The organism is Brevibacillus fluminis (assembly GCF_052072235.1).
In the GTDB taxonomy this organism is placed as follows: domain Bacteria; phylum Bacillota; class Bacilli; order Brevibacillales; family Brevibacillaceae; genus Brevibacillus_D; species Brevibacillus_D fluminis_A.
The window spans coordinates 1,680,515-1,738,185 of record NZ_CM125436.1 but is presented as its reverse complement, the minus strand read 5'-3'; the positions used below and the strand labels follow the sequence as shown (position 1 = coordinate 1,738,185).

Below are 57,671 nucleotides of genomic sequence, written 5' to 3'. Positions count from 1 at the left end.
ACGGCAGCGAATGTGCAAAAACAGCGGTTTCCAGCGCGACGACGGGGAGCCTTTGCGCCATGGCATACGCGATTTCTTCCGAATAAGACAAGTATTCGATCATCGTGTTCTCCTTTTCCCTACAATGGCTGTTCCATGCACCCACCATTGTAAAAACCGCAGCCCCCCGTGTCGCCATCCAGTTGGCCAGATTTTCAGCCATCCAAATCGCTGTCATGCAAAAAGCACCACGCCTTATGCGTAGTGCCCGCACCTTTTCATCCCGTCAGCCTTGTTTTGCCGCGTCGCCGAGCAATGTTACGCGCCCAGCGTTTGCGGGATACGGATCGTCACTTTTGTGCCGCTCCCCGACTCGCTTTCAATCTCCAGCCCGGCGCCGATATTCCGCAAGCGTCTTTCGATGTTGCGCAGCCCGACCCCTTTTCGGTTCCGTTTGTCGACGGCCGGCAGCGCTTCATCCGCCAAATAACCGGGGCCGTTATCTTCAACCGTGACCACCAGATGGTCATCCTCGGCGTAGACCGTGATCTTCACGGTGCCGCCCGACAGCCGCTTCATCGCCCCGTGCCTGATGGCGTTTTCCACGATCGGCTGAATCGTCAGCGGCGGGACCTGGCCGCCTGGGTTATCCGGGAATTCGCAGACGACGTGCAGCCGGTCGCCAAACCGGGTTTGCTCAATATGAAGATACGCTTCCACCAGCTCCAGCTCGCGTTGGATCGCGATCATGTGTTCATGCTGTTCGAAGTCAAAGCTGTTGCGCAAATACGTGCTTAAGTCGATCAGCAAATCTTGCGCCCGCTCCACGTCTTTTTGGCTGACGGCCAAAATCGTATTGAGGGTATTGAACAAAAAATGAGGTTTGATTTGTGACTGCAAAAACGCCATTTCCGCCTGAATCACCTCGCTGACAGACTGCTTCATCCTGATCAGCGTGCGAACCCTTGCCCGCAGCTCAAACGCTTCCACAGGCTTTGTCACATAGTCGTTGGCACCTGCGGCAAAGCCTGCGAGCAAATCGTCCTTTTGACTGCGGGCGGTGACCATCAGAACGGGCAGCTCCGACGGCGTGTACAGCTGCCGCAGATGGCGGCACACCTCGTAGCCCGACATGTGCGGCAGCATGACGTCAAGGATCACCAGGTCCCAGCGGCGATGCTGTGCCAGCGCGGCCAGCGCCTCCCGCCCATTGGTCGCGGTGGTGATCTGATACGGTTCCGCCGCCAGCAAATTCACCATCACATAGCGATTGGTCGGATCGTCGTCCACCAGCAAAATATGTGCTCCCGTCTTCTCGTGCTGCGGCTGCCTGGTGTCCGGCACTTGCGGCATAGCCGCCGCTGCCGTTTGCATGTGCGCAAGCGACTCGCGGAGAATTTGCTCGTTCGCTGCAGTGGCGGTGACTTCTTCCGTCGCCCCCGCGATCGGCATCGTAAAGAAAAAGATTGTGCCGCGCCCTTGTTCGGAGCTTACGCGGATCGTGCCGCCATGCCGCTCCACCAGCTTTTTGCTAATGTGCAGCCCAAGCCCTTTCCCTTCTTTTCCTTCTTCGCCCTGCGCGAACATGTCAAAAATGGATGCCTGTTTCTCTGCCGCTATGCCAATTCCCGTATCCGCCACGCGAATTTCAACCATCCCGCCCTTTCGCTCCGCTTCCACCGCAATCGTACCCGCCGGCGTAAATTTGATTGCGTTATACAATAAGTTAAAGATGATTTGCAGAAATCGCTGCTCGTCGGCGGCGATGCGCGGCAGCTGTTCGGGCACCCGATTGACGAGACGCACGGCATGCTCGTCCGTCAAAAAACGCATCACATCCATGGCAACAGCGACCACATCATGCACAGCAAGGCTCGTCCGCTTCAGCTCGATCCCTGCCTGCAAGTGTGAAATATCGAGCAAATCATCCAGGAGATGGGTCAGCCGCTTCCCTACGCCCAAGACGAGCTGCAGATTTTCCTTCTGCCGCTCATTCAGCTCGTCTGCTCCGCCCTCGATGACGGATTGGACAATATTCATCATGGCATGGAGCGGCGTGCGCAGCTCATGCGAGGTGTTGGCCAAAAATTCGTCTTTCGCCTTATCCAGCGTCAATAGCTGCTGCGACAGCTGTTCCGCTTTTGTCAACGTCGCGAAAAACCGCTCCGAGCTTAACATCGCAAGCGAAATGGCAAACACAAGTATCTCGATCGGCACCCAGCCGTCGTCTTGAATCCAGCCGAGAAAACGCAAATTTTCAAACACGCCGTTATATAAGATGCTGCACGTGCTGATCACAACCCACATCAAGCTCGCATGGTTCGACCACACGCTGCGAAGCAGCCAAACAAAATGATACATAACGGTAATCCATGAGACGAAAATGTAACACGCGTTCAGGCGGGTGAAGGTGTCCGCGTCCAGCAGCAATACCTGGACAATGCACAAACCGGTCAGTGCCAGCAGGATGCTGCCCGCTTTTCCGCCCGATGTTTGGCGGGCGATGTTTTTCATGAACAACGAATAGGAGATGACAAGCCCGAGCATGGAGAGAAATTGAATGCGCGTCACCCAATCGTACGACAAGTCAAACCAGTCGAGCGCGATCCGCTCCCGATGGGTAACCAGGTAAAGCGCGGCAAACAGATTCGATAACGAAAAGTAGATGAATTCCGTAAAGCGGCGATTGTGGACATACAGCATGAAAAAGTAGATGCCAAACAACAGCAGCAGACTGCCTGCGATCGCATCGAAATATTCGGAACTGCGTTTGGCCGCTACGATTTCCTGCAGAGGCCCGACCATGATCGGTTCAAAGATCCCGCCCCCGGAGCCAAAATCGGCATTCGCAATTTGCAGCACAAGATCAAGCCGGTTCCCCGTTACTTCCATATATGTCACATAGGGAACATTGCGGGCGACCACATCATCCGCGCTTGCAGATGGGCGGCCTTGTTCTCCTGCGCTCTGTCCGTCGATGAACAGCCGATGTGACGATCGTATATTGGCAACCCGAACGCCCCATACACGCTGGCTGCTCTCGGGCAGAAGCATTGTCAGATGGTAGGTGCCATACCCGAACGATGTATTCGTCTGCTCGTTCACATAAGCGTCCCACACGCCTGGCACGTTGACGGTGAGCTTTTGCCCCGCATGTGCAGCAAGCTGGTCTGCCGTATACAGCCCGCCACGGTAAAACTCCCATTCGCCATTCAGTTTCATCGCGCCGTTGCGCGCAAAATCCCAGCCTCTGGCATCCAGCACCCCTTGCCTCGCGACCGGCATCCGGGGGGAGCCGGATAAATCGTGCCACCCCAGGCGGACGCAAGTCACCAGCAAAAACACGGCAAATACGACCAATAGTTTCCCTTTATTCGACATGCGCTTCCCCTCAATCCAAGCCGCATTTCCTGATTTTTCATGGTAGTATCCATTGTCCACGATAAGAGGTGCGTCCCTGCCGTGTCAAGCAAACAAATCGATCATCATGAATTGGCTCGCTCCGAGCAAGCCGGTCCGTTTTTACAGAACAAAAAGCAGTCAGACCGGAATGAGCGCGTCCCACTGCTTTTTGTTATGCGATACCTGGGGTGAAAACTCAAAACAGTTCCGGAAACTTTTGCTTCGCTGCCTCTAGGTGGTTTTTATCCACAAGCGTAATCGGCGTATACCATACCGGGATGTCATCGACCACTTGATCAGACGGCGGCTTTTCCCCTTTTGCCAGCTTTACTGCGCCTTCTACGACGCGTTCACCTTGAAGTACCGCCCCTTTGTCAATCGTTCGCACCGGGTCTCCCTTCAAAATCGCTTCCACCGTGCTTTTGTCATTGTCTGCTCCGTAAAAAATGATTTTGTCCTTTACCCCTGCATTTTCGGCGGCTTTCATGGCGCCTGCGATCATGCCATCGTTGTTCGCGAAGACAACCTGGATGTCATTTTTATATTTCACCAGCAGATTTTCCATCGTATTCATCGCCAGCTGTTTGTCCCAGTTGGTGTGGTACTGACTCCCCACAACATTCAAATTGGCATGTTTTCCGATGATGTTCAGATTGCCTTTCGTGATGCTTTCCGCCACCTCGTCACCTTTCGTTCCGGAGAGAATCACGACATTGGCAGGTTTGTCACCCCACTCCTGAAGAAAGCTCTCTACCTGTGCTTCCCCTACCTTGACGCTGTCGCCGACGATCCGCAAATCGGTTTTGGCCCCCTCAATCAGCCCTTCCAGATTGATGACCGGAATGCCTGCCTGTTTTGCCAGCATGACCTGCTGCTTGGCCGCATGTGGATCGGCCGGTTCGATCACGATCGCGTCTACCTTTTGCGCGATGAAATTTTGCACTTGATTCATCTGCGCGGAAGGGTCCAGCTCGGAGCTTTGCCACATCACTTCCACTCCAAGCTCTTTTGCCTTATTCTCGGCGGCTGTTTTCATGAACTGGTAAACCGACTCTTTCATCGTGATATTTGTTACGCCGACAACAATTTTGTCCTTGCTGCCAGCTGTTGGTCCGCCGGCTCCTGTCTGTGTCCCGCAGCCCGCAAGTATCAGTACCCCACAGCTAAGCACCCCTGCCAAATTCCTCCATCGTTTCATCTGAGTGAACGCCCCCTCAATCAAATTTTTTTACGTGTTTTTGAACCAGCGTTTATTTTTTGCTCAGCTTGGCATCCAGCATGACGGCACCCAAAATGATCGCTCCTTTGAACACCATCTGCATATCGGCTGTAATGTTGAGCAGAGACAGCAAATTGTTCAAAATCCCGATCAGGATGACCCCGATGATCGTTCCGCCCAATGTCCCGACGCCGCCCATCAAGCTTGTGCCGCCAATGACAACGGCTGCGATCGCATCCAGCTCGCCCAATGTCCCGACCTGCGGCGTACCGGAACCGAGCCGGGTCGCCACCAGCAATCCGGCAATGGACGCGAGGAATCCGGCTGTGGCATACACGATGATGAGACCTCGCTTCACTTTCACCCCTGCGAGCCGGGCTGCCTCCGGATTTCCGCCGATGGCGTACAGCTCGCGCCCGAACACCGTTTTATTCAAGGCAAACCACGCGATGGCAAACAGTACCACAAAGATGAGCACCTGAATCGGCACGCCCCCTGCCTCTTGGGCAAGGAGGCCGAATGCAAGCGTGCCTGCCATCGCTGAAATTGTGACGATACCCTTTTTCGTCCGTTCCTTTGCTCCGTATTTTTTTCTGGCAGACAAATAGGTGAACAGCATCAGCACGGCAATCGCTGCGGAAAGTAGAAGCGCTGCCGTGCCCCCCACCCGACCAGCTCCAAGGTAGTCAAAGAAATCAGCACGCAGGGGCACCGATGCGGATGAGGTGAGAATGAGTGCCAAGCCTTTGTAAGCAGACAGTCCGGCCAACGTGACGATGAAGGGCGGCACCTTGAATCTCGTAATGCATAGCCCGTGGAACATGCCGACCGCTGTTCCGAGCAAAATGGCGAGCAAGACCGCCAACGGCCACCCGATGACGGGGGCTGCGATGGCGACGATCACGCCGGTCAGTGCCAGGAGAGAGCCAACTGACAGATCGATGCCGCCGGTCAAGATAACAAAGGTCATCCCGACGGCCAATATACCCGGTGCGGCGATCTGCGTCGCGACGTTGACAATGTTGAACGGGGACAAAAATGTAGGGCTCATGATCGCCGAAATCGCGATCAGCACGGCCAGCCCAGCCAATGACGTATAATTTTTCCAATTGATTGCAAGCGCACCTTTCTTGCCGAGCCCGGCTGGTGCTTCTGTCACTGCCTCTTTAGGAAACATGCTGTGCACCTCCAAGCGCGTATCGTACTAACACTTCCTCATCTGCTTGCTCCTGAAGCATTTCTGCCGCGATTTTCCCGTCCTTCATGACGAGGATGCGGTCGCTCACCCCGAGCACTTCAGGCAGCTCGGAAGAGACCATAATGATCGCGATCCCCTCATCCGCCAGGTCCCGAATCATCTTGTAAATTTCCGCTTTTGCCCCGACATCGATGCCTCTTGTCGGTTCGTCCAAAATCAGCAGCTGCGGCTGGGTAAGCAGCCATTTGCCAACGACAACCTTCTGCTGATTTCCGCCGGACAAATGCTTGACGAGCTGGTTGACATGCGGCACCTTCACGCTGAGCTTCTGCACCATCCGCTGCACTTCAGAAGCAGCTTTCACCTGATCGATGACGCCAAGCGTTTTGGCGACCGAACGCAGCGATGCGAGCGTCAAGTTTTCTTCTACGGACAACCCGAGCACGAGCCCCGTTTTTTTGCGGTCTTCCGTCACGAGCGCGATCCCGCTTGCGATGGCATGCGCCGGATTTTTGACCGCGAATGGTTGGTTGCGCACATACATCCTGCCGGTCGCCTTCCCTTCCTGCCCTTCAAAGATCGAATCGACCAGCTCCGACCTTCCTGCCCCGACAAGCCCATAGATTCCGAGGATTTCTCCCGTCTTCACGTGCAGCGAGACACGGTCAACCAGCCTTTTTACAGGGCTAACCGGATCGGGGACCGACCAATCTTCGAGCCTGAGCCATTCTTCACCCGCCTGGCCGCTCTTCCGCCGGGGAGGATACAAATCCCGCAACTCGCGCCCTACCGTCCAGCGAATGATGTCGTCTCGGGTCGTATCCTGAACTAACGCTGATCGTACGTAGCTGCCATCCTTCAGCACAACCACGGCATCGCAAATATCAAAAATTTCGTTCAGTTTGTGCGACACGTAAATCATCGTCGTGCCTTGCTGCTTCAACCGCTCGATGATTTGATAGAGGAGAGCGACCTCATGATTGGACAGCGAGCTGGTCGCTTCGTCAAAAATCAGCACCTTCGGTTTTTTCGCGACCGCCTTGGCGATCTCGACCATTTGCCGTTTGGAGACCGGCAAGTCTTTGATCTTGTCCCGCGGATTGATCGGAATACCCAGATCGTCAAGCAGTTTGCCCGCCTGATCGTACAGTGCCTCAAAATCGATGATCCCGCTTTTGCCTGGCATGCGGCTGAGGAAAATGTTCTCAGCCACGGTCATTTCGTTGAACAGATTTAATTCCTGGTGTACGATCGCGATCCCGATTTTTTCCGCATCGAGTGTGGATGAGAGTGTTAGCTCTTCGCCTTCATACAAAATGCTGCCCGAATACGAGCCGTGCGGGTTGACGCCGGCGATGATCTTCCCCAGCGTAGACTTGCCCGCGCCGTTTTCGCCGCAAAGGGCGACGACCTGCCCGCGCGCAATGTCAAAGGTCACATCGCGCAGCGCCTTTACACCGGGGAACGAGATGGAAACGCCGCGAATCTGAAGGATTGACATCGGTTTCACCTGCTTTCGAAGATAATTCGTGTCAACTGTTGCCTGCTCGGTTTTGTTAACCGGTTAACTAGCCTATAATGTATCATGAATCTACCGTTTCGTAAACGATAATAAAAAGATAATTTCAAGTAATTTGAATTTTTATCCCGGACAAATCACAACGATCGCCATACGGAAAAAGGGCTGCTTACGCCCCTTCCCGTTTTCTTGCTGGCGTCCTTTCTGCCGCTGCTGCTTGCTCCTGATTTGCATCCGCAATCGTCACGCCGATCGCTTGGTAAGCGCGGGGTCTTTGCTTTTTGAGCCGTAAGCCCACCGCGATCCCCGCGATCGTAATCGCACCGATGATGCTAAAGATGGCGATCGACAGCGCCGTCTGTCCTTCTCCTACAAACAGGCTGAAATTTAGAATGGCGTAGATGGTCGTTCCGCTCAAACAGATCGCAGCCAGGCCTGGAGCGATTTTGGTATGCCAAAGGCGCGTATCGGCACCTGTGCGGGCGAAATAGCAGATCACCGCAATCGCCGTCAAGCTGTACAAAATCAGCAGCGCCAATGTCCCGATTGCACCAAACCACCCGTATAAGTGTACAAACGGGTCAGCACCTACACTGGCTGCGACGATCAGGAAAAACAGCGCCGTAGCCGACTGGACGATGCTTGCCACGTGTGGGGAACGGAAGCGGTGATGGACAAGGCCGAGCTTGGCAGGCAAAATGCCCGTGCGCCCGCAGGCAAAATAGTAACGCGTGATCATGTTTTGGATCGCAAGCAAGGCAGCGAAAGCGCTTGTGACCAAAAGCAGCTGCATCGCCAGCACGGCCCATCCGCCGAGAACCCGGGTGGCAAGCTCGTTCACGACCGTGCCGGGGTCGCCATTTTGGCTGAACACGTGATTCAATTTGGCGATGATGCCTGTTTCGCCCCAACCGACGATGATGGCATATGCCGCAACGGCATTCAAAATCCCGATGATGATGACAGACCAATAGGTCGCAATGGGCACCGTGCGCCGCGGATTTTTGGCTTCCTCGCTGAATACGGCGGTCGCCTCGAACCCGACGAAAGATCCGAACGCAAACAAGAGCGCGATGCCAACCGTACCGCTGAACACGACATTCGGCTGGAAGGAAGCCGCCGTGTAGCCTTCAGGCGACGGGTCCAGCAACGATGCGATGCTGAGCAGCACCATGATCGCCACTTCCCCCAGCATCAAAATGCCCAAAATTTTCGAGCCGATCTCGATGCTGCGGTATCCGAAAAATGAAACGAGAGCCCAGGCGCTCAGTGCGTACAGCCACCAGGCAAGTTGGACATCGGCGCTGGCGGCGAAAAAGACATGCGCAGCATAGCCGAACAGCCCGTACAGGGCGACCTGAATAGTGATATACGACAAAAGCGACAAATAGGAAGCGCTTACGCCGAGTGGTCTGCCAATCCCTTGCGATATATAGGCGTAAAAAGCGCCGGTATTGCGGATATGGCGTGCCATGGCGGTGAAACCCACGGAAAAGAGCAGCCAGACGACCATCGCCAGCAAGTAAATGCCGGGTTCGCCGACCCCATTGCCAAATTGCAAAATCAAGATGAGATTGCCGAATAATGTTGTGATCGGCCCTACTGCCGAAATGACCAGGAAAATGAGTTGAGGGACTCCGAGAACCCCGCTTGCCAACGTCTTATGCTGTTCTGTTTTCATGAGAAAGCCTCCCCCTACAACTTTTGTTGCCTCACCGTGTCGCCCAGCGAATCCCCCGGCGCGTCAGTTCCAGAACCTCCGGCTTTTCCAGCTCCTGCGGCGTATGCCCCAACGAATGGTAAAAGACACGGCCACGGCCCCACTGGCGCTTCCAGGCGACCGGCATCGTCACGCCTTTGAGCCATGTGAAGCTGTCGCCGTCCACCGCCGTCATCGCGATCACATCGTTGCCTGGATCTGTATGCATGTAGTATTGCTCCGAAAACACTTTGAACGGAGCGAGCCCAGCCGTGAGCGGGTCCTGTTTCAGAAAGCTTACTTCATACTCGATGAAATCGCCAGGGTGTGCGATGAATTGCCCGCCGAGGAGCAGCTTGAACGGATGGCTTGCGTTGAACGCGTCCGCGATCCCGTGCCAGCAGGCGAGCCCTACGCCGCGCTCGACCGCCTTCAGTAACGATTGCTCCTGGAAGACGCTCAAATCCCCTTGCGTCCAAATCGGGACGATCACATCGAATTCATGCAGACGATTGGATTCGAGTATGCCCAAATCAGTAAATACCTCCACCTCGTAATCGTCCAGCAGCTGGGTGCGGGCGAATTCCGCGGTTTCTTGCGGATAGTGCCATGCCCATCCTCCGTGCAGGATCAGTGCTTTTTTCATGATGATTCCTCCTGTGTAGCATGCGGGGGATGCGGTACAGTACGTAAGCATCTGTCCGCATCTTCCGCACGTTGATCAGATCAATGCAAAATGAATAAACTTCTACTCGCCTGTTTCGCGTTCAAGCCTCATCCGCGCCGTAATGGCATGTCCCTCCATCATTTCCGCATCGCAAATCGCCGCGACATGGGGGGCGACCGTTTCGGTCCCTTTTGCCGAAACCCGCTGGTATGTCAGCGTTTTGAGGAATTTGCCGACAAAAAGTCCGCCTGTGTAGCGGGCCGCGCGATCGGTCGGCAGCACGTGATTGGTTCCGATCGCCTTATCGCCATATGCGACAGTCGAGCGTTTTCCAAGAAACAGCGAGCCGTAATTGGTCAACCGCTCAAAAAACCAGTTATCGTCATGCGTCTGCACCTCAACATGTTCGGAGGCGATTTCATCCGCGATCCGCAGCACGCTCTCCCGATCAGCCCCGACGATCACTTCCGCCCGATTTCGCCAAGCCTGTGCGGCGACCTGTGCCGTCGGCCAATCCGTTTGCAGCCACTGCTCCACTTCAGCGATGACGCGCTCGGCAAACGCGGTGGAATCGGTCACGAGAATGACTTGTGAAGTGGGGCCGTGCTCCGCCTGTGCCAGCAGATCAGCGGCCACCAGCTTGGGCTCGGCGCTGTCGTCAGCGATCACCAGCACCTCGGACGGGCCTGCCAGCAGATCGATGCCTACATGGCCAAACAGTTGGCGCTTTGCCTCGGCGACGAACGCATTGCCTGCGCCGACGACCATGTCGACCGGCTTGATCGTTTCCACGCCATACGCCATCGCCGCGAGCGCCTGCACGCCGCCAAGGCAGTAGATTTCATCCGCACCAGCAGCAGCCATCGCGTACAGCTGGGCCGGATGGATTCCGCCGCCTTTCGTTGGCGGTGCGCATGCGATGACACGCGGTACTCCTGCTGCCTTCGCTGTTGCAATCGTCATGATCGCAGAGGCGATGAGCGGATACCGACCGCCGGGCACATAGCATCCGACTGCATTCACCGGCACCAGCTTGTGCCCCAATTTGACCCCCGGAAGCGTTTCTACTTCCAATTCGTGCAATGTGCCGCGCTGATGCATGGCGAATCCGTGCACCTGCGCCCGCGAAAAATCGATGCTCGCCCGCAGCGCAGGGTCGATTTCGCGCGTCGCCCGTTCGATCGTCTCCTGATCGACCCGGAACGATTCCGGATTCCAGCTATCGAATTTTTGCGAATACACACGCACAGCTTCCTGCCCGTTGTTTCGAATATCCGCGAGAATATCTGCTACCGTTTGCCGTAATTCAGGGCTGGCCGATTCGGGGCCTTGTTCAGCGCGTTTTAAATAGGTGGCTTGCTGCAGCACTGTTTCGTTTTTCATGGTTTCCCCTCCGTCTGATCCGGGTTGTTGGTATATGCTTGCTTACAGATGCTGTTCCAGCTCCCGGCCCTCTTGATACTCGTCCTGCCGCTCGTCCTGAATGTAGGCGGGCACCGGGAAATCCCACCAGCCTGGCACGAATGGGCCTGCCGCATCGCGGGACGTCATCGCCTCAACGAGTGTCGGTCCGTCGGTCTCCAGCGCTTCCTTGAGCGCTTCGGCCACTTGCTCCGGCGTTTTAGCCCGCCACGCTTTCAACCCGAAATGGCGTGCGACTTCCGCAAAATGAGGCGTATACGGCTCGCCGTTTTTCAGGTTGAATTCCGACCCGATGTGACGGCCCATGATTTTGCGTTGTCCTCCCCGTATGGACATATATCCCATGTTGTTTTGCACGAGGAAAACAACCGGAATGTTGTGCATAACGGCTACCGCGATCTCCGGAAGCGATTGCATGAAGTCGCCGTCACCGACGATGCAGACTACCTTGCGCTCTGGTTGGGCCAGCTTGGCGCCGAGCGAGGCCGGCACAGCCCAGCCCATGGATGAGAAACTGCCGGAAGTGAGATAAGTACGCGGTTCATAGACCGGAAAAGACTGTTTGACAGCTCCTTGCGTGTTACCGGAACCGACGACCACGATGCCGTCGCGCGGCAGCACTTTGCGCAGCTCGGCGAGCGGACGCTGGGAGGTCATCGGGGATTCGTTGCTTTCGCGGCGCGCCGAAATGATTCGCTCCCATTCCTGCTTCTGCCGCTCAATCTCTTGGTAATAGTCCGCACGATCGGCTGCCATCGCCTCGAGATCGGCCGTGGTGAACGCTTGCAGCAAATCTTGCAGGGCAAGCTTGGCATCCGCCACGATCCCCACTTCGGTCGGATAGTTTTTGCCGATTTCCTGCGGGTCGATGTCGATGTGAATCAGCTTGGCCGGCGGGAACGAGAAGCTCGTGCCTTTGCGGTAGCTGGAGGCCGACCAGTCGGTAAAGCGGCAGCCGACAGACAGCACGACATCCGCATTCGCCGCCAGGGCGTTACCGCTGGTTGTGCCCGTTTGTCCGACCGAACCGGCGAACAGTCGATGATCTTCCGGAAATGCGCCTTTTCCATTCCAGGTCGTCACGACAGCCGCCCCGACTGTCTCAGCCAGCTGGCGCAGCTCATCCCACGCTTCCGCCGTAATCGCACCGCCGCCCGCCACGATGACCGGTCGAGTTGCGCTGCGCAGCAATTGCGCCGCTGCCGAGATCGCGGCTGCGTCCGCGCGCATCGTCCCGATCGGCATACGCCGCTCCAGATTGTGAATCTGCACCTCAACCGCTTCCGCCTGCACATCCATCGGCACTTCCACATGAACCGGGCCGCGCCGTCCCGTCAGCATCGCATTGAACGCGCGATGCATGATAAAGGGCAGCTCTTCGACGCGATTGGCTTCCCAATGCCGCTTGGTCACGCCTTCGGTGACGCGGGGAAAATCGTTGGAATGAAACCGGTCCAGCTCTTGCATGACGCCATGCCCGCGCATGTGCGTCGCAGGCGCGCCGGTAAACAGGATCACGGAGGTGGAATCGGCATAGGCCGTCCCCAAGCCGATGATCGTGTTGGCCGCTCCCGGTCCTACCGAGGTCACCGCCGCCATCGGCTTGCCGGATGCGCGGTAATAGCCGTCCGCCAAATGAACCGCGCTTTGTTCATGCATGACTTGAATAAACGGGATTTCGCAGCCTTCCTCCAAAAATGCGTCAAGCAATGTCCAGCAGCCGTGTCCAGGAATGCCCGCGACGTATGGAATCCCGTAATTTTTGAGCGCTTTGGCAATGATTTGTCCGCCTGTCAGTTTCATATGTGCAACTCCTCTCCTTTGCTGTAAGCCGCTTTATGTTTCGCAATATTCGATCTCTTTGTTTCTGAATTCACTTTTCTGCATCAGATGATCCGCTACCCGCAGCGCCTGTGCCGCAATGGTAAGCGCCGGATTGACCGCCGCTGAGGACGGAAAAAACGACGAGTCGACGACGTACAGATTTTGCACCGTGTGCGCCTGGCAATACGGATCGAGCACCGATGTCGCCGGGTCTGTCCCGAATCGCGCTGTGCCGCACATATGGGAGTTTGTCTCGATCCCCATCTTTTGCGTCAGGATGAGCGGATAGCCGGCGCGCCGCAGCATCCGTTTCGTCTCTTGCACCAGCTGCCTGTGTGCCTCCAGGTTATTCGGCTTCCACCGAATCTGAATGCGCCCGTCAGCCCCAAGCGTCACCCGGTTTTCCGGATCTGGCAAGTCTTCCGACGTGAGGTAAAAATCTACGCTTCGGTCGGCGATATGCCCCAGGATCGGTTTCGGCACGAACGGCTTTTGCGCCTTCAGCATGTCTGCCTGCAGCTTCCCGAGCATTTGCAGATTGCCCATCGGATACGGAAAGCCGCTTTTGCCAAAATAGTAATCGTTGATGGACAGCGTCTTTTGAAACGAAGTGTCATTTTGCCAGGTGGGGTGGACGGCCATGAGAAACGTGCTGTTGTGCACCATATAGTTCCGGCCGACCAGTCCGGATTGATTGGCGAGCCCGTCTGGATGCGCGGTGCTGTCCGAGCGCAGCAGCAAGGCAGCCGAGTTGACCGCGCCGCAAGCGACCACAATCGTGCCGCCATGCACGGTAAAGCGCTCGCCATCCCGCACAAGCTCCACCGCGACGGCACTGCGACCGCTCGGATCTGTCAAAATCCGCTGCGCGAAGGTACGGGTCATGAGTTCCACATGCGGGGATTGCAGCGCTGCCTCCACGCCGCACACTTCCGCATCCGCCTTCGCTCCAAGTTTGCACGGAAAACCGTCGCACGTCTTGCAGCGAACGCAGCGGCCCCCTTCCCGCAGATCGATGCCCACCGGCAAGGAAAACGGTCGCAGCCCCTGATCGCGCAGCTTGGCAGCCAACTGCTCGATCGTCGGCTCGTGGGGTACCTCGGGAAATGGAAACGGCTTTGACCGTGGAGGTTCAGTCGGGTCCTCTCCCACCTTGCCATGCACGAAAAACAGCTCCTCCGCCTTTGTGTAGTAAGGTTCAAAAGCATGGTAGGACACAGGCCATGCCGGCGAAATGCCGCCTTCATGCACGATCTCTTCAAAATCTTGCTCGCGCAGCCGGAGCAGGACGGCCCCGTATACTTTGGTGTTCCCGCCGACCACGTAATGCACGCCAGGCGCGAACGGTTGGCCGCGATCGTCATACCATTTCTCTTCCGGCTTATAGCGTTTTTCGGCGAAAACAGCCCGCGTATCCCAGTTTTCAGGCTCTCGCGGCAAGTAGTCTCCGCGTTCGACCAAAAGCACCTTTGCACCGCTGTCCTTCAGGGCGTAAGCCAATGTTCCGCCGCCCGCTCCCGTCCCGATGATGATGATGTCGTAACTCTGGTACATTGCTGCACCTCCTCTTCACTAGGCGACAAGCAACGTGTGGACCTTTCGCAAAAACATGCGGGCTTGCACCTTTGTCACTCACAAGCCTCTGCACGGTACTAACAGCCGCTTATGATTGCTTTACGCGATTTTTGTTAACCGGTTAACCTTTCATTCTTGCAACATTAGTTAACCGGTTAACTTATTCAAACTATATCACCTGCCTATCCGCTTGTAAATACTATTTATTTTTATGGTTTCAAAAAATTCGAGTAGTCAGTCTATTGTTCTTTTGTTCCCGGGTCGCTTTTGCTTTCAGATCGGATCATGCGCAAATCTCATGACGCCCGCCCAAGCTCGTCCCTGTTACCCACAACAAGGCACTGTTGTGCTGCTGCAAACTTTTGCGCTATAATTGTTCCTAAACTTAGTTAACCGTTTAATCGGAGGGCCCATGAAACAAAAAATCACCATCCGCGACGTGGCCAAACTTGCCGGCGTTTCATCGGCAACGGTCTCCTACGTCGTGAACGGCATCAACAAAGTCTCGGAAGAAACCAAGGAAAAAGTGTTTGAGGCGATCAAGCAGCTCGATTACCAGCCCGATTTCACCGCGATCAGCCTATCCAAGCGCAAATCGAATATGCTCGGCGTGATGATGCCTTTTGTCGACAACTCATTGGCCCCGATGTTTCGCGAGAACTACTACTATACCGAAATGATCGGCGGCATGGAATCTATCGCACGGAAAAACAAATACGACCTCTTGATTTCCGGCGTGCGCGATCCGCAAGACTGCAAAAGCTGGGTCACCAAACGGAATCTGGACGGCCTCATCTTTCTCGGCCTCTTTCCGGAAGCGCTCTATGAAGAGCTGAAATCGTTGGATATTCCCATTGTGTTGATTGATAATTACGAAGAATTCGGCAAATCGTACCACAATATCCGGATCGATGACGAACTCGGCGGTTATTTGGCCGGCAAGCATCTCATCGAGCGCGGACACACAGCGATCAGCTTCATCGGTCATGATCTCGCCAATTTTCCGGTTGATTGGAACCGCTCCAACGGCTTGAAAAAAGCAGTCACCGAAGCCAACCTCTCCACAGACGCCATCACCTTTTTCGAAGGAAAAGGCAGCTCTTTTGAAATCGGCTATGAGATGGGAACGAAACTTCTGGAGCTTGGCGACAAGACGACCGCCATCTTCGCCTCCTCGGACATTTTGGCCATGGGGATCATCAAAGCGCTGCAGGAGCGGGGAAAAGAAATCCCGCACGATTATTCGATCATCGGCTTCGATGATTTGGCGATCAACATGATTTCCCGCCCTGGCTTGACGACGATCCGGCAGGATGTTTTCCATAAAGGCGTCGTATCTGTACAGACGATTATCGATGCCATCGAGCAAAAAATCAGCGATCCGGTCCATGTCACCCTGTCGATCGAATTAATCGAACGGGAGTCGACGCGTCGACTGGATTAATCGACCACGGCGTCAGGCGCAATGCCCGACGTCTTTTTGGCCTACTCATTCCCCACCCACTATCCGCACGTCATTCGATAGAATTCTTGAAATACAAAAAGGGAAGACCGCACTAGCCTTCCCCCTTCTCACGCCTGTTCGTATTGCATGAAACGATATTCTTTTTTATTGATTAGATGCTGATTCTTTCACCGGTTTGCAAAACGCTCACGTTTACCTTTTCTCCGGCAGTTGCCTGCAGACGCTCAAACAATTCCGGCGTTTGCCGGTAGACCGGCGGATGATGGATCAGACCGTAATGAATGGGAATCAGTTGCTTCGCACCTAAAATCGTTGCAGCGGCAATCGCCTGTTCGGGATTCATACTGATCGGTTGGCCGCTCGGCGTAAGGCCAGGCAATTCGACGACAGCGCCATTCACCGGCAAGCATGCCGCATCGAATGGGCCAAAACTGCGGGCGATACGCCACCAATAGCCATGCCAAAGCGTGTCTCCGCAATGGATCGCTTTTTTCTGTCCGCTCTGTACGATCCAGGCGACTTGGGGATCGCCCACCCCATCGACGGAAAAGGTGGCAGTCACAGTCATATCGCCCAGTTGAATCGATTCCCCCCGGTTCACACCCCGGATGTTTTTCAGTCTCCAGCCTGCATCAGCTCGAGCGATTCAGCGGGCATGTAGACCGGAATGTCGTCGCCATAAGCAAGGGCAATCGCTTTCGGGTCAAAGTGATCGGAATGATGATGCGTGATGAGGACCGCATCGACCGAACCGAAAGCATCCAGCGGAGCAAGCGGCTCTTGAGGTTGCCCGAAATGACCAGGGAAATGGTACAGTGGATCGATGATAACTGCCGTTGTTGCGGACCCCAATCGAATGCCTGCCCAAGGAAGCTTTTGAATGATCACGCTGCATCAACCTTTCCAAAGTGGTGTTTGTCTCGTTCTCTATTTGCTGTGTTAATAATTGGATTATACAGGAAGATATTATAACCTGTAAATATTAATTTTAAAGGTTATATATAGCTGTTTTTTTCAATCATCTGCTCCCTTCGTTTCCCACCCTCGTCGTATTCACTTCTGCTCCAACCGTTTTATTTTCTTGTCACCTGCCCTTTGCTGCTGCGATCATACAGCATTTCCAGATTCCGAACATCACCGCCGGAAAGATCAATCCCTACTCGCGCCAATTGCGTTCCGGAATTTTTGATTGCAGGATTCCTCGTTTCTTGCCCACTTCCAACCGTCCCTGCGCTGCGCCACCGTCCGGCTTCCGGCCGGACATCCCCCACCCCCGGCCGCCGTCGATTTCCGCTTGCAATTTGACGGAATGATGGTATGTTGCAAATAGTGGAAGTTGGCAGCATCTCCCGAAAGGAGTAATCAAATGAATGTTACGCTGAAAGAAGCCATCGAGATTTTGGAGCGCACACCCCAAACGCTGGAGTCTTTTTTGTCCGGATTATCCAGTCCGTGGCTGGCATGCAAGGAAGGCGACGGGACGTGGACTCCTACGGAAGTGATTGACCACCTCATCGAGGGCGAAAAAACGAACTGGATTCCCCGGTTGGAAATGATTTTGCGCGACGGGGAGAGCAAGCCCTTCCCCCCATTCGATCGTTTTGCCCACTTGCAAGCAAGTGCCGAACGCTCTCTTGAACAAAAATTGCAAGCGTTCAAAACGCTCCGGCAGCAAAATATCGCCAAACTCCAGGAGCTGGTTGACCCTGAAACACACTTCGAATTGACGGGCACTCATCCTGCATTCGGCCCTGTAAAGGCGAGAGAACTGCTCTCGACATGGGTTGTACATGACTTAACGCACATTGCCCAAATCGTCCGGGTCATGGCCGAGCGCTACCGGACGGATGTTGGACCCTGGAAGGAATATTTGGGGATATTGAAAAAGTGACGTTGGACGATTCGTTGGTGCAGTAACGAAGTTGGGAAATACATTCGTTCATGTTTCAAAAACGATTCGCATTGTTGCTTGGGATATTCCAACAAAAGCCATTGAAAGCCCACGGTGTTTAATCGTGGGATGAAAGGCGACTTTGCCCGAACAGCCCTGCATAAGATAGGCAGGGCAAATCTGATTTGGTATCATCAAGTCATGTTCTGATATGGAGCTGATGCAGTTGAATAATCGTGTCTGTCCAAAATGTAATAGTACTGACTTCGCTGAAGGTACAGATTTTATGGCCATTAAACCGTTAGACAAAAAGTTTTCGATGGGTTCTATGAAAATTTTTACGTTTTGTCTGCACTGCGGTGAGGTTGTATCCATTCGGATTGAAGATCCAAAAAAGTTTCGCGAGTAGACTTGCGAGCAGCGCGTTCTCTCTGTTACGCCGGGCTTTCGTAAAGCCCGGTATCGCTTTTTCTATCGATTCGCGCTGGCGCAGGCAGTTAAAGAAATGCCGAATGACCAGAAATAGAAACGTTTTGTTCGCGTTGCAACCCCCGCTTAATCCCGGTTAAATCCCGTTCGACATCCTCGATTTGGTCCATGATCACTTCAACTTGGCCGTCCTTAGCAACCTGCCACTTTACATCTAATAGCTTTCGGGCAGCAAAGAAGATTTTTTCTTCGATTAACATTGTTTTCTCATGCATGCTGATCTACTCCCTGTGGCTGGTTTATTCGACTCTCTTTTGCAACTGCACGACCTACTTCTTCACATTCTCGATACAATCGTGAATGTGCAGGAAAAACTCCCCTATTCTAAAATAGGAGAGTGTTGGCCATGCTTTTTGGTTACAAATACGAGGATAAGCAAAACACTTAGTACGGAAGCGAAAGCGCTAACGATGAACAAGTATGTAAAACCCGTGCTCATTCCAATGAGTTTGCCTGCTACCGTTGCTCCAAACGTTGAACCGAGTGAACGGAAGAGGCTGACATAGCCGATCGCTGCGCCCGTATCTTTTTGTTCTACCGCCTGCAAAATAAGGACATTCAGCGGCGCTCCAATAATAATCCCGACACCAAACCCCATTACCACAATGGTTACCAAAAAGAGGGAGACGGAGTCAATCCATAACCCGAGTGTACATGCTCCCAGCAGAGAGATCACAAATCCAAGGAGAAGCACTTTTTTTGCCCCCAACTTATCGACCATCGCTCCTCCAATCAGGGAAGCGATTACCGAGGAGACAGCAAACGGTGTGGCCAACATTCCCGAGTTCCCTTTTTCCATCCCGAATACCGTCTCTGTAAAAATCGGCAAGAAGTTGATTGAAGTAGCCATGATGAAACCCGAAGTCAGGGAAGAGATGAGCAATGTAAGGGTCGTTTTCCTGGTAAAGTAGCTTGTGTTCATAACCGGGTCCGGTTGTTTCTTTTCGATGAACAACAGCAAGGGTGTCAGTACAGCACCAAGGAGGACAAACATCCAACTGCCGCTTGAAATCCCGTACATAACGGAAAGAATGATGGCACTAAGTACAACGATGCCCCCAAAATCAATTGGTTTTTTGACAATCGGCTGCTGTTGTTTCATCCCGGCGATCAACAGCAAAATGATGATAGAGATTGGAACGTTGATAAGAAAGATCCACTGCCAATCGAAAACCGAGATAATCATTCCCCCGACAGAGGGCCCGGCAATGGTCCCCATCCCAAATGCGACACCAATCAATCCCAAAGCTTTTCCTCTCTTTTGAGGAGGAGTGGTGGCGGCAATCTGCGCTGCCGTTATCGGAAAAATCCCCCCTGAACCGATGGCCTGCACAGCTCGCCCCAAGAGGAATACCGGGAAGCTTGGGGCAAACGCAGCGATGATTGAGCCGGCCGCAAACAAGCTGATCCCCAACATAAATGTTTCCTTTCTGCCCATCCGGTCTGACAGTTTCCCCAAGATGGGGATACTGACCGCGAAAGTTAAGGTATACATGGTAAAACTCCAGACTCCCCAGGATTCATTCACTTGATACGTCGTAAAAATGGAGCTTAAGGCAGGACCAACAATGCCGTGGTCCAAAGCCCCCATAAAGATTCCAAGCAGAAAGGTAACAAGCATGAGTCCCCTTGAAATCCCTGAAACAGACTGGACATTCGGTAATGATTGTGTATTCATGTTCATTCTCCTATTCTGATCGATTTCCTGATTATACCATATACTATACCCCCCTACCCTATAATGTCAACTTTTATTTTCTGCATGGAAAAAACCGCCTATTACCATCGCAATTAACTGGATAAAATTCGTTTCCGGCCAGCCGACGAACCACAACAATCGAAAAAGAGGCAGCCATGGACGAGATCATCACGTCCTAGACTGCCTCTGTTTTTTTGAACGATCGGATTCACGCATCGACTCACCGCGATCATTTCAAACCGGCTGCATCGCTTGCATAAACATTCCCATCCGCTCCAGCGCCTTCTCCAAATCGACGGACGAGGTTGCATAGGAACAGCGAATAAAGCCCTCGCCGCCCGATCCGAAAACGTGTCCCGGCACGACCGCTACCTTCGCTTCCGCAAGCAGCCTGAGCGCGAACTGCTCGGATGACATGCCGGTCGAAGCGATGGATGGGAAGGCATAGAAAGCCCCCTCAGGCTCGTGACAGGCCAGCCCGATTGCATTCAAGCCTGCTACAAACTTCTTGCGGCGTTCATTGTAGCTCGCCATCATCTCATCCTTGGCAGCCAAGCCATGACGCAATGATTCGAGCGCTGCGATCTGTGCAATGGTAGGGGCACACATGGCTGTGTACTGGTGGATTTTCAGCATACCGGCGATCAACTCGCGCGGGCCGCACGCATAGCCTACCCGCCAGCCTGTCATCGCGAACGCTTTGGAAAAGCCGCTGATCACAATCGTCCGCTCCTTCATGCCTGGCAAGGAGGCGATACTGACATGCTTTCTCCCATACGTCAGCTCGGCATAAACTTCATCCGAAATCACAACCAAATTATGCTTGATAATAAGCTCTGCAATCGGCAGCCAATCCTGCTCTGTCATCACCGTTCCGGTCGGATTGCACGGATAATTGATCATCAACACCTTTGAATGAGGCGTAATCGCCGCTCGCAGCGCCTGCGGGGTCAGCTTGAACTGCTCCTCTGCCGTAGTCGCCACCTCCACGATTTTACCGCCATGCAGATGGGTAATCGGTTCATAGGCAATATAGCTTGGCGCCGGAATCAGCACCTCATCACCCGGATTGATCACGGTCCGCAGCGCCAGATCGACAGCTTCACTGCTCCCTACCGTCACGATGATTTCCTGCGCCGGATCATAAGAAAGTGCGAAACTTCTGGCAAAATAGGCCGAAAGCTCCTCCCTCAGCTCCATCAAGCCGGCATTTGACGTATATTTTGTCTGACCTTCACGCAATGCCTGGATGCACGCTTCCCGTACCGTTTCCGGTGTAACAAAATCCGGCTCTCCGACTCCAAGGGCGATGGTATCACCGCCTGCTGCATTCAGATCAAAAAAAGCGCGAATTCCCGATGGACGAATATCCCGTACGCGCGAGGATAAAAACTGCCCTGTTCCCTCTTCTCTACCCATTTTGCACCATCCCCCATTCCTGTTTCCGCTCACCAAGCGAGCTGGCAATAATCCGGTCCAGCAGCTGTGTAAAGGTTATACCAGCTGCAGCTGCGCTCTTCGGAAGCAGGCTGTTGGCCGTCATGCCCGGTAAGGTGTTTACTTCCAGCACATAAGGCACATCCTGACACAAAATCATATCGACCCTTGCATAGACCTTGCACTGCAGCAGCCGGTAGCTGGCAAGCGCCGCCTCGCGCACACGCTGCATGGTATCGGGTGGAAGCTGGATTACCTTCTCCTCGGCGCCGCCGTTCTCGTATTTCGCTTTGTAATCGAACCACTCCGAATGCGCGGAGCGAATCCCGATCATCGGCAATACCTCGCCATCCAAAATCGAGCAGGTAAGCTCCGTCCCTTTCAAATAGCGCTCGATCAAGATCACCTGATCCAAACGGCGAGCCTCCTGAACAGCCGGCAGCAGCTCCTTCTCATGATGCACAAGCTGGATGCCGATGCTTGATCCCCCCATATTCGGCTTCACAATAACCGGGTACCCCAGCTGCTCCACCGCCTGCGGCTCATACTCACCCTGCCAGTAAAGGCCTTCAGGCGTATGCACGCCCGCTGCCTTCAGCAGCATTTTGGACAGCTGCTTATTCATGCACAGGCTGCTTGCCAGGACACCGCTGCCTGTATAGGGAATGCCGAGTGTCTCCAGCGCTCCCTGCACCGTGCCGTCCTCGCCATATTGGCCATGCAGCGCCAACAGCGCAAGATCAATGCCTGCCTGCTGAACCTGTGCGATGAAATCCGCACGCTGCTCGATCACAATGGGAACGACCTCATAGCGGCTGCGATCCAAATGATTGATCATCTCTTGCCCTGTCTGCAAAGAAACCCCACGCTCAGAGGAAATCCCACCCATAATTACGCCGATCTTCATCATGACACCTCATTTTTCCTGAAAATGGTTACTCCTGAAAAAAGTTGCGCGCCTGTTCACCGATGATCCGAGTCCCGCGGACGATATTTTCATCCGTTACTCGTGAAAAACCAAGCCGCATGGTATTCGTCCCTTCCCCTTCCTGAACAAAAAATTTGTCTCCCGGTGTAAAAATAACCCCCTGTTCGGTGCAAGCTTCCAGCAGTTGGCGAGTATTTACGCCTGGCGGAAACGTAAGAAACAAATGCAGGCCCCCGTCGCCGGACAATTGCGCCCAAGGGATGTATGCCTCACAGCACGCCTTCGTCAGCTCATATTTGCGCTTATATTCCATCCGTGCTTTTTTAACATATTTATCGAAATTTCCATTGAGCAAATATTGATACAAGATCGATTGATCGATTGTTGATGTATGAATGGTCCGTGCCCGCTTGATGCTCTCCAGATTATCGATCAGCGCCCGATCTCCAAGCACCCAGCCCACCCGCAAGCCCGGGAACAGCACCTTGGAGAAGCTGCCGATATAGATGACTCCGTTCCCTTGCCCGGCTGTCGCGATCAATGGGGCAACATGCGCTCCCGAGTAGCGCAGCTCCTCATTGAATCCGTCCTCGATCACCGGAACCTGATAGCGCATCATTAATTTCATAACGGCGCTGCGCTTCGCCGGCGACATGACAATGCCTGTAGGATTGTGGTAGGAAGGCGTCAAATAAGCCAGATCGAAGCCGGTTGACTGCTTCTGCAAGACCGCCTCAAGCTGCTCCACGTCGATACCGTCCCGCTCCATCGGAATGCCGGTGATCGCAAATCCGTGCAGCTTCAAATTTTTGATCGCGGTATGATGGGTCGGATTTTCACAGATGGCCGCTCCGCGTCGTGAAGAAGGGCGCAGGGCCGACAACACGATGTCAAAGCCTTCTGTAAACCCGCTTGTAATCAGCAAATCCTTTCCGTTCAGATCGACGCCTTTGTTTTCCATATAACGCATCAGGTAATCGATCAGCGGCTTGTAGCCCTTGGCATAGCCATAGTTGAGCAGCACCTGCCCCTCGATTGCCATCCGATCCATAAAAGCTCGCTTTACATCCCCCAGATCAAACAGCTGCTCATCCGGAGCGATGCTCGTAAACGAAATGGTCCCTTTTGGGGCGCGGATGCCCTGCTTCATCCGATCCAGCTCGACTGCCGAGACCGCATACTCGTTCATTCTTACCTTCCAGTCGATCTGCCAGGTGGCGGAGCCGTCAGCTCCTCCGTTATCTGCGGCGAATTGGCCCAGCATAGCGGCGACAAAGCTTCCTTTGCCAGGGATCGCATACGTGAACCCGTCATCCTCCAAACCTTCATACGCTGCAATGACCGTATTGCGGCTCACTTTTAACAGACCGCTCATTTCTCGTGTGGAGGGCAGCTTCTGATCCGCCTGAAGCGCCCCTTTTATAATTAAACGTTTGACGTATTCTTTCACTTGCATCGCGACCGGCCGGTCACCGACGAGCTTGAAATCCTGGAACATCCTTCATCGCCCCCATCTAAAATGATGGCATAGGAGACACGGGAAAAAAAGAACCACCGCACCGGATTTTTCGTCCGTCGGTGGCTCCTCCCCGTCTCGCTATGTAAAAAGAGGTTGTTTTTTACCGTTGCCGAAAGTTGTTTTGTATCAATTGCGATTCCGCGAATGACACTAAACGCTTTGTGATCTCCCCACCCACACTGCCGTTTTGGCGTGAAGATGTTTCCGGACCAAGAACAACGCCGAATTCGGCAGCAATCTCATACTTTAACTGATCTAACGCCTGATTCGCATGGGGTACTAACCGTTGATTCCGATTTGCCATGATAACCCACTCCTTTCACCTGGATGACCATAGTATGTGCAAATGGTCTGGGAATATTTGCATTATCATGGCGTTAACGGCCATTAATCATGAGACTGCGAAAAGCGACAGCATTCCCGAGAACTTCCTCCCCCTCTGCATGCGTAAATTTCTCTTTTGTTAAACCTACATACTATTCACCATTCTCATGGAAACGATAATCCAGAATGAGTGGTATGTGTGAAAAAATGATTTATCTTAATCGTTTTCCTTCAACCTTAGAATATTTATATTCCTCATATGTATATCTCACGTGGCTTTCTAAAGTTAAACTTTTGCGATACCAATGGTCGAACCAATTAATAAGATTCCTGATGGGCGGGTTCGATTTTTTCTCTTCAGCAGGTGAAATGCTGGGGAGGGCTTGCAGGAAACATCCTAATCCTCCATAGAATCTCAACTACAAAAGCAACCTTTTGACTTCAATCTTCTCTGACCTGGTAAACAAACGAGGTTCTGTATCCTTATGACGTAAAAGATTCGTGATAACATAAGTATTAAATCTTTTATGGTAACAACCAGGAGGTTAGATTTTCAAATGGCTGAAAAAACAAGCAAACATATCAGGCTTGACATCGCTCCGCTACGAGCAGAGGATCGCAATCGTTGGAACGAATTGGCTCGAAGCTACAAAGCCTTTTACGAGACAGAACTCCCAGATTCCACATACGACGAGATCTGGAACCGCCTGCTCATTGGCGATCGAATATTCGGTTTCGGGGCGCATCTTCATGGAAACTTGATCGGTATCACCCACTACGTTTTTCAGCCCACCATCTGGAAAGAAGATGTGTGCTACCTGCAAGACCTCTTCGTTGACGAAACTGCTCGCGGGCATGGGGTCGCCCGCGCCCTTATCGAACGGGTAGCTCAAGCTGCACGAGAACATAAAGCTTCTGGACTGTACTGGCAAACCCGCCAGGACAATTTCACTGCTCGTGCTCTTTATGACAAAATTGCTCATCATAAAGGCTTCATCCGCTACGACTATACACTTGAATCGAAGTTGATCAATCCATTTGAACTTGTCTCTTCTGAAAACATAACTTTGGTTAGTACAAAGTGATCGATAGACTTTCTATCATTAAAAACCGAAGAGCAAATCATTTCAGAGGAGGATGTTTCAATGAATTTTTTTGAGCTGATATTTTTTAATGTATTTCGTGCACTTGGCAATATTGTTCATGCTCTCGGTTCAATTTTCCATCCCTAATCCTAGTATCTTTTCTCGAAACACCGAGTCTGATGGTCTCGGTGTTTTTCCTATGAGCAGTTTGTTGCTGTCTGCCGAATTTGTATTAATTCGACAATGCCAGTTGTGAAAATACGCCAAAGCTCTCCCCTCATTTTGATTTCTAGCCTCTTTGGTAGCGTCCGCTTCTGTTATTTCCATCTCAACTGCTTATACAAACATTCGATCCGTCGTGAAACCCCAGCCGATGCCATCCGAATGGTGGACGACTGCCGAAATCCGCTCCTCCAGCTCTTCCCATATCTCTGCCGACTCGTCCTGATTGACATCGAAAATGACATCTGAGAGTCAATGTACAATTACTGAACTCCGACTTTTAGCCTGTTCATCGATCCGCGCTGCAGAAACAAGAAGGCGGCTGCCCGTTTTCCAAGAGAGCAACCGCCTTCAATTTTGAGATTAGCACTCTTTCATGTTATTTTTTCAATCCGTGTTTTACCTCCCGTTCCACTTGCTGCTGCCCCTCGGTTTGAACGATTCGGTTGTTCCGCATAGTTGCTTTCTAATATTCACCACTCCGCATGGAAACGATAGTCCAGAAGGAGTGGTATGCGTGAAAAAATTACTCATCTCAATCGTTTTCCTTTGTTTTTTGCAAGCCTCCCCCATCATTTCACTTGCTGAAGAGAAAACTCCGAACTCGCCCATCAGGAATCTCATTAATTGGTTCGATCATTGGTATCGCAAAAGGCTTACCTTAGAACAGCACATAAAATATACATGCCAAGAATATGAAAACTCCAAGGTTGATGGTGCTCTCTGGATCTGGAATTTCCGTATTCACGAATGTAAAAAAGTTGGAGACGAGTACATGATTCGTGCCACATACATTGGTAATACAAATGGCAAGACCAGATATGTCAAAGCTAAGGTTAAAAGATATGGTGATGTCTGGATAAATGAAGGGTTTGATATTTCATTTTCCTGTAGCTACATGTAACCGGATACTCCTATACGGGAACTGCCATTCTCCCTGATCGCCGAGGACGCATCAACCCCACATGTTCGAGGCAAACAACTTCTTACGAGCAGCTTGTTGCTGTCTGCCGAATTAGTGTTAAATCGACAATTCCGGTTCCAAAAAATAAGCGAAAGCCCCCTCCCCACAAACAGAAAAAAACCCCCTCCCTTCTCACAAAAAACGGAGAGGGAGGGTAGGTTTTCACGGTTCAAATCTTCAGTTCTCCAAGTCGGACCAGCTCAACAACCGCTTGCGATCGACCTTTCACGCCCAATTTTTGCATGACGTTCGAGATGTGATTGCGTACGGTTTTTTCACTGATAAAGAGTTGACCAGCAATCTCTTTTGTCGTCTTGTCTTGGACCAAGAGTTCAAACACTTCTCTTTCGCGATTTGTCAACAAAGGTTTGGTTTGGTCGCTACCTTTCAATCGTGCCACCCCTCCTTGTGGGCTCTACAGGAACAAGGCTGAGGGATAACGTCACCTTATCCTATGTAGGGGGGTGGGTGTTGGTGCCGGGTTGTAAGCTTTTTAGGCTATTGCCCTACACAATATGCGCAATTGGGCTTCGAGGTTCCTCTTCTCCCCGATGAAATCCATTAAATGTACGGTGTCCGGTGATACGTGGTCTGGTAACGGTCACGTAGCCCTTTGGACAGAAGGGTGAACGCCGCGATGGCAAAAATGAACGCGACCAACGGCGACATGTAAATCCATGTGCTCGAACCATAGATAAAGCTGCGGTACGAGCCGATCAGACCGGCCCACTCATGTGTGACCGAATGGAAGGTCGGCGGGTCCATCGTCATTTTCGTTCCGCCCACGAACAGGTCGAACATCCCGAGCTGCCCCATCAGCGTCATGATGGCAACCATCTCCACCACGAAGACGATGACGATCTGCTCCTTGATCTGCGGCAAAATGTGCCGGAAAATCAGGGCATTTTTGCCGGCGCCCAGCGACGTGGCCGCGATGATATACTGCATGTTTTTGATTTGCTCGGTTTTTTGCCGGATTGAGGAGACAACGCTTGGCATGCCGAGCAAGGTGACCAGGAAAATGAACAGTGCGATCAGCGCGGATGTGCTCAAATCGGAATTGATGTTGACGCCAAGCAAAATAAAATAAACCGGGATGAAGATCGGGATGTAGCTCCACGCATTCTCGATGGTGATCCACCAGTTTTGCTTCTCCTCGCTCATCCCCATATAAAGGCCGATGATCGTTCCTAAAAGAACGCGCAAGAGCGCGATGGCGATGGTGACAAATACGGTGTATCGGGCCCCATGCAGCAGCAGTGTCAGCAGATCGTACCCCCATTTGTCCGTCCCCAGCAGATGCTGTGCCGACGGTTCAAGCGGCGGCGTTTTGATCACGGTTTTGCCGTTGACGATGGAACTGCTCGTTTTCTCTTGAAAATCCAGGTCATACGGCGCTACGAAAGGTCCGATGATGGCGATCAGGAGCAGCAGGCAGACAAGGATGCCGCCGATCCACAAACTCGGGTTGGAACGACTTCGATTCATTCACGATCCCTCTCCACAAAAATAATTCGCAAGCGATTTCCACTTTTCCGAAAATTATTTGTAAATCACGCTGCGTTCAAATACGTACAAGATGGCGATCATCAAAAAGTAGACGATGATGGACAGGCAAATAATGCCGAGCAAACCCATGACCGCTGCTGTAAACTGGTAGCCCGAACGTGAGAAAATAAAGCGGGTCAAGCCGACGACATTCAGCGAATACTCGACGATGAACAGATTGGCGATGGTGATGGCCACGGCTTTCTTCAAGTCGGCCACAAAATACGGCTTGATGTTTTTGTAGACGTGATGCAGTTGCACATGGCGCACGTTCATCCCTTTGGCCACTGCGGTCGCGATGTAATCTTCGCCGCACACCTGCACGTATTTCATGCTGACGACCCGGAGCAGATAGATTGTCGGCCCCAATGCCAACACCATGGTCGGAAACCAGTTGTTCGTGGCGTCGCTTGTCGGAGACAGCGTAATGATGCGCACGTTCGTCATCTTATAGAACCCGACAGCCAACACGATTGAAAAAAGAATGAGGATAAAGTCCGGGATGGTCGCGATCACATCAAGCAAACGCTGCACGATGCGCACGAGCCGGATGCGCTGAAAAAACAGGCCGAAAGTCAGACTGCCCACCACAGCGATGAGCACGCTGGTAAACAGCAATTGAAAGGACTGTACGGTAAACGGCAAAATATCTTCCGCGATACTGCGCTCCGTCATACCTAGGTAATAGGTGCCAAGCGAGCCTTCCGCGAGGCTTTCGAGCAAGTAGACAGCATGGCTGATCATTCCGTCTGGCTCAAATTGCACTTCTTCGTTGGCTGTATACAGCATCAGTGGCGTACCGGCAACCAGCAGCACCAAAAAAAACATACCAATAAATTGTTTTAGTGCGGTCAACATTTTTTGCACCCCCTGCTAATCCCAAAGATACTACATCTTTGCGGACGTGACCAGTTTCTCATTCATATTTTATTATTTTTTATAAAGCCGTCTTCCCGTTTGTTTCACCTGGTTGAAAAAAATAAGGCGCCCATCGTGATCCGAATGGCGCCTCGTTTTATTTTGTTACGTTAGTACCACGACTTGAATCTCCAAGCGTCCCAAATCACCCAGGTCAAGAGGCACAGTTAAAGCCTGTCCACCTGCATGAAGGCTGCCATGATCATCTACAAGCTGCGGGGGCGTAATGTCAATCGTCACTCCCTGGTTAAACAGGAGTGCGCTGGCATTTCCGGAAATCATGTTGCCAAGCTCGGAGATTGCGCTTCTGCCCATCTCATCCATTTCGCTAATCGGAAAGCCTCCCATCATAGCGGAGACAATTCGCAATGCAACTTCCTTGTGCAGCCCGTAAATGATGTCACCCGATAGGTGTCCTGTAATGCCGATTTTAATCCAGATATGATCGTCGTGAAACGTCACATCCTTTACAGAGAGCTCACCGCGAGTGGGAGAGATGTTACACATTTGCTGAATAACCATCGAGGCTGAATCAAGAAATGGGTTGATGTACTGGGCTTTCATGTGCAAACAGTTCCTTTCCCCGCTGAATTTCCTATACGTTCCATTATATTTTCATTCGGGGTAGGAGACAAGCCTTAATCGCCAAATTTCTCCACAATCGTAATTGGGATTCCAGGCAGACTCGATTTGAGTCGAAAGATGTCGTTATTTGTAGTAAAAATCGCACAGGCGTTCCGCAAATCCAGAATGGGGACCGCTAGCTCATGCATGGAAAGCTGCCAGTATGGCGCTTGTAACGCCGCGAAGGCAAAAACGGTATCGCCAAAATGCAGGCATGCCTGGATGCACGTTTGTTCCGGATAATCCTCGCTCGCCTCAAGCAGATGCAGCGGCTCCAAGCCGAACTGCCGAATCAGATGAAGGCGGTCGGACAGCTGCTCCCCGGTTTTATGAGAGAGCGAGCGGCGCGGGGAAAGAATCGGGAATTGCTTTTCCGCATATTCCCGATTGATGCCGTGGTAAAACATTACTGGTCCTGGAAGCCTGGCTTGGACTTGGCGTCTTGATTGGTGATCGCGATCGTTTTTTCCACCTTGCGCCCCAACGCATCGGTGCCGCGCAGCACGCACGAGCTGCCGCCATTCCGGTTGCGCGGCAGCAGCAGGCGGAATTCGCCGCGTTCGTTCACATCCGCATCCAGCACCTTATCCCCATACTGCGCCGTCAAAAGAAACGGTGCTGCCCCTGCCATGCGACCCGAAACGACCGTCTGCTCTCCCGCATCCCCGCCTGCCGCTTGTTTTGCCACCGTGAGTCCCGTTGCCGCAGCTGGCTTCGCCTGATATTTGACCCGCTGCTCCTCCCGAAACAGCGCCAGATTGCCCGAGTATGTGTCTGCATAGGCATGCAGGACCATCGTGCTTGTGTTGCCCGCGTCATCCCTTCCTTCGACCAGGATGCGATTGTCCCCTTCGGTAAGCGTCACGATGGTCGCCAAGTTTTTTTGCACCGGAGGCTCGAGCTGATCTTCCTCCCAGCTGGAGATGATTTTGCCGTTCACGCTTACCCGCCCTTTGTACGTGAGGTCATTGTACAAAAAGCGAATGGGCAGCAGCATCTGCTTGGTCGTCCCGTCGAAAAAAACTTCCTCCGTCCCATCGTTCGCCAATGTCAGCACGGGCGGGGTTTTATCCACGATGATCCGCTGAACGAACTCCCGCGTATTGCCGGTGTAATCTTTCACGCTGTAGTTGACAAAGTGCAGGCCTTCCGGCAGCGTAAGCACGGTTTGGAAAGAGCCGTCCGCGTCGACTGGAACCGGCATCTTATTGATCGTCATGCGTACGCGCTCCAGCATATCCTCGCCGCTTACCTTCCCGCGGATCGCCACATTCGATTGCGACGTCACCAGCAATTGCTGGAACAAATCGTTGGGAAACAGGATGGTCGGCGGCGAAATGTCACTGCGCCCCTTCACATTCACACTCGTTACATTGCCTGCAAAATCGTATGCGACCAGTGTAATCCGGTTATGCCCTTGACCGATAAAAGTTCCGGTCTCCGTAGCCGAGTAAGGCCCGCCTGCTTTTTTGCCGTCGATGTACAGGAAGTAGCCTTGCACATCCTTATCCCGTGCGCTCCAGCTTACCCGATTGCCGGAGATCGAGGCCGTCACACGCGGCGCTTCCCGATCGACTTTGATCGGCAGCTTCAACGTTTGCCAGCCCGCATTGCGCTCGTCGATTCGCGCCCTGATGATGAATTGGTACTGTCCATCCGGCGCAGGCACGTATTCCCCTTTGGTCTGGGAAAAGATTTTTCCGTCCCAGCCCCATTCTTCCTTTTCCGTGTAGTAGTATGGGATGCCCAATCGGGATTGGTCGAACTTCGTCACCTTTTCATCCTTGACCAACGAGCGGACGATCTTCCCCTGGCTGTCCGCCACATCGATGGACACCTGCTTGGCATTGCGCAGGAACGTGATCGAAGGTGCCGCCGTATCATAATGCCCGTCCCCATTCGGTGAAAAGGCGATTTTTGCCGGATCGACCAACACGCTGCCGTTTTCCGCCACCCCGTTCACGCCGAGATAATCGCGGTACTTCCATTTGTCATTTTCCTTGTCCTGGTACCAGGTCGTTTTCACGCCGGTGCGCTTTTCCTGACTCCCCTCTTCCCACATCGGCGCATCCATGACACGCGGTTCATCCCAGTCGCCATAAAAGCCGTAAAACGGCACTTTCAGCACAGGCAGATCGGTCTGCTCCGGCACAAATTGGATAAATCCGTCCGCAAACGTGTTTTGCTTCATATCCGCAGGCAAGGTGAGCGTTACTTTCACCTCTGTCTTCTGACCAGGCGCCGCTGTCACCACTTGTGGCGAAAAGCTTAGCTTTGCATCAGGGATCGGAACCTCTGTCATCCAGTTGATGCCTTCCTTTTGCAAATCGGTCATGACGCCGAACATATCTTTCGGGTGATACACCAGCGGCTTTTTGCCGAATTTGTTGTCGATGTAGAGCGAAAAAGTCGTTGTGCTTCCGATTTGCCCCAGCGAGACGCCGGCTTTTCCTTTTTTATCCGTGACGATGGCAGGCGTTTTGATCGCTTGGCTGATCTGCATCATGCCCGCCCCTTGAACGCGCGGCGAATACGGCAGCACGCCCGTTTTCCCGCCGACGGATGTCGCCGCGATTTCCCGCGGGTCCATGATCGGATTCGCTGTGTTCATGACCGCCGCCTTCAGCACGTCGACAAGCTGCCTTCCCTGCAAGTTGCGCCCTTGCTTGATGTACGCCTGCTTGATCAGCGCCATCCCGCCGGCCACATGCGGCGTCGCCATCGAGGTTCCGCTTTTCACCGCATAATCGCTCTCCTGCACGGTCGAAAGAATGCCGCCCCCTGGCGCCGTGATTTCCGGTTTGAATTGCAGATCCGGCGTTGGTCCCCACGACGAAAACGAGGAGATCGTTCCGCCATTCGGGAACGGCAGCTTGTTTTGCGCATATTGCCCGTCAAAATTGACCTTCACTTTTTTGCCTTGCTTCAAAGCCGCGACCATTTTCTCGCCAGCGAGCTTGAGCACGGAAACCGCCGGCATATTTTTCGCTTCATTGGCGCTGATGATCAACGGTCCCGGCTGATTGTTGTAGATGATGGCCCCGACAGCGCCCGCCTCTTTGGCCAAGGCCAGTTTGTCATCAAAGGAAGTGTCGCCGCGCTGCAGCAAGACCACTTTCCCTTTTACCGAGATGTTGTAATCTTCCTTTTTGCCTTTGCCCAAATAGACGACATCCACGCTTTTGGACAAGGCTTGTGTCGGATTCAGCGCTTCGCCGCTGGAAGGGTGTCCGACCATGTACACGACCCGCTCCAGATCGTTGACTCCTTCCACTTGAAAACTCATCCCGGCAAGCATCGTCGAATTCGCCGAAGCGACCGACAATGCATCTGGCGCGATGCCTGGCGACCCGACCATCGCGTAGTCCGGGTTCTTCTCCATGATCCGATCGCTGCCGAAATAGCCGTCGTTGCCTGCTGCCGCGACCACGATCACCCCTTGATCGACCGCTTTTTTGATGGCATATTGCTCCGAGCTGGAATCGTCCACATAGCCGGCCGATGATCCCAGGCTCAGGTTGATCACATCCGCTTTTTTCGCAATGGAATCGTCAATGGCGAACAAGATCGACTCGCTTAAAGAAGGCAGCTCGCCCTGATAGTTGCTGAACACTTTTTCGCTCAAAATCTGTGCCTCAGGCGCGACCCCTTTGACTTTTCCATTCGCCGCCGCGATGCCTGCTACATGCATGCCGTGCTGGGAATTCGCCACATCCGCCGTCACGTCATTGCGATCGGCCCAGTTAAAGCCGCTGATCACTTTTGCTGTCGTATTGGTTTTCTGTTTCGCTGCACGCTTGTCGCGCGGTTCGACCATATCGACATGCTTCGGATTGACGCCTGTATCAATGACAGAGATGAGCATGCCTTCGCCTTTGACGCCCGCCTCCTGCCAGGCTTTGGTCGCTTCGATCATGTCCAGCGTGGAAGCTGCGGATTCCTTGAGCTTCTCCTCGCTGACCACTTCCTGCAGCGCTTGCCATTCGTTGGCGGTTATTTGATGGAGTGAATCGTTATGTATGTGCTGTTCCGACTGGAAAGTCCTCGCATCCGCAACGTTCGCAGGCCGAACAGAGGTTGGCAATAAGAGAGTGGTAAGTGCCGCACCGCAACATAGAAGCTGTCTTTTCATGTTCTGCCACCTTTGGATAGAATTGATGTATCCTTCAGTTTTCCTTTTGCGGCGCGGTCCTATACGAACAAGTTGCTTGTGGCTGGGAAAAAGGAAGGGATTGCATCCACGCAAAAAAACCCCCTGCAGCCAATTCGCTGCAAGGGGTCGCCGTTTATGCGATCTTCTTACGAGAAGAAGAACGATTTCACTGCATATTTGATTGTTTCTTTGTTCATATGAGCGATGGATGTGGTGAGCGGAATGCCTTTCGGGCAAGCCTGCACGCAGTTTTGCGAGTTACCGCAATCCGCGATACCGCCTTTTTCCAGCAATGCTTCCAAACGCTCGCCTTTGTGCATAGCGCCGGTTGGATGCTCATTGAACAAACGAACTTGGGAGATTGCGAACGGACCGATGAAGTCGGACTTCTGGTTTACGTTCGGGCATGCTTCCAGGCATACGCCGCACGTCATGCATTTGGACAGCTCATATGCCCATTGACGCTCAACTTCAGGCATGCGAGGGCCTGGGCCCAGGTCATGCGTACCGTCGATCGGTACCCATGCTTTTACGCGTTTCAGCGCATCGAACATGCGGGTACGGTCTACGGACAGGTCACGCTGTACTTTGAACGTCGTCATTGGAGCGACGCGAACCGGTTGCTGCAGCTTGTCGATCAGCGCGGAACAAGCTTGGCGAGGCTTGCCGTTGATGACCATCGAGCAAGCGCCGCACACTTCCTCCAAACAGTTGGATTCCCAAATAACCGGCTTGGTTTTTTGACCGGATGCGTTAACCGGGTTACGTTGGATCTCCATCAAGCAGGAGATGACGTTCATGTTCGGACGATAAGGAATTTTGAACTCTTCGGTATATGGCGTACTGTCAGGTGTATCCTGACGAGTGATAATCAGGTGAACCAATTTTTCAGCCATGATTAATGACCACCCTTCTTGGATGTAGAGTAATCACGCTTCCGAGGTGCAATCAGCGAGATATCAACATCTTCATAGTAAATCTCAGGTGCAGTTGTTTCCGGATTGTACTTCGCCATGGTGGTTTTCAGGAATTGCTCATCGTTACGTTCCGGGAACTCAGGCTTGTAGTGAGCACCACGGCTTTCGTCACGCTTCAAGGCACCGATGGTCATCGCACGGGACAGTGCCAGCATGTTCCACAGGTGACGCGTGAAGGATGCACCGGCATTGCTCCATTTTTGCGTATCGTTCAGGTTGATGCGCTTGTAGCGTTCCATCAGCTCTTGAATTTTCTCGTCTGTTTTTTGCAGGCGATCGTTGTAACGAACAACCGTCATGTTGGCGGTCATCCAGTCACCCAGCTCTTTGTGGATGACATAAGCGTTTTCGTTGCCATCCATTTTCAGGATGTTGTCGTATTTGTCCTGCTCTTTTTTGGTGTAGCTGTCGAATACGGAGCTGGATACGTCGCTCGAGGATTTCTCCAAGCCGTTCATGTACTCGATCGCTTTCGGACCCGCTACCATACCGCCAAAGATCGCGGACAACAGGGAGTTTGCACCCAGACGGTTAGCGCCGTGCTGCGAGAAATCGCACTCGCCGGCAGCAAACAGGCCAGGGATATTGGTCATTTGGTTGTAGTCAACCCACATGCCGCCCATCGAATAGTGGACCGCAGGGAAAATGCGCATTGGCACTTTGCGTGGGTCTTCCCCAACGAATTTTTCATAGATTTCAATGATACCGCCCAGTTTTACATCCAGCTCTTTCGGATCTTTGTGGGACAGGTCGAGGTACACCATGTTTTCGCCGTTGATACCCAGCTTCATGTCTACGCACACGTGGAAAATCTCACGAGTCGCGATGTCACGCGGAACGAGGTTTCCGTATGCCGGATATTTTTCTTCAAGGAAATACCAAGGTTTACCGTCTTTGTACGTCCAAACGCGTCCACCTTCACCGCGAGCGGATTCGGACATCAGGCGCAGCTTGTCGTCGCCCGGGATGGCGGTCGGGTGAATCTGGATGAACTCCCCGTTCGCATAAATAACGCCTTGTTGATACAGCGCGGAAGCGGCAGTACCGGTATTGATGATCGAGTTGGTTGTTTTACCAAAGATGATACCAGGGCCACCGGTTGCCATGATGACCGCATCAGAAGCGAACGATTTGATTTCGCCGGAACGCAGGTTTTGCGCCGTAATTCCGCGGCAAACGCCCGCTTCGTCCAATACGGCTCCGAGGAAATCCCAATATTCATATTTGGTAACCAAACCTTCTGCTTCGTAACGGCGAACTTGCTCATCCAGCGCATACAGCAGCTGCTGCCCAGTAGTCGCACCGGCAAATGCTGTACGGTGATGCTGCGTGCCCCCGAAACGGCGGAAGTCCAAAAGACCTTCTGGCGTACGGTTGAACATAACGCCCATGCGGTCCAACATGTAAATGATCCCCGGTGCAGCGTCACACATCGCTTTTACCGGCGGTTGGTTTGCCAAGAAGTCCCCACCATAAATGGTGTCATCAAAGTGAATCCATGTAGAGTCGCCTTCCCCTTTTGTGTTGACGGCACCATTGATGCCGCCCTGCGCACAGACGGAGTGAGACCGTTTCACCGGAACGAGGGAGAACAGTTCGACAGGAACACCTTTTTCAGCTGCACGAATGGTTGCCATCAGACCAGCAAGGCCACCACCAACTACGATTAATTTGCTCTTTGCCATGGTTTTTTCCCCCTTTTCCTACTGGATAAATGCTGTGATTGCACGTACTCCGATAAAACCAACCACTACGAAAATGATCATCGTGACGTAGGTTGCGACGCGTTGCGAACGCGGCCCTACGGTAATTCCCCAGTGAACCAGGAAAGCCCAGATACCATTGGAGAAGTGGAATACGGCAGCAAGCGTACCGATAATGTAGAAAATCATGAAGCCTGGGTTGGACAGAACATTTGCCATCATGTCATAGTTCAGTTCAACATTGCCAAGCGCGTATTGAATGCGGGTTTGGAATACGTGCCACGCCAGGAAGATCAGGGTGATCACCCCGGTGATACGCTGCCACAGGAACATTTGGTTGCGGAAATAGCTGAACGTACCGACGTTGTTCTTTGCTTGGAACGCGATGTACAAACCGTAAATTGCGTGGAACAGCAAAGGAATGTAGATAAGAACAAATTCCAGAACAATCAGGAACGGTAGGCTTTCCATAAATCCTACTCCGCTGTTAAACGCTTCAGCGCCTTTTGTTGCTTGGTAGTTGACAGTCAAGTGAACCAGCAAAAAGAGACCGACTGGAACCAAACCAAGTAATGAATGCAGCTTTCGACTCAAAAAGTGATGGCTGTTCGCCATGCAAAGTTCCCTCCTTAATGATATGTAGTGACTTCTCCTTATCCTTGCCCGCAATACAGTGGGTTAGACATACTGAGTCAGCCGACAAAGGTTGTGCCCGCTTTCACATACTGCTACCTGTCATTATAAATGCGGCAGTTACACGAAAGGCAGCAGCTCTCATTGCAGCCTTGTCAAAATATGTCGTTAATAAGAAAAAAGTATAGACATTCTGTGACCAAAACCATTGTACTCCTGTCCACAAAGAGCGTCAAGCCAGTGAATAGACTTATTCTTTTTTTAGATTGAATGATAGTTTTTTTTGTCGATTAAGAGTTTTCGGTCATTAGGCTTCATTTTCATTCATAGAGTATAGCGTAATGCCACTGCTAGACAAAGGAGAGAGTGCCTCATGCGTACAGAAACCAGCCCGCTGCGCTCGCTGATCCCCGCCCCTCTGCTTGCCCGTCTGGAACAGGCCAACATGCCCTATACAGGCTACCATCTGCTCCGGGAGACATTGTTTACCCGCTTGCTCGGCGAAAGCGAGGCATCGATCCTGTATTGGCTTGGACGGGACCTTGGCACGGAGTTGAATATCCAGAGCGAGGACGATCTGGTCTTGACCTTCATCCAACTGGGACTCGGCAAGCTTGAACCCGTGAAGCTTGAAAAGAAATTCGCCGGCTACCGGCTCTCCCATCCGCAGTTCATGTACTATCCGGCAGAACGTCTTTCGCGCTCGCTCGCGCTGGAGTGCGGCATCGTGGCCGGGGCGCTCAGCCGCTTGCATGATCCCTGCCCGCTTCATGGGCAGTTTTTGGTCGTTTGCGCAAAAGACAGCCGCCCTGAACATGCGCTCATTACAATAGAAGAAAAAAGAACGACTTGAGCCTACTTGCAAAAAAAGGGCTTCGCCAGCCAACGGGCAGAACGCCGTTGCCCTTCTTATAAAAAGGCTGGGAACAATTGCTTGCCCGCGTAAGAAAAGCCAGTGGAAGGAATCACTGACTTTTCTTCCTTATTATTAGGCGAAATAAGGGGCAACGATGCGGGCCATTTTTTGAAACTCGACGAGGAAGCCGTCATGCCCGTACTTGGAATCGATGGTGTAGAAATCGACCTCGATTCCGTTTTTCTTCATCAGCTCCGCCATCTCTTCCTGATGCTCGATCGGGTACAACAGGTCATTGGTGATGGCGATGCTGACCACTTTCGCCCGGATATGCTTGATCGCTTCTTCGATCCCGTCACGGCCTCTGCCGATGTCGTGCGTATCCATCGCTTTCAGCAGGTACAGGTAGCTGTTGGCGTCAAACCGCTCCACCAGCTTTTCGCCCTGGTAGCGCAAATAGCTTTCGATCTGGAACGTCGTATCGTACAGATGCTGGCTCGCTTTCGCCTGCAGGCTGCGCCCGAACCGCTCTTCAAACAGCTCTGCCGTCCGGTACGTGATCATCCCGAGCATCCGTGCGGTGGAAAGCCCGTTTTTCGGCCCTGGGCCCGGATAGTAGTGCCCGCCCTGCCATTCCGGATCGTTGCAGATCGCCTGGCGCCCGACGTCATTATAGGCGATGGAGATCGCCGACAGGCGCGAACATGTCGCAATGGGAATGACCATATCCATCATGTCTGGATACGTTACGGCCCATTCATACACCTGCATGCCGCCCATCGATCCGCCGATAACGGCATACAGATGCTCGACGCCGAGCTGCTTCACCAGATGGTATTGGGCGGTCACCATATCCCGCACGGTCACGACGGGAAACGCGGAGCCGTACGGTTTGCCTGTGGACGGCGAACAGCTTGCAGGACCAGTGGTGCCATAACAGCCGCCCAGCACGTTGCTGCAGATGACAAAATAATTGTTCGTATCAATCGGCATGCCTGGCCCGATCAGCCCTTCCCACCAGCCTGCACGCTCCTCGTCGCCCACGGCATACATATCCCCGGTAAGCGCGTGGCAAACCAGAACCGCGTTATTGCGCTCCGAATCAAAGCTCCCATATGTTTTGTACCCTACCTCTACCTGACAGAGCACTTCCCCTGATTCCAGTGTCAACTCATCAATCACAATTTTCTGCAAAATTGCTCACTCCCCTGCCCGCGCATGACCAATTAAAAACCCCTCTTTTCACGTTACGAAAAGAGGGGTGTTCTCATCAGAGTTCGACCCGCTCTTATCTACCAAACGCGCAAAACGTTTGCTGGAATTAGCACCTCTCCGAAAATCGGGGTTGCCGGGCTTCATCGGGCCAGTCCCTCCGCCACTCTAGATAAGAGTTACGATTCAATTTGCATTAATCATACGCTTGCAAGGGCGAGACTGTCAATATTTATTCATTTGTCCCTATATTCCGTGAACGACCGCCACTTCCTGTGCGTCCAGCCGGAAAATCGAATGCAGCGCCCGCACGGCACGGTCCGCGTACTCCGACGCGATGACGCACGAAACTTTAATGTCTGAGGTCGACACCATTTTAATGGAAATTTCTTGCTCGGCCAGCTCGCGGAACATTTCGGCCGCTACGCCTGGATTGTTGACCATACCTGCGCCGACAATCGACACTTTGGTCAATGCTTCTTCATATTCCACCTTGTCGAAGCCCAGCTCGGCACGGCTCGCTTCCAGCGTTTGCAGGGTATGTGCCAAATCGGAGCCTGCCACGGTGAAGGAAATGTTGCTCGCTTTGGCGTCATAGGAGCTTTGGATGATAATATCCACATTCACATGATGGGAAGCAAGCGTGTTGAACAGGCGGGACAATGTGCCGACCTGTGCCGGCATACCTACCACCGTAATTTTTGCCACATCTTCATCATGTGCGACTCCACTAACAACTCTACCTGTTTCCACTGTTTTTCCCTCCTGCACGTAAGTTCCTTCCTCATCTGTAAAGCTGGAGCGCACCACAAGGCAAACTCCATATTTTTTTGCGCATTCGACGGAACGGGGATGCAGCACGCCCGCTCCCAAATTTGCCAGTTCCAGCATCTCGTCATACGAAATCACGTCAAGCTTCTGCGCTGCCGGAACGACGCGCGGATCAGCGGTATACACGCCGGATACGTCCGTGAAAATTTCGCATTTGTCCGCTTTCAGGCTGGCTGCCAGCGCCACGGCCGTCGTATCGGAACCGCCACGGCCCAGCGTGGTGATTTCGCCTTCCTCGGAAATGCCCTGGAAGCCCGCAACGATCACGATGTTGCCCTGCGCAAGCTCCGTTTTCATCCGCTCGTTGTCGATATGCTTGATGCGGGCTTTGCCGTGTACCGATTCCGTGGTGATGCCCGCTTGCCAGCCGGTCAGCGATACCGCCCGATGACCTTTTTCCGCCAGCATCATGGAAAGCAGCGCGATCGTGACCTGCTCGCCCGTGGACAGAAGCATATCCATCTCCCGTTCGTCCGGGTGGGCGCTGATCGCTTTCGCCATGTCTACCAGCACATCTGTCGATTTGCCCATCGCGGAGACAACGACGACCATTTGGTGCCCCGCTTCTTTGTAGGAGATGATTCGATCGGCTACGCGCCCGATCCGTTCAATTGTTCCGACCGAAGTCCCTCCGAATTTTTGCACAACGATTCCCATTGTATTCTCTCCCCACTCCACTTATGTCTGTTGTTCTCTTTTTGTTTTTATCAGTAGGCTCTCTTTATTCTTTTATGCAAAAAAGGCATCGACAAGGAAACTCCTGTCGATGCCTGTAATAGACATAGTAGCTCCTCCTTCCCTTGTACACGCAGCCGAAAAAACCATTCGGCTCCCGTGAGATAGCTCTCCATCTGCATGACGGGTAGATCAGGCAGATGACAGTCCTGTGTTTCTTCAACACAGACCCAGCACACGGCACTTGGGTAGCACCATGCACTTCGGCGAATTCCCCTTTCCGCTCCCGTCTTCGATTCCCAATCTGGTAGGAGGGTACTTATGGTTTTCGCGCCTCTACCTCAACTTCCAAAGGAAAGTGAGGTCTTATGAAGTTGGTGAAACAATAGTGCGATTATAGCAAATCAAAACGCAATTGACAATGCTTCTTCAAACCATTTTTCGCAAATGGCTGATGATCTCCCGGGCGACCTTGTCGCCGATGCCGAGCTGACGGAAATCTTCGACCGTCGCTTCCTTCATCTTCTTGATCGACCCGAAGTGCTGGAAAAGCAGCTTGCGGCGCTTTTCGCCGATTCCCGGAATTTCATCCAGCTGGGAAGACAGCATCGTCTTGGAGCGGGATGCGCGGTGGAACGTGATGGCAAAACGGTGCACCTCGTCCTGGATCCGCTGCAGCAAATAAAACTCGTTGCTGTCCCGCTTGAGCGGAACCGGCTCGGGCGGGTCGCCAAACAGGAGCATCGCCGTCTTATGTTTGTCATCTTTTGCAAGACCGCAGACCGGAATGAACAAGCCCAGCTCGTTTTCCAGCACGTCCATCGCTGCCTGAATCTGCCCTTTGCCACCGTCGATGACGATCAGATCGGGAAACGGCTGATTTTCGCGCAGCATCCGGCTGTAACGCCGGCGAATGACCTCGCGCATAGAGCCGTAGTCGTCCGGCCCTTCCACGGTCTGAATTTTGTATTTGCGGTACTCTTTTTTATCCGGGCGGCCATCGGTGAACACGATCATCGCCGAAACCGGCTCCGCGCCCTGGATATTGGAGTTGTCGAAAGCTTCGATCCGGTGCGGCGTGCCGATCGAGAGCGCATGGCCGAGATTGTGCATCGCCTGGATCGTACGGGCGTCGTCCTTGGACATCAGCGCGAATTTTTCCTCGAGCGCGATCCGCGCGTTTTCGCCCGCCATCTGCACCAGCTCGACTTTTTTGCCGCGCTTCGGCGTCAGCACTTTGACGCCCAGCCATTCCGCCAATAGCTCCGGTTCGCTTTCCTGCGGCAGCAAAATCTCTTTGGGCAAAACTTGCTGCTTGTCATAATAAAATTGTGTCACATACGACATGAAATCTTCCGCAGGCTCGCCATAGTAAGGAAAGGACGTCGTCTGCCGTTCGATCATCTTGCCTTGGCGCATGTAAAACACTTGCACACACATCCAGCCTTTGTCGACGGCAAAGCCGAAGATGTCGCGGTCGACCGTGTCGGTGAAGGTGACCTTTTGCTTTTCCATCACGGCCTCGATATTGCGAATCTGGTCGCGCAGCTCCTTGGCCCGCTCGAATTCCATCGCCTCGGCCGCTTCCATCATTTTCTCGGTCAGCTGGGCCTTCATCGCTTCATGGCCGCCATCGAGGAATCGGTCGATCTCCTCGACGATGCGCTGGTTTTCCGCATCATCCACTTCGTACACACAGGGAGCGAGGCATTGCCCCATGTGATAGTACAGGCATACTTGCTTGGGCAAGGTCTTGCACTTGCGCAGCGGATACAGGCGGTCCAGCAGCTTTTTGACCTCCTGCGCCGCTCCGGCATTCGGATACGGGCCGAAATAGCGCCCTTTGTCCTTTAGCACCTTTCGGGTAATCTCCAGCCGCGGCTGTTTTTCGTTCGTAATCTTGATGTACGGATACGTCTTGTCGTCCTTCAGCATGACATTGTAACGCGGGTCATACTGCTTGATCAGATTGCACTCCAGCACAAGCGCCTCGATGGCCGAGGATACCACGATATATTCGAAATCGGCAATTTCACTGACCAAAAGCTGGGTCTTGCCGTTGTGGCTACCGGTAAAATAGGAGCGCACGCGGTTTTTCAGCACTTTTGCCTTGCCGACATAAATGATTTCGCCATTTTTATTTTTCATCAGGTAACAGCCGGGTTTATCCGGCAGCACCGCCAATTTATCCTTCAAGCTGCTCAAAATCTCAGCCTCCGTTCGAGCAGGATTCTCTTCTCTCAATAGTACCAAAAAAACAGATGTTCTGCTTTCCCAAAAAGAAAAGATAGAAAACAGCGTGCTGCTCTGTCCTCTATCCTTCACTCTAGCTTACACCTTGAAGCGGCCTGTCAGCTCGTGTAATTCCTGGGCCATTTGGTTCAAACTTTCAGTAGAAGCGGCAACTTCCTCCATCGCAGCCAGCTGTTCCTGCGAGGAAGCCGCCACGGCATGGGCATTCGCAAGCGAACCGCGTGCAATTTGCTCGATATAATTGACCGAATCCGCAAATTGCCGGGTGCTTGCCGCCATTTGTTCCGATGCGGACGAAACTTCTTCCATCTGCATCGCCACTTGGTCGACCCGCTGCGTAATTTTTTCAAAAGCCGCTCCCGCTTCCTTGACGACCGACATACCCTCGGACACTTCTGCATAGCCTTTGTCCATCGCCGTCACCGCAGCATTCATCTCGTGGCGGATCACGTCAACCAAGCCCGCGATGCTGTCCGCAGACACTTGCGATTGCTCCGCCAGCTTGCGTACCTCGTCGGCCACCACGGAAAAGCCTCTGCCATGCTCACCGGCGCGGGCAGCCTCGATCGCCGCATTGAGCGCGAGCAGGTTGGTCTGGGCCGAAATCTCGGCAATCGTCTCGACAATCTGGCCGATCTGCTGCGATTTATCCCCAAGCTGGCGCGTCATGCCCGCAGATTGATCCACAGTGAGTTGGATGCGCTGCATCTGTTCCATCACTTTGCGAATCGTCTCATTGCCGTATGCCGCTTCAGCATTTGCCTCTTTGGACGTATGGGCGGCCGTGACGGCCGATTGCGCCACCCGTTCGATCCCGATCGCAATCTCTTCCATCGCCTGCACGCCTTCCTCCACTGAGCGCAGCTGCAGATCAGCGCCGTGTGATACTTCCTGGATGGAGGAGGCGATTTGATGGGTCGCTTCCGACGTCTGCCCTGTGCTTGCCGACAGCTGCTCGGCGGAAGAAGAGAGGCTGATCGCATGGGTGCTGACACCGCGAATCAGTTCGCGAAGTCCCCCTACCATGCTGTTGAAATCGTTGGTCAAACGCCCGATCTCATCTTTCGAGCGGTAGGTACCTGCGACGGACAGGTCGCCGCGTTCCGCCTGTGCCATACATTTTTGCAGCTGCCCAAGCGGAAGCGTAATCATCCGGGACATTTGCCAGCCTAATACAGCAAGCCCAAGCAATACGATCACATTCGCGGCTGTCATCGCCATTTGCGCCTGCCCGACGCTTTGCAGCGTGTCTTCATTCAGCCGTTTGGCAGTCGTGCGCGCATAATCAGCCAGTGTCGTGAGCTTATCGTTTACCTGCGCTCGCAACTGCTGCACTTTGCTGCGGTACAGGTCGTAGGCTTCCTGCTGCTTATGGTCAGCCGCCAGTTCCAACAGCTTGTCATTTTCCGGCAGATAGGCTGCCACCGCAGCTTTATAGGACTCGACCATTTTGCGCATGTTGTCATCCATTTGCGATTTTTCAAACATGGAAAAGCGCACGTCGTTTTCTTGCAGCAGCCGTTTCATCCGCCCGCTTAGCGTGCTTTCCAGCTCTTCATCATGGTTCGCAATCATTTCCAGCGTCGTGGCCGCCAACGTTTCATTATTGATCTGGACCTGCTCGATCCACCCGATCGGGATAAGGTTTTGATTGTACATCTCTTCCGAATTCGCAGCCATGTTCATCATGTAAAAATATCCGACAATTCCTATGCCTGTCATGAAAACGCCTGCAAAGAGGACCAATATTATCAGCTTGACCTTTATCGGCAAATGGCGAAAAAACGACACAGTAGACCTCCCGATGCATCTTCACATCAAATCAGAATATTATGTATGCTTTATATCCTTGCTAAAAACGCCAAAACAGCAGCCCCTCTTGGTCAGGGTGCTGCTGCATGTGCTCCAAATGGATATGCCTTACAGGTGTTTGCCCAGCGCTGCCATCAACGCTTCTTTTGGTTGGAAGCCAACCAATTTGTCCACTGGCTGTCCGTCTTTGAAAACGATCAGCGTTGGGATGGACATCACGCCAAAACGGCCTGCTGTATCCGGGTTATCGTCAACGTTCAGTTTGACGATTTTCATTTGGGAACCCACTTCGCTGTCGATTTGCTCCAAAACAGGTGCGATCATTTTGCAAGGTCCGCACCATGGTGCCCAAAAGTCAACCAGTACAGTACCGGATTGTTCTACTTCTTGACCAAAAGATTGGTCGGAAACGTTTACGATTGCCATTTATAGCTACCTCCTATCATTCGGTAATACTCTTTCCCATGTAAAGTATACCATCCATTGTCAAAGATGACCACGTGCAGTCGCACTTCGCCACACACATATTATGTCCGATGTTGTACAAACCTATAGGGGTAGAAAGGGGATGCCTGCTGTGCCAACGTTTGTAACCTTTTTTCCCGATGAACGCGCCGCCCAGCATTTCGTCTCGCAGTTGGCTTTGGATACCTCTATCTCGTCCATCACCATGTTAAACGAGTCGGCAGGTGCCCAAGATCCGTTCGACCAAACCGTAAGCTATGCGGACTCCTTGCAGCAGCATGGCTTTTCCCTCGAACAGTGCAGCAATTGCGAGAGCAAGATCGGGGAAGGCAACATCGCCCTTCTCATCGAAGGGAACGACGCCACTGACATCTTACTCGCTCTACAGGAATATGGTGTGCAAAGCTACCATATGGTGTAAAACCCACTGCCCGGGAGGGAGTGGGTTTTTCCTTTTGGCGATGCGATTACTGCAGCGCTTTTTTGAATTCTGCGGTCAAAAGCGGTACGACTTCAAACAAATCGCCGACGATTCCGTAATCCGCCACCTGGAAAATCGGCGCTTCCGGATCTTTGTTGATCGCCACGATCACTTTGGAGTTGGACATGCCCGCCAAGTGCTGGATCGCGCCGGAGATACCGCACGCGATATACAGGTCAGGTGTGACCACCTTGCCTGTTTGACCGATTTGCAGGGAGTAATCGCAATAATCGGCATCGCACGCGCCGCGCGAAGCGCCTACCGCTGCACCAAGCACATCAGCAAGCTCCTCCAGCGGCTTGAAGCCGTCTTTGCTCTTGACTCCGCGACCGCCGGAAATGATGACCTTCGCTTCGGACAAGTCGACTTTGCCGCTCGTTTTGCGAACAACCTCTTTTACGATCGTGCGCAGATCTTTCAGCTCGACGTCAAGCGATACAATTTCCGCGGTTTTGGACGCATCCGGGGCAACAAGTGCGATATTGTTCGGACGAACGGTGATGAACACTTTGTTGTCGCCAAAGCTGCGTTTTTGGAACGCTTTTCCGGCATAAATCGGGCGGACGAACACATCGTCTCCCTCAATGGATGTCACATCGGAAACGAGGCCGTATCCGAGGCGCGCTGCGATGCGCGGCGCCAAGTCGCGGCCGATCGACGTATGGCCGATGACGATCGCATCCGGCTCAACCGTGCCGATGACTTGAGAAAATGCTTGTGTATAGCTGTCTGGCGTATATTGCGCGAGCGCTTCGTTTTCCACGACCACGACTTTGGCGGCACCATACTGGGCAAGTGCAGCTGCATGTGCGCCAGCGCCCGGTCCAAATACCGCTGCGGTGATTTCGCCGCCTGCCGCGATCGCCTGCGCTGCGGACAATGCTTCGAAGGAAACGTTGCGAATATTGCCATCACGTGTTTCTGCGAGTACCAATACTTTTTTCATGGATATCCCTCTCTTCCTTTTCCTTAGATCACTTTCGCTTCGCTGCGCAGCAATTGGACGAGTTCCGCCGCTTGAGCCGGAATGTCGCCGGAAAGAATACGGCCCGCCTGTTTTTTCGGCGGCAGATACGTATCGACAACCGTCGTTTTCGCTTTCACTTCATCAGCGGAAAGACCAAGGTCATCTGCCGAGAGGATATCCAGCGGTTTTTTCTTCGCTTTCATGATACCAGGGAGAGAAGGGTAGCGCGGCTCGTTCAGCCCTTGCTGCGCCGTGATGAGGACCGGCAAGGTTGCTTCCACCACTTCCAGGTCGCCCTCGATGTCGCGCTCGACCGTTACCGTAGAACCGTCGACCGTGAGCTTCACGGCTGTGGAGATGTGGTTGATGCCCAGTTCCTCTGCAAGTCGCGGACCGCCTTGGCCTGCGCCGGAATCCACTGCCATCTGGCCGCCGAGGATGATGTCGAAGCCGAGTTTGCGAGCAACCGCAGCCAACACTTTCGCTGTGGTGTACTCGTCGCCAAACAGCGATTCATCGTCAACCAGCACCGCTTTGTCGGCACCCATCGCCAGCGCAGTGCGCAGCTCGGTTTGCACGCGATCCGGTCCAACGGAAATAACCGTCACCTCGCCGCCGTGCTCTTCCTTCAGCTTGATCGCTTCTTCCACGGCATACTCATCGTACGGGTTGATGATGAATTTTACCCCGTCTTCACTGATGCCACCGTTTTGGATGACGATTTTTTCCTCGGTATCAAACGTAGATTTAAGCACAACCAGAATGTTCATGAGATTCCCCTCCTCATTTATTTAACGATCGGAAAATTCGGGCTTCCGCTTTTCGATGAAGGCGCTGATGCCTTCCTTGGCATCTTCCGTGCCGAACACTTGGCCAAACAGCCGGGCTTCGGTGCGGTATCCTGCATCATGGTCTTCCGCAAGGCTGGCCTGAATCGCTTCCAGCGTGTACGCGACCGCAAGCTTTCCTTTGGCGGTGATCGCGGCGGCCAGCTTTTTCACTTCATCAAGCAGCACTTCTGCGGGATATACCGCTTCGACCAGGCCGATGCGATGGGCTTCCTCGCCGCCGATCATGTCGGAGGTGAGCATCAGCTGCGTCGCTTTTCCCGGGCCAACCAACCGCGGCAGACGCTGCGTGCCGCCGTAGCCGGGCATGATGCCCAGATTCAGCTCGGGCAGCCCGAGCTTTGCTTCCGCTGCCGCAAAGCGGATGTGGCAAGCCATCGCAAGCTCCAGCCCGCCGCCGAGGCACGCTCCGTTAATGGCCGCGATGACTGGCTTGCGGAACGACTCGATGCGCGCAAACAGCGCCTGTCCGGTTTCCGAAAGCGCTTGCGCTTCTGCCTGATCGAGCTGTGTGAACTGCTTGATGTCGGCTCCGGCAACGAAAAAGCGCCCTTCTCCCGTGATGACGACCGCTTTCACTTGATCGTCCTTTGCCGCTTCATCGAGTGCGGCGCCCAAATCGGTCAACGTTGCCTGATTGAGCGCATTCGCCGGCGGATTGTTGATCACAAGCCAAGCGACGCGATCCGCCACTTCATAATGCACAGTGGTGTAAGCCATGTTCTCTCCCTCCAACTCTATGATCAGTATTTTAGCAATTTTCGCGATATAACTTGGAAAAACCTTTTTTAGCAAGAAGGCTTTACCCGCGCAGCAAAACTGAGCGAACGCTCAGTCTGTCGCGGATACGTTGATTGTACCAAAAATAGGCGGAGATGAAAAGCAATTGATGCACAAGCTTTTTCACCTGCGAACCAATCCGTACAGGAAGAGGTTATGGATCGGCTCCACCAGTGAGGTGAGATCGTATTTGCACTGCTTCATTACCCATGACGTGACGGTCTCGTCGATGGTGCCGTAAATCATTTTGCGCGCCATCCGCACATCGAGTTCGTCGCGGAAAACGCCCTCTGCGATGCCCGCTTCAATTATCCCGTCGATCAGCGTCAGATACGTTTTGAGCACCTCGCCGATCCCTTTGCTGATCTTTTCGTTCGACTGCCGCAGCTCGATCTGCGTGACAATGGCGAACTCGGGATTTTGCGCCAGCTGGCTCAGATGGGCATGAATCAAAATATACAGCTTCTCCTGAATCGTCCCGGCTGTCGAGATTCGATCACGGCACGTTTCAATAAACTGGCCCATTTTTTCGTTAAAGACAGAGATGAGGATATCGTCCTTGTTTTCAAAGTAGAGATAGATCGTACCGTCTGCCACCTTCGCCTCTCTGGCGATGCGCGAGACTTGGGAATTGTGATACCCGTGTTTCGCAATGACCCGGACGGCCGCATCGATAATGGCTTGATATTTTTCCCCCGTTTTCTTTGCCATAAGTACCTCCACTCAATTCAACAGATCACACAACAATGAATGATTGTTCATTCACATCAAGTGTAAACGATGACAAAGCGCAGTGTCAACGCCTGTTCTCGCCAATCAGAAAACCTGGCTACGCCATGATTTCAGCTTAAGCCGCAGTTGCCCTGATACAAAAAAAGCGATCTCCCCTCCCAGTCAGACTGGATCAGGCAGCATCGCTCCCAGTTACGAACGTATTCGTTTGTCAGCCTAACTTGGCTGACTGGTCTTCGTGCCGCTTCTTCTCTTCTTCCTGCAATTGGCGCCGGAGCACCTTGCCAACCATCGTTTTGGGCAGCTCCTTGCGCGCTTCATAGGCACGCGGAACTTTGTAGGCCGCCAGTCGTTGCCGGCAAAATTGGTCCATCTCCTGCTCATGTAACTCGCAGCCCGCTTTCAGGACGATGAAGGCTTTGACCGTCTCGCCGCGATACGGGTCGGGTACGCCGACCACGGCCGCTTCCTGCACGGACGGATGCTCGAACAGCACCTCCTCCACCTCGCGCGGATAAATATTGAAGCCCCCGGCGATGATCATGTCTTTTTTGCGGTCGACGATATAAAAATACCCGTCCTCGTCCATATAGCCGACATCTCCGGTCAACAGCCAGCCATCGCGCAAGACAGCCGCCGTCTCCTCCGGACGGTTCCAGTAGCCAAGCATCACCTGCCCGCCTTTGACCGCAAGCTCGCCAATCGAGCCCTGTGGCAGCTCTTCGCCTGTCCCCGGGTCGACGATGCGGCAGTCGGTATCCGGCCATGGCAAGCCGATGCTGCCGCTGACCCGCCGCCCCCAAAACGGATTGGAGTGGGTGACGGGCGATGACTCGGTCAAGCCGTACCCTTCGGCGATTTTGCCTTGCGTCAGCTCTTCAAAGCGGGTCTGCACCTCCAGCGGCAACGGAGCGGAGCCGCTCACGCACGCTTTGATCGAGGAGAGGTTGTATGTTTGGATATCGGGGTGATTCAAAAGGCCGATGAACATCGTCGGCGCTCCCGGAAACATGCTGGGCCGCAGTTTATCGATCAGCCGCAAAATTTGGCCCGGATCGAATTTGGGCACAAGAATGATCTCGGCGCCGATGGAAATGCCGTAGTTCATGGCGGCGGTCATGCCGAATACATGGAACAGCGGCAGGGCTGTCAAAATTTTTTCCTTTCCTTGCTCCATTTTGTACAGACACGCCTGGCACTGGACGGTATTGACGACAAGGTTGCGGTGGGTGAGCATCACGCCTTTGGCTACGCCCGTAGTTCCGCCCGTGTATTGCAAAAGCGCCAAATCTTGCGCAGGGTCGATGTCAACCTCGATTGGGCTGGCAGCGTTTTCATGTAAAACAGGCAAAAACGGTTCAACATTTTGTGAATACGAAATGACGGGAGCGTTTGATTTTTGCTTTCGCTGTGCGAGTGGGTACAGCATTTTTTTGAAGAAAGGCAAAAAATCGCTGATGCTGGTGAGGATGATGTGCGTGAGCGACACATGGGGCATGACTTTTTCGATCCGGCCGTAAAGCTGGTCGAGTGCGACGATAACCTCGGCCCCCGAGTCAACCAACTGATGAATCAGCTCGCGTTCGGTATAGAGCGGATTGGTCATCACCACGGTGCCGCCGGCAAACAAGGTGCCATAGTATGCGATGACGGCTTGGGGACAATTGGGCAGCATGATGGCGACGCGGTCTCCTTTTTTGACGCCGCGGCGCATCAAGGCATGTGCAAATTGATAAGACATGGACAGCAGCTGTGCATACGTGATCTGCTTTCCCAGAAAATAGAGTGCGTTCTGATGAGGAAAACGCTCCGCAGACTGTTTCAGAAAGGCTGTCACCGGAACACGGGGGTATTCCAGCGAAGCGGGAACTTCCTGCGGATAGTTGGCAATCCAAGGCTTGGTATCTGACATGGTCCGAAACCCTCCAATCCTTTGTATGGCCCAACTCTACTGGTCTGTTTACCGATCGTTGCATAACCTCTTCCTCCCTTCATTGTAAGTGAATGTTCTGATTTTTCCAACCATAAAAAAGAAAAGCCGCTTCTCGTTGAAAAAGCGGCTCCCTCTCCTATTCGTCGTAAAACTCGCCCACATCATGCTGGCCGATGATCAGGGTGATCGGTTCGAGGTACGCCCTGACTTCCTGGCCTTGTGTCACGAGATTGATTTCGGTATCGATGATTTTGAAACGGACGACATCGTCTGTCCGTCTGTCATGCACAACCTCGAATTGTTTTAATCCGAGCGGTCGCGTCACAACCGAGCTTCCGATTGGCAGGAAAAAGGTTTCGAATACCCCGTGATCAAAGAAAACTTCATTAATCAGTTCATTATTCATGTCGACAAGCGTCACTTGCTGCACAATCCGGTAATTCATCTGGCAATCTCCCCCAACAGAGTGAATCTATCGTCCTATCATACTCTTTTTCACCAAAAAACAACAAGAGGAGAACGGCTTATTCTACGAGTTCAACTCTTTTTCCAGCTGCTTTTGCACCCGCTTGCGCTCTTCCTTCGGCACGAGGTAATACCAGCCGCGAATCCCGTTGCGCCAAATGCGCTCGTCGGTGCCCATCAAGGTGTCGGTCTCGATATGGTTTTTTTGCGGATCATAGTAGGTTTTCAAAAGCGAGGAGATTTCCTGCTGTGTCAGGTCCGTTTTGACGTGCTTGCCCAAAATGTCCATCAGCTTGAATGCTTTCAGGAAAGACTGGACGGAATCGCCCTTTCCCGCCAATGCCTTGATAATTTCCTGCTGGCGGACGATCCGCTCGTAATCGCTGTCTTCCTTCCCGAGATCGCTTTTGCGGTAACGGGCGTAATCGAGCGCCTGCTTGCCGTTCAGCGTCTGCAGGCCCGGCTTCAGATCGATATAGGTGTCATCGGTAGGGTCGGTATATTTCATGCGCTTTTTCACATTGATTTCCACGCCGCCGAGTTCGTCGACAATTTTGCGGAAGCCATCGAAGTCGATGGTCATGTAGCGGTCGATTTTGATGTTGAGGAAGTTTTGCAGAGCGGTCTTGACCATGCCGGGACCGCCGAACGCCATGGCGTGGTTCACTTTGTCATAGCCGCGGCCAGGCAGTTCCATAAAGCTGTCGCGGGGAATGGATAACAGATACACACGCTGGTCGGCGGGATGGACGGTGCAGAGAATCATCGTGTCCGATCGCGCCTTTTCGCCGTCCCTGCTGTCGATGCCGATCAAAAGCAGCGTAAACGGCTTCAATGTTTTTTGCGGACCTAGCGGCAATTCGTCCACCGGTGCCGGTTGGTTGATCAGCACATGCTCCATCCCCTGCGGCTGCATCGCATCGGCCGGTGCTTCCGCGAGCGGCTGGTACCACTCGTTCGTCATCTGTCTGTATTGATAAATGGTATAGCTGACGTATGCAAGAATTGCCAACAGGATGGCGGCTCCTGTATAGACCAGCACTTGTTTGATCCCGCGAGACGCAGTTGTTTTCATGATCTTCCTCCCCTAACCGCCGGATTCGAATCGTGATAGGTTCATCATCCGTACGAAAAATATCCCCATCTGTGCGTCTGTGAGCCTAGGTGGGGATATTTCGCAGTATTGCCGAGTATGGGGAGGACTATACGTTATCGCGCCGGTTTGGCCAAGAGCGTGACCCATTCATCCGTTTGCCGCTGGTCCTTGATGCTGTAGCCTTCCGCAACCAGCTTGTCCACGATCGCATCGCGATTCCAGTCGACCAGTCCGGAGAAAATGATCGTGCCGTCCGGTGCCAGCAGCTTGCCTGCGAGCGGCAAAATCGCCACGTCCTCATCTCCGCCGATGTTCAGCAAAATGAGGTCGGCTTTCTCCGGAATGCGTTCCGCCATGTCCGGCGAGGTGGCATCGCCGATCACAACTTCCACGCTGCTTGCATCCAGCTCGTTGTGCGCCAGGTTTTGCCTGATTTCGTATTCGCTCTCCGGGTTCAAATCCAGCGCATACACCGGTTGCTTGGCATGCCGAAGCGCACAATAAATGGAGAGAATGCCTGAACCCGCTCCGATGTCGATCACACGCATTCCCGATACATCCATTTCCTGCAAAAAGCGGAGCATGTCCTGGGTCGTGCCGTGATAGCCTGTCCCGAACGCGGCACCCGGATCGATCCACAGAACAGGGCCTGCGGCTTGCAAAGTTCCTTTCGTCCAGGAGGGTGCGACCGTCAAGCTGCCGATTTGCACGGGGACGAACTCGTCTTTCCAGCTTTCATTCTCTTCTTTCACTTGCTCCACTGCCTTCAGGCGGATCGCGCCATCCCATTGTTTCAGGTAGTCTTCCATTCGCGCCGCAAGCGCCTGCTGCTCCTCTTCCATCGGTTCAAACACATATGCGATGACCGGCTGTTCCCGCTGCTCCTGGTAATCGTATCCGTTTTCCGTCACGATCACCTCGATTTGCGGTTCTGTCCAGCCTAGTGTATAGGTGCTGTCCAACAGCTCTGCGAGAAAGACCTCCTCAAGATCCGCAGGAAGTGAAATCGTATATTTCAGCCAAAATCGACTCATTTTTTACTCCTTTTTTCACTCGTTTTGTAGTCTTTCCTGGTGTCTGCATGGTATTATATAATGTGGATTTCACGCGTAGGAGGCGTTGCTTCATGTTTGATGAATTTTTTTATCGTCGCCGCAAGGATAAGGGAATGCTCTACCTGATGATCGGCTTCATCATCCTGGCAGTCGCCCTGATTGGCGGCGGCATCATGTACGTGCTCTAGTCCGCTTTACTTCCTTGTATTTCCTCTATTATACTTGAGGTTGTACTTCTTATGCACGCCGAATAGAAAGAAGGTACTCTCATGCCGCGAATTCTCATCTCCGGGTATTATGGCTTCAACAATGCCGGGGACGATGTTGTGCTTTATGGCATCATCAGCTCGCTTAGACGGGAACAACCGCATATCGAAATGTCCGTCCTGTCTAACCAGCCGGAACGAACTGCACAATTGTTCGGAATTCCCGCATACAACCGATGGAGTCCTTCTACGATTGTACGTGAACTGAAACGCTGCGACTTGCTGGTGATGGGCGGCGGTACATTGATGCAGGATGTGACAAGCCCTCGCAGCGTCCTTTACTACTTAGGAATTGTGACGATCGCCAAGCTGCTTCGCAAGCCGGTCGTCTTTTATGCGCAAGGCTTCGGGCCGATTCTGACCTCGCTCAGCCGGCGCCTGATCAAACAGGTCGTCAACCGGGTCGATGTCATTACGGTACGCGATTATGAATCCGGACAGGATTTTAAAGCTTGCGGCGTCACGAAGGCACCTCTGTACGTCACGGCTGATCCTGCGCTTACGATACATCCTGACGACATTCCGGACAAGCCGGGACAAGAACTGCTGTCCTCTTTGTTTGCTGACTTGACGCGCCCGCTGGTCGTCTTCTCCGCGCGCAACTGGAAGCAAGAGGAGCGCTTCAAGCAGGCGGTTGCCGATGCAGCCGATTTTTTTGTCGGCAAAGGCTGGAATGTCCTGTTTTTACCGATGCATTATCCAAGCGATATCGCCCCTTCCAAAGAGATCATCTCTTTCATGAAGGAGCCAGGTGCCAAGCTGCTGGAAAATCCGGTCAGCTTCCACGATATCATGAGTGTGCTCAAAGCATCAAACTACGTGATCGGCATGCGGCTGCACTCGCTGATTCTCGCTTGCATGCTAAAAATTCCATTCATCGGCATGTCCTATGACCCCAAAATCGACCGATTCGTCGAGCGGGCCAATATGCCGTCCGCCGGTCATATACGCGATTTGGACTCAGAAAGACTTCTCGGCTTGATTCAGGAGCGGCTGGATCAGCTCGACGCCGAACAGAGCCGCATAGCGGCAAGCTCTGAGACGCTCAGCGCAGAAGCGATGCGCTCCAGCCAATTCGTGCTGAAAGCCTTGAAGATGAGGTAAGGAGGAACCGTTTTGTCTTTGTCTTCCACGATATTGCTTCAAGTAAACCGCCTGTTCCCGCTTCCCGTGCATCCGTTCAATCTGGCGAATGGCGGGAAGATGAGCTATACCGAATGGCAATTCCAAAAAGGGCAGCAAACGATTCAGTTTTTCTTGCCGTACCACACGCAGGAGCAGATGTTTACGGATAAAACCGTATTGGACATCGGCTGCGGCGGTGGCGGCAAAACGTGTTACTACGCTACATTCCGCCCGAAAAAAATCATCGGGATCGACATCGTCCCGCACTACGCGGAAGAAGGCAACGCATTCGCCCGTGAGAAAGGGCTGGCGGATATCGCCGAGTTCATGACAGGCGATGCGTCCCGGATGCCTTTTGCCGATGCGACGTTTGACACGATCATCATGAACGACGCGATGGAGCATGTCGACCAGCCGGAAAAAACGTTGGCGGAGTGCTTCCGCGTGCTCAAGCCGGGCGGCCATCTGTACATCAACTTCCCGCCCTACTATCATCCGTATGGCGCCCACCTTTCCGATGCGATCGGCATTCCGTGGGTGCACTCCCTGTTTTCCGAGCAGGCGATGATCGACGCGTACAAGACGCTTGTGGCCCCGCTGCCAGACGGGCAGGACCGCGTTTCGTTCCGGATCAGCAAGCGCGGCGACGGCACCGAATATTTCTCGTACATCAACCGGATGACGATTGCGCGCTTCCGCCGCATTCAAAAAGGTGTGAAGCATCCTGCCGTTTACCAGCAGGAGATCCCGCTCCGCTCCATCGTCTCCGGCCTGGCCAAGCTGCCGGGCTTGCGCGAGTATTTCGTCAAAATGGTCGTGTGCGTTTACCAGAAACAACAATAACCGCTTGGAACATGATAAACCCCTCTCACCCCGAATCACTCGGCGGTTGGGAGGGGTTTTCGCATGCGCTTGGGTTGGCTAGATAAAAAGCCGCAGACAGTCTCTGCGGCTTTTGACGATAAAGCGATTCGTTTATTTGTATACGTACGCGTTGGAGTTTTTCGCATCCCAACCGATTTTGTAGCCGAGCGCTTCCGCCACGGCTTTGACCGGAATCATCGGCGTGCCGTTTTTCAGCTCAACTTTTGCCGGCAGCGTGATGGTGGTAGAGCCGACAACCGCGACATTGGAGCCAACCGTCAGCTTTACGCTTTTGGCATTGCTCACAATCGCAACCATGCTGCTATTCCACGTCGTGGTCAACGCCAGCGCTTCCTTGAAAAATTGCGGCGATACCATGCTGGTCGTGTTGCTTGCCAGATAGGTTGTCGGTGCCAGCGGATACAGTTTGCCGCCGAGCATGAAGGATGGCACATTCGGCTTGATCACCGCAGCGTTCGATGGCAATGCCGGGTTGTACACGATCGTTGGCGCTGCAGGTTTTGGAGCCGGAGCCGGAGTAGCCGGCGCGACCGCACCGCCCACGCCTACCGAGCGTGCGAACAGCAGATTTTTTTCTTCCGAGCTGTACAGACCGATGCTATACGTATTTTTCGTTGCCGGGTTAACGATGTTCGCGCTTGCGTTAATCGCGATCGTCGCAGCGGTGGAAGCTGGCAAGTCTTGCGCCGGATAGATCAGCAGGTTTTGCCCGCGAATGCCGACATAGCTTGCAGCCACACCATTTACGGTGACAGCCGATGGCAATACAGCGCCTGGCAGTTTGTAGCCAGCCGGGAAGACCACCTCAAGGAAGTCTACGTTCTTTTGGACAGGCTGTGCCAATGCTTTCAAATTGATCGTAAGACCGGTCGGCTTTTGCAGCGCCGTGTTGGTCAGCGCGATCGTTGCTGTAGTGTTATTCGCCGGTGTCGTTGTTGGCGCAGTCGGCGTCGTTGGTGTTGTCGGCGTCGGCGTTGGCGTCGGAGTGACTCCTCCCGTGATCGTATACGAGCTGGATGTAACCGTTTTGCCGTCAACCGTCGCTGCGATTGTATACGTCCCCGCTGTTTTCGGATTGGAAATCCAGGCGTCGCTCGAAATTTCCACCGTTACGTCGCTTGTCGAACTGAAGCTGTCCGGCGTGGTCAAGTACAGGACGTTGCCGTAGCCATAGACGCTTTTTGGCGTTTTGCCGTTGATCGTGAAATCGGATGTGGACAAAATGCTCGGAATGCTCACACTCGATGGGAATTCCAGCTTGATTTGCGAGCTGCTTTGCAGTTTTTTGCTGCCGAAATCGCCTTCGATTTTGTAGCCTGTTCGTGCGCCGACGGTGGAATCATCAGGTTCGACGCTCAAGCTGGTGGAACCGGAACTTGAACTGGAACCAGATGAGCTGCTGGACCCTGTAATATCAAATGTTTCGGATTCATACGTTTCGCCGTTGTATTTCACTTTGATCGTATAATTGTCGTCTTCGGACGGGTTTGTAATACCGGCACCCTTCAGGAATTTAATGTCAAGCGTGTCATCGGTATCCGCCCCGCTTGGCACTTTAAGGTCTACTTTATCACTGCTGATGTCGACAGCGGTCACTTCGTAGCCATTGATTTCGACATCCGAGGTATCGATGTCATCTGGAACCATGCTATCGTCAGGGAAAATGACGCTAACCCACTTTCCTTTTTCCAGCTCGTCCTTGCCAAGGTCGATGTCGCCCAGTTCATATGTAGTCTCAGTATCTTCTTCGTCATCGCCAATGGAAACATTGAATTCATCACTTGAACTGCTGCTGCTGTCATCTTCTGTAATTTCAATCGTATCGGTATCGGAATCTTTGTCTACGCTGTT

At 53.1% G+C, this 57,671-nt stretch carries 49 protein-coding genes and 2 riboswitches (2 of these 51 running past the window's edge); of the genes, 8 read left to right on the top strand and 41 right to left on the bottom strand.

The genetic code is table 11. From position 1 onward, the window contains the following. The 10 genes from ACTID9_RS08745 to ACTID9_RS08700 all read right to left on the bottom strand — a co-directional run. Positions 1-217, bottom strand: partial view of a pseudouridine-5'-phosphate glycosidase gene (locus ACTID9_RS08745; protein ID WP_441070815.1) — the beginning only. 800 nt of this gene lie to the left of the window's left edge; 217 of the gene's 1,017 nt are visible here — the first part of the coding sequence; the start codon lies at positions 215-217; its stop codon lies beyond the left edge, outside the window. Between the two features lie 80 nt (positions 218-297). Further along, the gene (locus tag ACTID9_RS08740; protein ID WP_441070814.1) at positions 298-3,360 is read right to left on the bottom strand and encodes a hybrid sensor histidine kinase/response regulator; all 3,063 of its coding nucleotides are present in this window, start codon (positions 3,358-3,360) and stop codon (positions 298-300) included. A gap of 217 nt (positions 3,361-3,577) precedes the next feature. Further along, positions 3,578-4,579: a substrate-binding domain-containing protein gene (locus tag ACTID9_RS08735; protein WP_441070813.1), complete on the bottom strand. Its 1,002-nt coding sequence runs from the start codon at positions 4,577-4,579 to the stop codon at positions 3,578-3,580. 52 nt (positions 4,580-4,631) lie between these two features. After that, positions 4,632-5,777 carry a sugar ABC transporter permease gene (locus tag ACTID9_RS08730; protein WP_441070812.1) on the bottom strand — a complete coding sequence of 382 codons (1,146 nt, stop codon included), beginning with the start codon at positions 5,775-5,777 and terminating at the stop codon, positions 4,632-4,634. Further along, the gene (locus ACTID9_RS08725) at positions 5,767-7,299 is read right to left on the bottom strand and encodes a sugar ABC transporter ATP-binding protein (RefSeq protein WP_441070811.1); all 1,533 of its coding nucleotides are present in this window, start codon (positions 7,297-7,299) and stop codon (positions 5,767-5,769) included. The genes ACTID9_RS08730 and ACTID9_RS08725 overlap by 11 nt, the downstream gene beginning before the upstream one ends. 187 nt (positions 7,300-7,486) lie before the next feature. After that, a complete protein-coding gene (locus ACTID9_RS08720) occupies positions 7,487-8,998 on the bottom strand; it encodes an APC family permease (protein ID WP_441070810.1) in 1,512 nt (503 codons plus the stop codon). Between the two features lie 31 nt (positions 8,999-9,029). Next, positions 9,030-9,662: a ThuA domain-containing protein gene (locus ACTID9_RS08715; RefSeq protein ID WP_441070809.1), complete on the bottom strand. Its 633-nt coding sequence runs from the start codon at positions 9,660-9,662 to the stop codon at positions 9,030-9,032. Positions 9,663-9,764: 102 nt separating this feature from the next. Continuing rightward, on the bottom strand, positions 9,765-11,066 hold the full coding sequence (gene hisD, locus ACTID9_RS08710) for a histidinol dehydrogenase (protein ID WP_441070808.1): 1,302 nt from the start codon (positions 11,064-11,066) through the stop codon (positions 9,765-9,767). A 42-nt stretch (positions 11,067-11,108) separates the two neighbouring features. After that, on the bottom strand, positions 11,109-12,908 hold the full coding sequence (locus ACTID9_RS08705; RefSeq protein ID WP_441070807.1) for a thiamine pyrophosphate-binding protein: 1,800 nt from the start codon (positions 12,906-12,908) through the stop codon (positions 11,109-11,111). Positions 12,909-12,941: 33 nt separating this feature from the next. Further along, on the bottom strand, positions 12,942-14,483 hold the full coding sequence (locus ACTID9_RS08700) for a GMC oxidoreductase (RefSeq protein WP_441070806.1): 1,542 nt from the start codon (positions 14,481-14,483) through the stop codon (positions 12,942-12,944). 433 nt (positions 14,484-14,916) lie between these two features. On the opposite strand from ACTID9_RS08700, the gene ACTID9_RS08695 reads away from it, so the two are divergent. Continuing rightward, on the top strand, positions 14,917-15,948 hold the full coding sequence (locus ACTID9_RS08695) for a LacI family DNA-binding transcriptional regulator (RefSeq protein WP_441070805.1): 1,032 nt from the start codon (positions 14,917-14,919) through the stop codon (positions 15,946-15,948). A gap of 172 nt (positions 15,949-16,120) precedes the next feature. On the opposite strand, the gene ACTID9_RS08690 is transcribed toward ACTID9_RS08695, so the two are convergent. Further along, entirely contained in the window at positions 16,121-16,570 is a 450-nt protein-coding gene (locus ACTID9_RS08690) for an MBL fold metallo-hydrolase (protein ID WP_441070804.1), read from the bottom strand. Between the two features lie 14 nt (positions 16,571-16,584). Next, positions 16,585-16,857 carry an MBL fold metallo-hydrolase gene (locus tag ACTID9_RS08685; RefSeq protein ID WP_441070803.1) on the bottom strand — a complete coding sequence of 91 codons (273 nt, stop codon included), beginning with the start codon at positions 16,855-16,857 and terminating at the stop codon, positions 16,585-16,587. 478 nt (positions 16,858-17,335) lie between these two features. On the opposite strand from ACTID9_RS08685, the gene ACTID9_RS08680 reads away from it, so the two are divergent. Beyond that, positions 17,336-17,860 carry a DinB family protein gene (locus ACTID9_RS08680; RefSeq protein ID WP_441070802.1) on the top strand — a complete coding sequence of 175 codons (525 nt, stop codon included), beginning with the start codon at positions 17,336-17,338 and terminating at the stop codon, positions 17,858-17,860. A 497-nt stretch (positions 17,861-18,357) separates the two neighbouring features. Here ACTID9_RS08680 and ACTID9_RS08675 read toward each other — a convergent pair whose 3' ends face one another. The 6 genes from ACTID9_RS08675 to ACTID9_RS08650 form a co-directional block, all read right to left on the bottom strand. Beyond that, positions 18,358-18,564, bottom strand: a complete 207-nt coding sequence (locus ACTID9_RS08675; RefSeq protein ID WP_441070801.1) for a hypothetical protein — start codon at positions 18,562-18,564, stop codon at positions 18,358-18,360. 104 nt (positions 18,565-18,668) lie between these two features. Further along, entirely contained in the window at positions 18,669-20,027 is a 1,359-nt protein-coding gene (locus ACTID9_RS08670) for an MFS transporter (protein ID WP_441070800.1), read from the bottom strand. A gap of 255 nt (positions 20,028-20,282) precedes the next feature. Beyond that, positions 20,283-21,467, bottom strand: a complete 1,185-nt coding sequence (locus ACTID9_RS08665; protein ID WP_441070799.1) for an aminotransferase class I/II-fold pyridoxal phosphate-dependent enzyme — start codon at positions 21,465-21,467, stop codon at positions 20,283-20,285. After that, positions 21,460-22,392: a D-alanine--D-alanine ligase gene (locus tag ACTID9_RS08660; protein ID WP_441072505.1), complete on the bottom strand. Its 933-nt coding sequence runs from the start codon at positions 22,390-22,392 to the stop codon at positions 21,460-21,462. Before ACTID9_RS08660 ends, ACTID9_RS08665 begins: the two co-directional genes overlap by 8 nt. A 28-nt stretch (positions 22,393-22,420) precedes the next feature. Then, positions 22,421-23,911, bottom strand: a complete 1,491-nt coding sequence (locus ACTID9_RS08655) for a PLP-dependent aminotransferase family protein (RefSeq protein WP_441070798.1) — start codon at positions 23,909-23,911, stop codon at positions 22,421-22,423. A gap of 121 nt (positions 23,912-24,032) precedes the next feature. Continuing rightward, complete coding sequence (locus ACTID9_RS08650; RefSeq protein WP_122917328.1) at positions 24,033-24,236, bottom strand: alpha/beta-type small acid-soluble spore protein; 204 nt, start codon at positions 24,234-24,236, stop codon at positions 24,033-24,035. A gap of 577 nt (positions 24,237-24,813) precedes the next feature. On the opposite strand from ACTID9_RS08650, the gene ACTID9_RS08645 reads away from it, so the two are divergent. Beyond that, positions 24,814-25,341, top strand: a complete 528-nt coding sequence (locus ACTID9_RS08645) for a GNAT family N-acetyltransferase (RefSeq protein WP_441070797.1) — start codon at positions 24,814-24,816, stop codon at positions 25,339-25,341. A gap of 739 nt (positions 25,342-26,080) precedes the next feature. Further along, complete coding sequence (locus ACTID9_RS08640) at positions 26,081-26,467, top strand: hypothetical protein (protein ID WP_441070796.1); 387 nt, start codon at positions 26,081-26,083, stop codon at positions 26,465-26,467. A 229-nt stretch (positions 26,468-26,696) separates the two neighbouring features. Here ACTID9_RS08640 and ACTID9_RS08635 read toward each other — a convergent pair whose 3' ends face one another. The 9 genes from ACTID9_RS08635 to ACTID9_RS08595 all read right to left on the bottom strand — a co-directional run bounded on the left by ACTID9_RS08635 (position 26,697) and on the right by ACTID9_RS08595 (position 37,065). Next, positions 26,697-26,918 carry a helix-turn-helix domain-containing protein gene (locus ACTID9_RS08635; protein WP_019120228.1) on the bottom strand — a complete coding sequence of 74 codons (222 nt, stop codon included), beginning with the start codon at positions 26,916-26,918 and terminating at the stop codon, positions 26,697-26,699. 170 nt (positions 26,919-27,088) lie between these two features. Next, on the bottom strand, positions 27,089-28,015 hold the full coding sequence (locus ACTID9_RS08630; RefSeq protein WP_441070795.1) for an ABC transporter permease: 927 nt from the start codon (positions 28,013-28,015) through the stop codon (positions 27,089-27,091). A 54-nt stretch (positions 28,016-28,069) separates the two neighbouring features. Next, positions 28,070-28,933: an ABC transporter permease subunit gene (locus ACTID9_RS08625; RefSeq protein ID WP_441070794.1), complete on the bottom strand. Its 864-nt coding sequence runs from the start codon at positions 28,931-28,933 to the stop codon at positions 28,070-28,072. A 165-nt stretch (positions 28,934-29,098) separates the two neighbouring features. Continuing rightward, on the bottom strand, positions 29,099-29,557 hold the full coding sequence (locus ACTID9_RS08620; protein ID WP_441070793.1) for a chemotaxis protein CheX: 459 nt from the start codon (positions 29,555-29,557) through the stop codon (positions 29,099-29,101). Between the two features lie 74 nt (positions 29,558-29,631). After that, a complete protein-coding gene (locus ACTID9_RS08615) occupies positions 29,632-30,024 on the bottom strand; it encodes a hypothetical protein (protein WP_441070792.1) in 393 nt (130 codons plus the stop codon). Then, entirely contained in the window at positions 30,024-33,749 is a 3,726-nt protein-coding gene (locus ACTID9_RS08610; protein ID WP_441070791.1) for a S8 family serine peptidase, read from the bottom strand. Before ACTID9_RS08610 ends, ACTID9_RS08615 begins: the two co-directional genes overlap by 1 nt. Positions 33,750-33,916: 167 nt before the next feature. Beyond that, positions 33,917-34,666, bottom strand: coding sequence for a succinate dehydrogenase iron-sulfur subunit (gene sdhB, locus ACTID9_RS08605; RefSeq protein ID WP_441070790.1), 750 nt, complete (start codon positions 34,664-34,666; stop codon positions 33,917-33,919). A 2-nt stretch (positions 34,667-34,668) separates the two neighbouring features. Then, a complete protein-coding gene (sdhA, locus tag ACTID9_RS08600; protein WP_441070789.1) occupies positions 34,669-36,432 on the bottom strand; it encodes a succinate dehydrogenase flavoprotein subunit in 1,764 nt (587 codons plus the stop codon). Positions 36,433-36,450: 18 nt separating this feature from the next. Beyond that, a complete protein-coding gene (locus ACTID9_RS08595) occupies positions 36,451-37,065 on the bottom strand; it encodes a succinate dehydrogenase cytochrome b558 subunit (RefSeq protein WP_441070788.1) in 615 nt (204 codons plus the stop codon). 391 nt (positions 37,066-37,456) lie between these two features. Between ACTID9_RS08595 and ACTID9_RS08590 the strand changes: the two genes are divergently transcribed. After that, complete coding sequence (locus ACTID9_RS08590) at positions 37,457-37,936, top strand: DUF2507 domain-containing protein (RefSeq protein WP_441070787.1); 480 nt, start codon at positions 37,457-37,459, stop codon at positions 37,934-37,936. Between the two features lie 135 nt (positions 37,937-38,071). Here ACTID9_RS08590 and metX read toward each other — a convergent pair whose 3' ends face one another. The 5 genes from metX to trxA form a co-directional block, all read right to left on the bottom strand. Next, entirely contained in the window at positions 38,072-39,133 is a 1,062-nt protein-coding gene (gene metX / locus ACTID9_RS08585; protein ID WP_441070786.1) for a homoserine O-acetyltransferase MetX, read from the bottom strand. A 91-nt stretch (positions 39,134-39,224) separates the two neighbouring features. Beyond that, positions 39,225-39,330: riboswitch (SAM riboswitch) on the bottom strand. Positions 39,331-39,397: 67 nt separating this feature from the next. After that, positions 39,398-40,639 carry an aspartate kinase gene (locus ACTID9_RS08580; protein ID WP_441070785.1) on the bottom strand — a complete coding sequence of 414 codons (1,242 nt, stop codon included), beginning with the start codon at positions 40,637-40,639 and terminating at the stop codon, positions 39,398-39,400. A gap of 175 nt (positions 40,640-40,814) precedes the next feature. Beyond that, positions 40,815-41,004: riboswitch (Lysine riboswitch) on the bottom strand. A gap of 82 nt (positions 41,005-41,086) precedes the next feature. Next, positions 41,087-42,865: an excinuclease ABC subunit UvrC gene (gene uvrC, locus ACTID9_RS08575; protein WP_441072503.1), complete on the bottom strand. Its 1,779-nt coding sequence runs from the start codon at positions 42,863-42,865 to the stop codon at positions 41,087-41,089. 123 nt (positions 42,866-42,988) lie between these two features. Continuing rightward, positions 42,989-44,701, bottom strand: a complete 1,713-nt coding sequence (locus ACTID9_RS08570) for a methyl-accepting chemotaxis protein (protein ID WP_441070784.1) — start codon at positions 44,699-44,701, stop codon at positions 42,989-42,991. A 129-nt stretch (positions 44,702-44,830) separates the two neighbouring features. Next, complete coding sequence (gene trxA, locus ACTID9_RS08565; RefSeq protein WP_441070783.1) at positions 44,831-45,148, bottom strand: thioredoxin; 318 nt, start codon at positions 45,146-45,148, stop codon at positions 44,831-44,833. 151 nt (positions 45,149-45,299) lie between these two features. Between trxA and ACTID9_RS08560 the strand changes: the two genes are divergently transcribed. After that, complete coding sequence (locus ACTID9_RS08560; RefSeq protein ID WP_441070782.1) at positions 45,300-45,608, top strand: hypothetical protein; 309 nt, start codon at positions 45,300-45,302, stop codon at positions 45,606-45,608. Between the two features lie 46 nt (positions 45,609-45,654). On the opposite strand, the gene ACTID9_RS08555 is transcribed toward ACTID9_RS08560, so the two are convergent. The 8 genes from ACTID9_RS08555 to ACTID9_RS08520 all read right to left on the bottom strand — a co-directional run bounded on the left by ACTID9_RS08555 (position 45,655) and on the right by ACTID9_RS08520 (position 53,523). Then, entirely contained in the window at positions 45,655-46,614 is a 960-nt protein-coding gene (locus tag ACTID9_RS08555) for an electron transfer flavoprotein subunit alpha/FixB family protein (protein ID WP_441070781.1), read from the bottom strand. A 23-nt stretch (positions 46,615-46,637) separates the two neighbouring features. Then, positions 46,638-47,405 (bottom strand): electron transfer flavoprotein subunit beta/FixA family protein, encoded by a 768-nt coding sequence (locus ACTID9_RS08550; RefSeq protein WP_441070780.1) that lies wholly within the window; start codon positions 47,403-47,405, stop codon positions 46,638-46,640. A 21-nt stretch (positions 47,406-47,426) separates the two neighbouring features. Beyond that, complete coding sequence (locus ACTID9_RS08545) at positions 47,427-48,203, bottom strand: enoyl-CoA hydratase (protein ID WP_441070779.1); 777 nt, start codon at positions 48,201-48,203, stop codon at positions 47,427-47,429. Positions 48,204-48,386: 183 nt separating this feature from the next. Continuing rightward, on the bottom strand, positions 48,387-48,974 hold the full coding sequence (locus ACTID9_RS08540) for a TetR/AcrR family transcriptional regulator (RefSeq protein WP_441070778.1): 588 nt from the start codon (positions 48,972-48,974) through the stop codon (positions 48,387-48,389). A 232-nt stretch (positions 48,975-49,206) separates the two neighbouring features. Continuing rightward, entirely contained in the window at positions 49,207-50,907 is a 1,701-nt protein-coding gene (locus tag ACTID9_RS08535) for an AMP-binding protein (protein ID WP_441070777.1), read from the bottom strand. Positions 50,908-51,064: 157 nt separating this feature from the next. Further along, positions 51,065-51,373 carry a hypothetical protein gene (locus tag ACTID9_RS08530; protein WP_441070776.1) on the bottom strand — a complete coding sequence of 103 codons (309 nt, stop codon included), beginning with the start codon at positions 51,371-51,373 and terminating at the stop codon, positions 51,065-51,067. An 84-nt stretch (positions 51,374-51,457) separates the two neighbouring features. After that, positions 51,458-52,468: an LCP family protein gene (locus ACTID9_RS08525; RefSeq protein WP_441070775.1), complete on the bottom strand. Its 1,011-nt coding sequence runs from the start codon at positions 52,466-52,468 to the stop codon at positions 51,458-51,460. 134 nt (positions 52,469-52,602) lie between these two features. Then, on the bottom strand, positions 52,603-53,523 hold the full coding sequence (locus ACTID9_RS08520; protein ID WP_441070774.1) for a 50S ribosomal protein L11 methyltransferase: 921 nt from the start codon (positions 53,521-53,523) through the stop codon (positions 52,603-52,605). A 290-nt stretch (positions 53,524-53,813) separates the two neighbouring features. Here ACTID9_RS08520 and csaB point away from each other — a divergent pair, with 290 nt between their 5' ends. Continuing rightward, entirely contained in the window at positions 53,814-54,914 is a 1,101-nt protein-coding gene (gene csaB / locus ACTID9_RS08515; protein WP_441070773.1) for a polysaccharide pyruvyl transferase CsaB, read from the top strand. A gap of 12 nt (positions 54,915-54,926) precedes the next feature. Next, positions 54,927-55,778, top strand: a complete 852-nt coding sequence (locus ACTID9_RS08510) for a class I SAM-dependent methyltransferase (protein WP_441070772.1) — start codon at positions 54,927-54,929, stop codon at positions 55,776-55,778. Positions 55,779-55,910: 132 nt separating this feature from the next. On the opposite strand, the gene ACTID9_RS08505 is transcribed toward ACTID9_RS08510, so the two are convergent. Further along, a protein-coding gene (locus ACTID9_RS08505) for a copper amine oxidase N-terminal domain-containing protein (protein ID WP_441070771.1) crosses the window boundary here: on the bottom strand, positions 55,911-57,671 show its 3' portion. 456 nt of this gene lie beyond the right edge of the window; only the last 1,761 of its 2,217 coding nucleotides appear in the window; its start codon lies beyond the right edge, outside the window — the gene reads right to left on this strand; its stop codon occupies positions 55,911-55,913.

What these genes read in the sequence shown, in the direction of transcription:
- ACTID9_RS08740 (WP_441070814.1), bottom strand. Translation starts at nt 3,360, where the DNA reads ATGTCGAATAAAGGGAAACTATTGGTCGTATTTGCCGTGTTTTTGCTG.
- ACTID9_RS08735 (WP_441070813.1), bottom strand. Translation starts at nt 4,579, where the DNA reads ATGAAACGATGGAGGAATTTGGCAGGGGTGCTTAGCTGTGGGGTACTG.
- ACTID9_RS08730 (WP_441070812.1), bottom strand. Translation starts at nt 5,777, where the DNA reads ATGTTTCCTAAAGAGGCAGTGACAGAAGCACCAGCCGGGCTCGGCAAG.
- ACTID9_RS08725 (WP_441070811.1), bottom strand. Translation starts at nt 7,299, where the DNA reads ATGTCAATCCTTCAGATTCGCGGCGTTTCCATCTCGTTCCCCGGTGTA.
- ACTID9_RS08720 (WP_441070810.1), bottom strand. Translation starts at nt 8,998, where the DNA reads ATGAAAACAGAACAGCATAAGACGTTGGCAAGCGGGGTTCTCGGAGTC.
- ACTID9_RS08715 (WP_441070809.1), bottom strand. Translation starts at nt 9,662, where the DNA reads ATGAAAAAAGCACTGATCCTGCACGGAGGATGGGCATGGCACTATCCG.
- hisD (WP_441070808.1), bottom strand. Translation starts at nt 11,066, where the DNA reads ATGAAAAACGAAACAGTGCTGCAGCAAGCCACCTATTTAAAACGCGCT.
- ACTID9_RS08705 (WP_441070807.1), bottom strand. Translation starts at nt 12,908, where the DNA reads ATGAAACTGACAGGCGGACAAATCATTGCCAAAGCGCTCAAAAATTAC.
- ACTID9_RS08700 (WP_441070806.1), bottom strand. Translation starts at nt 14,483, where the DNA reads ATGTACCAGAGTTACGACATCATCATCATCGGGACGGGAGCGGGCGGC.
- ACTID9_RS08695 (WP_441070805.1), top strand. Translation starts at nt 14,917, where the DNA reads ATGAAACAAAAAATCACCATCCGCGACGTGGCCAAACTTGCCGGCGTT.
- ACTID9_RS08680 (WP_441070802.1), top strand. Translation starts at nt 17,336, where the DNA reads ATGAATGTTACGCTGAAAGAAGCCATCGAGATTTTGGAGCGCACACCC.
- ACTID9_RS08675 (WP_441070801.1), bottom strand. Translation starts at nt 18,564, where the DNA reads ATGCATGAGAAAACAATGTTAATCGAAGAAAAAATCTTCTTTGCTGCC.
- ACTID9_RS08670 (WP_441070800.1), bottom strand. Translation starts at nt 20,027, where the DNA reads ATGAATACACAATCATTACCGAATGTCCAGTCTGTTTCAGGGATTTCA.
- ACTID9_RS08665 (WP_441070799.1), bottom strand. Translation starts at nt 21,467, where the DNA reads ATGGGTAGAGAAGAGGGAACAGGGCAGTTTTTATCCTCGCGCGTACGG.
- ACTID9_RS08660 (WP_441072505.1), bottom strand. Translation starts at nt 22,392, where the DNA reads ATGAAGATCGGCGTAATTATGGGTGGGATTTCCTCTGAGCGTGGGGTT.
- ACTID9_RS08655 (WP_441070798.1), bottom strand. Translation starts at nt 23,911, where the DNA reads ATGTTCCAGGATTTCAAGCTCGTCGGTGACCGGCCGGTCGCGATGCAA.
- ACTID9_RS08650 (WP_122917328.1), bottom strand. Translation starts at nt 24,236, where the DNA reads ATGGCAAATCGGAATCAACGGTTAGTACCCCATGCGAATCAGGCGTTA.
- ACTID9_RS08645 (WP_441070797.1), top strand. Translation starts at nt 24,814, where the DNA reads ATGGCTGAAAAAACAAGCAAACATATCAGGCTTGACATCGCTCCGCTA.
- ACTID9_RS08630 (WP_441070795.1), bottom strand. Translation starts at nt 28,015, where the DNA reads ATGAATCGAAGTCGTTCCAACCCGAGTTTGTGGATCGGCGGCATCCTT.
- ACTID9_RS08625 (WP_441070794.1), bottom strand. Translation starts at nt 28,933, where the DNA reads ATGTTGACCGCACTAAAACAATTTATTGGTATGTTTTTTTTGGTGCTG.
- ACTID9_RS08620 (WP_441070793.1), bottom strand. Translation starts at nt 29,557, where the DNA reads ATGAAAGCCCAGTACATCAACCCATTTCTTGATTCAGCCTCGATGGTT.
- ACTID9_RS08615 (WP_441070792.1), bottom strand. Translation starts at nt 30,024, where the DNA reads ATGTTTTACCACGGCATCAATCGGGAATATGCGGAAAAGCAATTCCCG.
- ACTID9_RS08610 (WP_441070791.1), bottom strand. Translation starts at nt 33,749, where the DNA reads ATGAAAAGACAGCTTCTATGTTGCGGTGCGGCACTTACCACTCTCTTA.
- sdhB (WP_441070790.1), bottom strand. Translation starts at nt 34,666, where the DNA reads ATGGCTGAAAAATTGGTTCACCTGATTATCACTCGTCAGGATACACCT.
- sdhA (WP_441070789.1), bottom strand. Translation starts at nt 36,432, where the DNA reads ATGGCAAAGAGCAAATTAATCGTAGTTGGTGGTGGCCTTGCTGGTCTG.
- ACTID9_RS08595 (WP_441070788.1), bottom strand. Translation starts at nt 37,065, where the DNA reads ATGGCGAACAGCCATCACTTTTTGAGTCGAAAGCTGCATTCATTACTT.
- ACTID9_RS08590 (WP_441070787.1), top strand. Translation starts at nt 37,457, where the DNA reads ATGCGTACAGAAACCAGCCCGCTGCGCTCGCTGATCCCCGCCCCTCTG.
- ACTID9_RS08580 (WP_441070785.1), bottom strand. Translation starts at nt 40,639, where the DNA reads ATGGGAATCGTTGTGCAAAAATTCGGAGGGACTTCGGTCGGAACAATT.
- trxA (WP_441070783.1), bottom strand. Translation starts at nt 45,148, where the DNA reads ATGGCAATCGTAAACGTTTCCGACCAATCTTTTGGTCAAGAAGTAGAA.
- ACTID9_RS08555 (WP_441070781.1), bottom strand. Translation starts at nt 46,614, where the DNA reads ATGAAAAAAGTATTGGTACTCGCAGAAACACGTGATGGCAATATTCGC.
- ACTID9_RS08550 (WP_441070780.1), bottom strand. Translation starts at nt 47,405, where the DNA reads ATGAACATTCTGGTTGTGCTTAAATCTACGTTTGATACCGAGGAAAAA.
- ACTID9_RS08545 (WP_441070779.1), bottom strand. Translation starts at nt 48,203, where the DNA reads ATGGCTTACACCACTGTGCATTATGAAGTGGCGGATCGCGTCGCTTGG.
- ACTID9_RS08540 (WP_441070778.1), bottom strand. Translation starts at nt 48,974, where the DNA reads ATGGCAAAGAAAACGGGGGAAAAATATCAAGCCATTATCGATGCGGCC.
- ACTID9_RS08535 (WP_441070777.1), bottom strand. Translation starts at nt 50,907, where the DNA reads ATGTCAGATACCAAGCCTTGGATTGCCAACTATCCGCAGGAAGTTCCC.
- ACTID9_RS08530 (WP_441070776.1), bottom strand. Translation starts at nt 51,373, where the DNA reads ATGAATTACCGGATTGTGCAGCAAGTGACGCTTGTCGACATGAATAAT.
- ACTID9_RS08525 (WP_441070775.1), bottom strand. Translation starts at nt 52,468, where the DNA reads ATGAAAACAACTGCGTCTCGCGGGATCAAACAAGTGCTGGTCTATACA.
- ACTID9_RS08520 (WP_441070774.1), bottom strand. Translation starts at nt 53,523, where the DNA reads ATGAGTCGATTTTGGCTGAAATATACGATTTCACTTCCTGCGGATCTT.
- csaB (WP_441070773.1), top strand. Translation starts at nt 53,814, where the DNA reads ATGCCGCGAATTCTCATCTCCGGGTATTATGGCTTCAACAATGCCGGG.